Raw genomic sequence first — 57,671 nt, 5'->3', positions numbered from 1 at the left:
CCATTACTAAACCCTCGCCTACTTAGTCTTAGTCGTCTTCGACTGTCGGATCCGGCTCTCGCCGCGTCACCGACGCTGCTGCACGACACGACGTCGTTGTCAGGTCGACCTGCATCGCGCGCTCCGACCCAAGAAACTCGCTCGTGAGTATCGCCAACTCCGGCAGGATTTCAAAACGTCCGATACTCCCAGCTGTACGAAAAACGGCAGGCCGTCCGTGCGCCCCCGCGTGGCCTGCCATCCATGGCGCGACTTTACCGTTGCAGCGGGCTTGGCGGGCTACACACCCACCCGTCGCCACCCGTCGGCGGCCCTGGCCGCCCGGATCAACTCCTCGCACAATTCGCGCAGTTCGGCGGCCGCGGCGCCTTCGTCGAGTGCCGTGGCGACGTCTTCAGCCGCACATCGCACCTGGTAGACGCGGTCGGAGAGGTCCGCAGCCTCGTCGGCCGTCAGCACCACCGCATCGGCGGGCAGAGCCAAGGAGACCCCGGCCTGACCACGGGTGATCATTGCTCGCTGTTCATAGGCCCGCTGTCGACAGGACTGGCGGCAGTACTGACGGCGACGGCCCATGCCTGCATCGGCCACGTCCCGTCCGCACCACCGGCAGGGCTGGGGCCGGGCTCGCTGACGTCGGGCGGCACTCACGGTGCAGACTTTAGTCCCGAGCGGGGCTCGACTCCGGCATCTTCCCGGTATTATTGACTGTCGCGTCGCGCAAGACGCGGCCGGGAACTACGCAGACCGCCTTAACGTTTGCTTAAGCGGTTGGAAGAATCGCAATACGGGAGCATTGCAAGCTCACCGCACCAAAAGGAGCAGCGCCAATGGCTGATCGTGTTCTTAGAGGCAGCCGGCTCGGAGCCGTGAGCTATGAGACGGATCGTAATCACGACCTGGCCCCCCGCCAGATCGCTCGGTACCGCACCGAGAACGGCGAGGAGTTCGAGGTCCCCTTCGCCGATGACGCCGAAATCCCCGGCACCTGGCTGTGCCGCAACGGCATGGAAGGCACCCTGATCGAGGGCGACCTGCCCGAGCCGAAGAAGGTCAAGCCGCCCCGCACCCACTGGGACATGCTGCTGGAGCGGCGCTCGATCGAGGAGCTGGAAGAGCTGCTCAAGGAGCGGCTCGAATTGATCAGGTCGCGCCGCCGGGGCTGATCGCCCCTGGCTCCCTGAGTCGAAGAGTCGGAATTACGCGCGGTTGCCCGCCCGGGCAGCCCGCGCCCGCTCGCGCCTGCCCTCGATGCCCCACCGGGTGACCTTGACCAGGGCCTCGCGGATGTTGGACCCGCTCATCTTCGACACGCCGATCTCCCGCTCGGTGAAGGTGATCGGCACCTCGACCACGACGTAACCGCCGTTCACCGCGCGCCAGGTCATCTCGATCTGGAAGCAGTAGCCCTTGGAGTCCACGCTGGACAGATCGATGCTTTCCAGCACCTCACGACGGTAGGCGCGGTAGCCGGCGGTGATGTCGTGGACACCGATCCCGAGTGCCAGCCGGGAATAGGTGTTGGCGGTCTTGGACAACGCCAGCCGTCGCCACGGCCAGTTGCGCACCGTGCCGCCGTAGACGTAGCGCGAGCCAATCGCCAGGTCGGCTCCGCCGTCGACGGCATCCAGCAGGCGGTAGAGCTGCTCCGGCGCGTGACTGCCGTCGGCGTCCATCTCGACGAGTACTGAGTAGTCCCGGCTCAGTCCCCAGGCAAAACCTTCGAGGTACGCCGCGCCCAAACCATTCTTGGCGGTGCGGTGCAGTACGTGGGTGCGTCCGGCGTCGGCCTCCGACAGCTCGTCGGCGAGTTTGCCGGTGCCGTCGGGGCTGTTGTCGTCGACAACGAGCACGTGCACGTCGGGGCAGGCCTCCCTGACCCGTCGATGGATCAGCGGCAGGTTTTCCAGTTCGTTGTAGGTGGGGATGATCACCAGGACGCGCTGGCTGGGACGATTGCCCCCGACCTGGGGCGCAGGCTGGCCGGTGGTCATGTAGCTCCTTTATCTGGCCCGAAATCAGTGTTGCCGCCCTCGGCGGACGGAGTGTCGTTCGCAGTCTCTGCTTCGCTCTCCGGTTCGCTCGGAGGCGCCGCAACCGATTCGTCTGGTTCGTCCGGGAGCCCGTCGGCGTCGGCAGGCTCGCCCGTGGGACCGGACCGCCGGCGAGGCGGACGCGGGAACCACCCATTGTGCCGTATCGCGACGAAAATCACCGCAACGGCCGCCGCGACCAGCACCAATTGCAGGATCGGGGCCCAGCGCGTCGCGGGTGTGAGGTTGGTCTTGAGCCGCACCTGCACGTCCAGGTAATCGGGCTCGAAGAACTTGGTGCGGACCAGCTCGCCCCCGTCGGGCGCGATCACCGCGCTGATGCCGGTGGTGCCCGCGACCACGACATATCGGTCGTGCTCGACGGCCCGCACCTTGGCGAAGGCCAGTTGCTGCTCGCTCATGTCCTGGTTGAAGGTGGCGTTGTTGCTGGGCACGGCCAGCAGCTGGGCGCCGTTGAGCACCGAATTCCGCGGTGCGCGGTCGAATATCACTTCCCAGCAGGTGGCGACGCCGACCGGAACCCCGGCGATCCGCACCACGCCGGAACCCTCGCGCGGCACGAAGTGGCCGGCCCGGTCGGCGTATCCGGAGAGGTGCCGGAACAGCCACGGCATCGGTAGGTACTCGCCGAACGGCTGGACGATGGCCTTGTCGTGGCGGTCCGCCGGGCCCGTGCCCGGATTCCAGACCAGGACCGTATTGGTGTATTCCGGGGCGTCCTGCGGGCGACCGGGCACGTCGAGGACGGTGCCGATCAGGATCGGCGCGTCGACGGCGCTCGCCGCCTCGGCGATCAGCTCCGCGGCGTCGGGATTGACCAGCGGATCGATATCCGACGAGTCCTCGGGCCAGACCACGAACTGGGGTTGGGGGGCGTTGCCTGCGCGGACTTCCTCGGCCAGGCGCAGGGTCTCCCGGACATGGTTGTCCAGTACGGCGCGCCGCTGGGCATTGAAGTCCAGACCCAGCCGCGGCACGTTGCCCTGGATGACGGCGACGGTGACGGTGGGTTCGCCGCCGGATCCTGCCCCAGCGTGGCGGACCTGGGGCCAGACCACGATCGCGGCGAGCAGCACCAGGCAAATGCAGACACCGGGAAGTAGCACCGCGGGCGGTTTGGCTTCATCTTGCGCGGCGCCGGCCCGCGACCCCGCGCGCCACCACGTCTCTATTTCCAGAGCGATGGCCGTCAGGCTGGCGCCCACCAACACGACACCGGTCGACAGCAGCGCAACGCCGCCGAGCTGGACCAGCGGCAGCAGCGGACCCTCGGCTTGCCCGAACGCCACCAATCCCCAGGGGAACCCGTCGAACGGGAAGGACGACTTCACCCACTCGAGAGCGGCCCACAGCAGCGCAAACCAGATCGGCCAGCCGGGTAGGCCCCGAACCACGACGGCGAGCAGTCCAAAGAGGGCGGGGAACAGCGCGCAGGTGGTGGCCAACGCCAACCACGGCCCTGGGCCGACGAAATTGCCGGTCCACGGCAGCAGCGGCACGTAGAACGTCAGACCGAACAGGAAGCCGTAGCCCAGCCCACCCGCGAGCGTGGTGGCCCGGTGGGTCAGTACCCAGCTCAGCAGGGCGATGGAGATGAAGGCGGCCCACCACCAGTTGATCGGCGGGAAGCTGGCGTACATCAGTGCTCCGGCGGCGGCCGAGACCAGCAGCCGGGGCAGCCGGGGGCGTAGCGCGGCCCAGGCGCGCGGCAATCTCGCCTTCAGCCCGGTGGCGACGGCCGCCAGGCGCCGACGTGCGGCTCCGTCCCGCTCTGGTTCGGCGGGCTCGGCGGGTTCGGCTGTCGTGTCGTCGGCGGTGTCGTCGGCCTTGTCTTCGGGTGCCTCGTCCGTGCGCCCATCCTCTTCGCTAGCCATAGATGACGGCACCTCGGTGCACGGTATGGCGACACCGTGGCAGGGCATCGTCCGGCGCCAGGGAAGGCAGGGCCGGCACCCGGGACCGCGGATCCGTCGACCAGCGCTGGACTGCGTCGCGGGGTGCGGCCACGTCGAGCGGTCCGGCGTCCCACACCGCGTACGACGCGAGCGCTCCGGGGACCAACGTGCCGGTCGTCCCGTCGCGGACACCACCGGCCCGCCAGCCACCGCGGGTGGCCGCAGCGAACGCGGCGCGTGCCGACACCCCGCTGCCCGGGGTGCGGTGATTGACCGCCGCGCGCACGCTGGCCCACGGGTCGAAGCCGGTGACGGGGGCGTCGGAACCGAGGGCGAGGGGCACGCCTTGGGATGCTAACAGCGCCAGCGGGTTGAGCTGGCTACCTCTTTCCTTGCCGAGGCGCCGCGCATACATGCCGTCGTCGCCGCCCCACAGCGCGTCGAAATTGGGTTGGACGCTGGCGATGACGCCCCACGCGCCAAGTTTTGCGGCCTGTTCCGCGGTGACCATTTCCAGGTGCTCCAACCGGTGCCCGCAGCGCGCGACGGCCGCTACCCCGAGGTCGTTGACCACGTTTTCCAACGCCGCCACCACCGCCGATACCGCGGCGTCGCCGATGACGTGGAATCCGGCGGTCATTTCTGCCTCGGTGCAGGCCCGCAGATGAGCCTCGACGGCATCGGGCTGCAGGTGGCAGGTACCGGTGCAGCCGGGTTCGTCGGCGTAGGGCTCGTGCAGCCAGGCCGTGTGCGAGCCGATGGCACCGTCCACGAACAGGTCGCCGGCCAGTCCGTGTGATTTGGTCTCGGCCACCAGGGCGCGGGCCTGCGCGGCGGTGGTCACCGCCTCACCCCAATAGCCGATGACTTCGACGCCGTGTTGCAGCTGATGCAGTCGCAGCCAGTCGTCGAGTCCGCCGATCTCGGGGCCGGCGCATTCGTGTACCGCGACGACGCCGGCGGCAGCGAGCGCCGCCAACGCGGCCGCGCGCGCTTGGGCGAGTTGGCCGTCGGTCAGTAGGCGACGGGCGGCGGCCCTGGCCAGGTGATGTGCGTCGCCGGTCAGCGGCTGCTCCGCGCTGTAGCCGGAGGTCCGCGGAAGGTCGGGGATGAGGCGGCGCAGTCCCGTCGAGGCCAGCGCGGAGTGCACGTCGATGCGGGCCAGATAGGCGGGGCGATCACCGAGTACGGCGTCCAGCTCCGAGGTGCTGGGCGCGGTGTTGTCCGGCCACGCCGACTCGTCCCAGCCGTGGCCCCACACCGGCTCGCCCGGGTGGGCGGTCGCGTGGTCGGCAAGCATTTTCAGGCAGTGCTCGCGGGAGGTCGCCGATCGCAGGTCCAGTCCGCTGAGGCTGAGACCCGTCGCGCTGAGATGGATGTGGCTGTCCACGAAGCCGGGCGCGACGAAGCCGCCGTCGAGATCCTGTATCTCGGCATCCGGGAACTGGCTACGGCCGACGTCGTCACTGCCCAGCCAGGCGATGACGTCGCCGCGCACCGCCATCGCGGTGGCGTCGGGATGGGTGGGGCTGTGCACCCGGCCGTTCAGCAGCAGCTTGGTGGGGATCGGCGTCACACGCCAAAACTACGTGGGCCAGCGGTCGAATTGCGTCGACCCGGGCGCGGTCTGTGGCCGCGTATACGGCAGCGGCGGCGGCTCGACGTGGTAGACGTCTTCGACGCTGATCACCTCGCCGTCGATGAAGTCCTGGTTGTCGGGCGTCCTGCGCACGTAGCGGGCGTCTGCCAGACCTGCACGGGCGGCATATGCCTCCTCCGCGGTGAGCGGGGCGTGCCGCAGAAAACCACGCATGGCGATCGCGGTCAGTGCCGGGCGGGCCACGGCGCGGATGGGAGGCACCAGCAACAAGAGCCCCAGCACGGTACTGGCCAGCCCAGGGACGAGGACCAGGCCCGTCGCGACGGCGACCAGCGCGCTGTCGCTGAGCGCCTTGCCGGGCTTCGTCTCGCCTGACCGCAATTCCAGCAACTTTCGGCTGAGCTGATATCCGCCCAACGGCGCCCACAGGACCAGTCCGAGCCCCGAAGTCGCCGCCAGCACCAGCAAGGTCCAGCCCAACCCGATGGCCGCCGCCAGTCCGACAAACACCGCGAACTCGACGACGGCGTAGATGAGAAGCAGCCGTCTGACCATGCCCCGTCCAACGTCCGCAGGTTCTGCGCGAGTTCCCCCGCCGGCAACATGTCGGCCGCAGTTAGATGACGCAATGACGACGATCGAGATTGAAACTCCCGCGGGACCGATCGATGCGTTACCGGGCGTTCCGGAAGGGCCGGCCACCGAGGACGCCTGACAGCGCGTCTTCGCATGCGTGAGATTGTCAGGTTGCCGCGGCTTGCAGCTTTTGCGCCAGGGCGGCGGCGAAGGTGTGGGTGTCGCCGGGCCACCGCGCCGATAGGTAGGTGCCGTCTTCGACGACGAAGGCCGGGCGAGAGTTGGTCGGGCTGTCGCGGAACAGCCCGGAGGTCTTGATCCACCGGCGTGGCGTGATTCGGGGGACGTCACAGAAATCCCGCGGATCGCGCAGGCTGCGAGTGACCTCCGCCTGGACCGACATGAATCCTTCGCTCTGGCCCGGCTGTTCGGTGTAGGTGCGGTAGTAGTCGGGATCCCAGTATCGGGTGATGCGGGTGAGCCGCCAGGCGCTTCGTTCCAGCGACCACGTCAACGCCGTCGTCCGGTGGCCGTAGAGCGCCGAGCTGCCGGTGTGGGGATCAACGCTGCGAGCGGCCAGCAGCACCCCGTGACAAATCGCGGCCACGATCACCTTCTGTTTGAAGGCGTGCACGACGAGCTGATGCAGTGTCTCGCTGTCGATGTAGCTACGCATGCCGCGGGCGCGGTGGCCACCCGGCAGGAGTAGTGCATCGATTCCGTCGAGGCTGGCTTCCGACCAGGTGATCGGGCTGAGGAACTCCGGCGAGCACCGCATTTCCGCATACGCGCGACGGCCGTTCTTGTCGGCGCGGAGGATCCGCCCGACGAGCGTGACGGCGCCCAGGCCCGGCACTCGAGACCACGGGTCCAAGCCCCGACCGGTCAGCATGATGTCGTCGGCGACGCCTGGGTTGCCGCTTTCGGTGGCGAAGACGACTCGGTGCCCCTGCTGGGTCAGGGTTCGCCAACTGACCGCGACCTCGGTCGGGTCGAAGTCACGGTCCGGAATGGGAATCAGGACGGTGCCCACCGGGTCGGCTTTAATTCACCCTGAGCTCAAGTCCGATGTTGTTCTCCATGCCGCCGCGCCACTTGCTGAACAGGTTGAACACCTTGCCCACGATGCCGTACCGCTTGCCGATTGCGTCATAGACCGCGGCGTTCTGCGACTTGTCCAGGACGGTCGCGGTGCCCTCGACGGCTTCGCTCTTCGGGTTGCCACGGACGTCACAGATGGCAAGCGTCACGCGGGGAGTGTTGCGAATTCGCTTGACCTTCCACGACTTTTCCTGGGTGATGACCAGCAGCCGATCCCCGTCGGCGGCGGCCCAGACCGGGACCGGCTTGGGCCGACCGTCCTTGGTGAAGGTGGTCAGCAGGATGTACTTTGCCTTGGCTAGGTCGGCGAAAGAGGGTGTCACGGATGACAACCTACCCGGCCAGGGGTTTCAGCGGCTATACGGCCGCGCTCTCACCCGCGAGCAGACGCAAAGTTGTGCTGTGCGAGTCCTTTTCATACAAGTTGATGTCTGCTCGCGGGGGAAGGTGCTAGCCCTCCAGGTCGCCTTCGGTTTCGAGGAGGGCCTGGCGCAGGCCGTCGAGGGTTTCGGGTTGCGGCTCTGCCCACATGCCGCGGCCGGCCGCCTCGAGCAACCGCTCGGCCATACCGTGCAGAGCCCACGGATTGGACTCCGACATGAACTTGCGGTTCTCCGGGTCCAACACGTAACGCTCGGTGAGTTGTTCGTACATCCAGTCGGCCATCACACCGGCGGTGGCGTCGTAACCGAACAGGTAATCGACGGTGGCGGCCATCTCGAAGGCGCCCTTGTAGCCATGGCGGCGCATCGCGGCCATCCAGCGGGGGTTGACCACCCGAGCACGGAAGACCCGCGTGGTCTCCTCAGACAGCGTGCGGGTGCGGATCGCATCCGGACGGGTGTTGTCGCCGATGTAGGCGGCCGGTGCTTGTCCGGTGAGAGCGCGGACCGTGGCGACCATGCCGCCGTGGTACTGGAAGTAATCGTCGGAGTCGGCGATGTCGTGTTCGCGGGTGTCGGTGTTCTTGGCGGCCACCGCGATTCGCCGATACTGGCGGTTCATGTCGTCGACGGCCTCGCGACCGTCGAGGCCACGCCCGTAGGCGAATCCGCCCCACGCGGTGTAGACCTGCGCGAGGTCGGCGTCGTCGCGCCAGTTGCGGCTGTCGATCAATTGCAGTAGACCGGCGCCGTAGGTTCCCGGCTTGGAACCGAAAATCCTTGTCGTGGCCCGACGTTGGTCACCGTGCTGACTCAGGTCGGCTTGGGCGTGGGCGCGGACGTAGTTGTCGTCGGCGGGCTCGTCGAGGTCGGCGACCAGCCGCACGGCGTCGTCGAGCATGGTGACCACGTGCGGGAAGGCGTCCCGGAAGAACCCCGAGATGCGTACCGTCACATCGATGCGCGGCCGGCCCAGCTCGGCCAGCGGTATCGGGGTCAGACCGGTGACGCGCCGCGACGCGTCATCCCAGACCGGGCGAACACCCAGCAGCGCGAGCACCTCGGCAATGTCGTCACCGGCGGTACGCATCGCTGACGTACCCCACACCGACAGCCCCACCGATTGCGGCCATGCCCCGTGGTCGGCGCGATAGCGCGCCAGCAACGAATCCGCCAGCGCCACACCGGCTTCCCACGCCAGCCGAGAAGGGACGGCCTTGGGGTCGACGGCGTAGAAGTTGCGACCCGTGGGCAGCACATTGATCAGCCCACGCAGCGGCGATCCGGATGGCCCGGCCGCAATGAAATGTCCGTCCAAAGCCCGCAGCACTTGGTCGATTTCGGCGTCGGTGCCGGCCAGCCGCGGCACGACCTCAGTTGCGGCGAATCGCAATACCGCCGCCACGTCGGGGTTGTCGGTGATGCGGTCCACGGCAGCCGGGTCCCAGCCGCCGGCCTGCAATTCGGCCACCAGTCCACGGGCCGCGGACTCGACCTGGTCGACCGATGCGCGTTCGTCGGTGCCGTCTTCGGCCAAGCCGAGCGCCTGGCGCAGCCCGGGAAGCGTGTGCTCGCCGCCGAACAGCTGTCGGGCGCGCAGTACGGCCAGCACCAGGTCGAGTTCGGTCTCCCCCGTTGGCTTTTGCCCGAGGATGTGCAGGCCGTCGCGGATCTGAACGTCCTTGATCTCGCACAGCCAGCCGTCGATGTGCAGGATCATGTCGTCGAACGTGTCTTCTTCGGGACGCTCGGTCAGTCCCAGGTCGTGGTCCATCTTGGCGGCGCGGATCAGCGTCCAGATCTGCTGGCGGATGGCGGGCAGCTTGGCCGGGTCCAACGCCGCGACGTTGGCGTGCTCGTCGAGCAGCTGCTCCAAACGGGCTATGTCGCCGTAGGTTTCGGCGCGGGCCATGGGCGGGATCAGGTGGTCCACGAGTACCGCGTGCGCCCGGCGCTTGGCCTGGGTCCCCTCGCCCGGATCGTTGACCAGGAACGGATAGATCAGCGGCAGATTGCCCAACGCCGCGTCGGATCCGCAGGCCGCCGACATGCCCAGCGTCTTTCCCGGCAGCCACTCGAGGTTGCCGTGCTTGCCGAGATGCACCACGGCGTGCGCACCGAAGCTGGACGGGAAGCCGCCATCGAGCCAGCGGTAGGCGGCCAGGTAGTGGTGGCTGGGCGGCAGATCCGGGTCGTGGTAGATCGCGACGGGGTTCTCGCCGAAGCCGCGCGGCGGTTGGACCATCAGCACCAGGTTGCCCGCTTGTATTGCGGCGATGACGATTTCGCCGTCGGGATCGTGGCTGCGGTCGACGAACAGCTCACCCGGGGGTGGGCCCCAGTGCTTTGTCACGGCATCGGCCAGTTCGCCGGGTAAGGTCGCGAACCAGGCCCGATAGTCCTTGGCCGGCACCCTGATCGGATTGCCGGCCAGTTGGACTTCGGTGAGCCAGTCGGGGTCTTGGCCGCCGCGTTCGATCAGGGCGTGGATCAGGGCGTCTCCGTCGCCGGCGTCGAGACCGGGAATGTCGCCCACCTGGTAGCCGTGCTCGCGCATGGCCCGCAGCAACGCGACGGCGCTGGCCGGGGTGTCCAGTCCGACCGCGTTGCCGATGCGGGCGTGCTTGGTGGGGTAAGCGGAGAACACCAGCGCCACCCGCTTGTCGGCGGGCGCCACGTGTCGCAGCTGCGCGTACCGCACGGCCAGGCCGGCGACCCGCGCGCAGCGTTCCGGATCAGCGACATAAGAGATCAGGCCGTCGTCGTCAATCTCCTTGAACGAGAACGGAACCGTGATGATCCGGCCGTCGAACTCCGGCACCGCCACCTGGCTGGCGACGTCGAGCGGGCTCAACCCGTCATCGTTGTCCTGCCACTGACCGCGAGAACTGGTCAGGCACAGTCCTTGCAGGATCGGAATATCCAGTGCGGCAAGGTGTTCGACGTTCCAGCTGTCGTCATCGCCGCCGGCCGACGCGGTCGCGGGCTGCACTCCCCCGGCGGCCAGTACGGTGACCACCATGGCATCGGCCTCGCCCAGTTTTTCCAGGAGCTCCGGTTCGGCGGTGCGCAGCGACGCGCAGAAGATCGGCAGGGCGCGGGCGCCTGCTTCCTCGATCGCACGGCACAGCGCTTCGACGTACGCCGTGTTGCCGGCCAGGTGCTGCGCGCGGTAGTAGAGCACCGCGATCGTGGCGCCCCCGTTTACCGCGGCATGTGGCCGTTCCAGTTCGCCCCAAGTCGGAGTGGTCACCGGGGGGTTGAACCCGAATCCGGTCATGAGCACGGTGTCGGCCAGGAAGGCGTGCAGCTGGCGGAGGTTGTCCACGCCGCCGTGCGCGAGGTAGATGTGGGCCTGCACCGCGGTGCCGGCCTTCACCGTGGACAGTCGGGTCAGTTCAGCGTCGGGCGCCTGTTCGCCGCTGACCAACACCACCGGTACACCGCTGGCGAGGACGGTGTCGATGCCGTCTTGCCAGGCGCGGTAGCCGCCGAGGATCCGCACCACCGCGATCGCCACGTCGTCCAGCAGGTCGGACAGTTCCAGATCCGAAAGCCGTGACGGGTTGGCCCACCGATAGTTCTTCCCGCTGGACCGGGCGCTGATCAGGTCCGTATCGGACGTCGACAGCAGCAGGATGGTCGGTTCGGCCATCCCCCATTCGTACAGCAGCGGCGGCTACGCCCGTTCGACCGCCCCGCCGCTGTCCGCCCAGTCCTTGAAGCCGCCGAGGTTGTAGACCTCGTTGTAGCCGAGCTCCTTGAGCGCCTGGCCGGCCAGCGCGGAGCGACCGCCCGACGCGCAGTACACGATGACGGTCTTGTTCTTGTCGAACTGCGGGTCGTGCGAGGGCACACTCGGGTCCGCCCGGAATTCGAGCATCCCGCGCGGGACGTGTACGGCGCCGGCGACCTTGCCGCTTTGCTGCACCTCGGGCGCGTCCCGCACGTCGACGACCAACACATTGCCCGCGACTATTCGTTCCTGCGCCTCGGCGGGCGTGATGCGCGGCACGACGGCGTTGGCGGCCTCTACCAACTCCTTGACACTGCGAGCCATGGTTTTCCCTTCTCACCCCTTGCTGTGACCTGGTACACACCTCATCTTGTCCCATGTCGCGCGCATGGGCACCGGGCGGTCAGCGTTCGAGGGTCGCCGCGACGTGGTCGGACACCTCGGCGGCCATGCGCCGCGTTTCTTCGCCCTTGCCCGGCCCGTAGCGATCCGCGACTGGGTCGTAGTCGGCGCCGGCGATCGACCCGTGGTCGGCGGCCAACTCGACGAGTTTTACCTGCCAACCGGCCTGTGCGAGGCTCGCGGCGAAATCTCTGCTGGCCGTCGACGGCACGGCCTCGTCGCTGAGGCCGTGCAGGAGCGTGAATGGGGAACCGATCGGGGCGGACGGCAGCATGTCGGCCGGGCTACGACCCGAGATCGGGTCGGGCGCCATGAACGCGCCGGCCAGGCACACGGTGTGCGCGATCGCGACGTCATGGCTTGCGGCGTCGATCGTCAGGCCGGCCGCGGCGGCTCCGCCCAGCGACCAACCGACGAGCACGATCGCCCCGTTGGCGCGCTTGCGCACGAAGTCGACCGAGCCGAGCAGGTCGCCGCGCCCACCGTCGTCGGCGTGGGAGTTCCAATCCGGTGCCACTACAACGGCGCCGTGCTGGGCGAGCAGGCCGGCGAGGGGGCCGACGGCGGCGCGGGCATCGGCCTGCATTCCGTGCCACAGCAACACCGCCGGCTGCGACCAGTGGCCGTAGATGTCGGCGAGGCGTCCTGGGGCGTACTCCGCCGTCTCGGTGGACTCCGTGGGATTCATGGCCAAGAGGGTGCCCAGGTAACCGGAATCCAATCCCCGGCCGCGTTCGCGAGGTCGTACGGTGAGGGCATGAAGCCTGGGTCCCTCACCAACAAAGTCGTCGCCGTCACCGGTGGAGCCCGCGGAATCGGTCTGGCCATCGCCGTGGCCGCGCATCGTTTGGGCGCGCGCGTCGCCATCGGAGACATCGACGAAGCCGCCGCGAAAGAGTCCAGCGACCAACAGGGATTTGAGTTGTCCAGCCGCTTGGATGTGACGGATCGCCAGTCCTTCACCAGCTTCCTCGACGCCGTCGAAACCAGCCTGGGTCCCCTCGACGTACTGGTGAACAACGCCGGGGTGATCGCGGTGGGCAGCGCGGTCGAGGAAGCCGACAACGTCACCGAGCGCCTGCTCGACGTGAACATTTTCGGCGTCATCCTGGGCACCAAACTGGCCGCGCAACGGATGCTGCCACGCCGTCGCGGCAACATCATCAACATCGCGTCACTGGGCGGCGTGCTGCCCACCGAGGGCATCGCAACCTATTGCGCCACAAAGCATGCCGTGCTCGGCTACACCGACGCCGTCCGGCTGGAGAACCGCGGCAGCGGCGTCCACTTCACGGCGATCCTGCCGACGTTGGTCAATACCGAGATGACCGCCGGGATCGGACACGCCAAGGGCTTCAAGAACGCCGACCCCGAAGACGTCGCCAACGCTGTCGTCGGCGCGATCGCACGGCCGGAAGCCCGGGTGTTCGTCCCGCGTGCCATAGGCATCACGGTGGCATCGCAACGCCTGATGCCGCTTCGGGTGGCCGAGGCGATGGGACGCGCGCTGGGCACCGGCCGCGTGTTCACCAGCGACGTGCAGAGCGACAAGCGCAAGGGCTACGCCGACCGGACGGGGACGTCCTGACGGTGTCTCGTGGTGTGCATGGAAACAGCTCGGGCGGATCACCTTTGCCGATGTGCCAGCTGTTACGTCCAGTCACCCAACCTGATTGCGGCACAGTGTATGTCGGCTGCGATGATCGCAGCCTGCAGGCTTAGGTCAATTGATTGCCCCCAGGCTGGTCGGCGCTACCAAAGTCTCGCCGCTCCCCTCGGTTGCGGGCGGGATGGTCGTCTGCGCACGGTGCTGAGCGCGCATGATGCGAAGCAACATCGAGGGGCGCAGCAGGCGACTCGGCGGGTCGATCATCGCGGTGACCCTCAAGAATTGGCCGGCGACAACGGGATCCGACTCCGTCGCGGTCAACACGCGGTCCAGCAGCAGGTTGCTGGCGCGCATCGACAGTGGCCGCGGCCCCGGTACTTCCGGGAGTGACAAGTCGGAACCGACAGCGGTCTGCCACGCCACTCGGACGCCCTTGGCCGCGCGGCGGTTGAAACGTCGGGTCAGGCCGCGGACCCCGCGACGCAGGCAGTCGCGCAGGATTGCCGCTTCGATCGCCGCCACCGTCATGCCTTGCCCGTAGATCGGATTGAAGCTGCAGAGCGCGTCGCCGACAACGAGCAGGCCGTCGGGCAATAGGCGCATCTTGTCGTAGCGCCGCCAACGGCTCGACGGAACGCGGTGATGCACAAACTCGCCGATCGGTTCGACCGTTCTCAGCGCGCTGTTCACGTGTGCGGGCGCCAATTCCGCTGCGTAGCTGAGTAATTCGGGGCGATTGCGAGGCGGCTCGATCCCGGCCATGGTGCCGGCGCCGATCATGTACGTGTTGTTCTCATATTCGATCAGCCCGAACATCCTGGGCCGGCCCGGCTCGGGAAATACCGCGACCATGTGTTCTTTGATCGCACCCGGCGCCACCCGGACCAGTTGGCATGCGTAGGCGAGCTGCACCGTCACCTCGTCCTCGCGGGGACGGTCGTAGCCGAGTTGCTCGAGGAAGACCGGTGTCCGGGACCCTCGCCCGGTGGCATCGATGACCAGGTCGGCCGGGAGGGTCGTTTCCTCACCGTCGGATCGGTCCACCACCTGCGCCCCGGTGACACGGTCACGACCGGCGGTCGCCGTCAGGCCGACGACGTCGTGGGCCTCGAGGAACGTCACGTTGTCGATTGCTTGCACCCGCCGGCGCACACTCCATTCCAGGACGGGCCGGCTCGGAGACACCATGTCCGGCGCATCGGACGTACTGCCGCTGCGCACCAGCTGGTGTCCGCCAATCGACAAGAACAACTTCGAGAAATCCCCGTCAGCCAAGCTGGTGGCGCCGGCGGCCAGCAGATCAGCACGCAATCCGGGGAACATGTCGTCGAGCTCCCGCATCAGCCGGGCCAGGCAGGTGTGGATGAGCCTGCCCTGGGGCACCCCTCGCCGGTTCACCGGATCGACCGGGAGGTTGTCTCGTTCAACCACAGTGACCCGGTCATAGAAATCGGCCAGCACGCGAGCGGCCATCAGACCGCCCATGCTGGCACCCAACACCACCGCGTGATTACCGCACCTCGTCATAGCGCACCCCTGACCTCGGCTGATACGGACAGCAAAAGTGTCCGGCCGGGGTGAGGCGGCAAAGTAGCGTAGGCGACTACCTCATTTCGGTCGGCATCTCGGTCGGTGGCCGGCTCGCGGTGAGCCGTACCGTGGATGGGTGGCCAGAGCCCGTGACGTCGACGCTTGCCCCGGTGCGCTACAGGTGCACCAGGCCGCCGACGGCGCGTTGGCACGGATCCGGTTGCCCGGCGGGATGCTCACCCCCGCTCAGCTGTCGGCACTGGCGGCGGTGTCCACCGAATTCGGTTCGGGGACGTTGGAGCTCACCGCGCGAGGCAACGTGCAAGTGCGCGGCATCACCGACACTGCCGCGGTCGCGGAAGCGATCGCGGGCGCCGGGCTGTTGCCGTCCGCCACGCATGAGCGCGTCCGCAACATCGTCGCCTCGCCACTGTCCGGCCGCGTCGGGGGCAAGGCGGACGTGCGGGCTTGGGTCGAGGAGTTGGACGCGGCCATCCAGGCGTCACCGGAGCTGGCGGAGCTGGGCGGCCGGTTCTGGTTCAGCCTCGATGATGGCCGCGCCGACGTGTCTGGCCTGGCCGCCGATGTCGGTGTGCACGTGTTCGACGACGGTCCCGGTCTGGTGGTGGCGGGTCGCGACGCGGGTGTGCGCGTCGACGACGTCGTCGGAACGCTGATCCGCATCGCGCTGAAGTTTGTCGCGATTCACGGAAAGGCTTGGCGGATACAAGAATTGGATTCACTCGGTGAACTGCTGCCCGATGTTGAACTGGGCGCGGCCTTTCCGCCCGTCACCAAAGCGCCGGTGGGGTGGCTGACGCAGGACGATGGCCGCGTGACGTTGGGCGCGGCGGTGCCGTTGGGGGTGCTGCCCGCCCGCGTCGCGGAGTTCTTGGCGGTGATCGAGGCGCCCCTGGTGATCACGCCGTGGCGTTCGGTGCTGGTCTGCGACCTTGACGAAGGGGTAGCCGACACGGCGCTGCGGGTGCTGGCGCCGTTGGGCCTGGTGTTCGACGAGAACTCGCCCTGGCTGGGCGTCAGCGCGTGCACCGGCTCGCCCGGCTGCGCGCATTCGGCCGCCGATGTGCGCGCGGACGCGGCGGCGGCGCTGGACGCGGATTCCGACGTGCACCGGCACTTCGTTGGCTGCGAGCGCGCGTGCGGTAGTCCGCTGGTTGGTGAGGTGCTGGTCGCGACTGCGGATGGGTATCGGCCGCTCCGAACACGCCCACCTTTAGGGTGAGCGGGTGCTCGACTACATCCGCGACGCGGCGGAGATCTACCGGCAGTCGTTCGCAACCATCCGCGCCGAAGCGGACCTGACGCGCTTTCCCGACGACGTCGCGCGCGTGGTCGTCCGCTTGATCCACACCTGCGGGCAGGTCGATGTCACCGAGCATGTGGCCTTTACCGACGACGTCGTTACTCGGGCGCGGGCCGCACTGGACGACGGCGCACCGGTGCTGTGCGATTCATCGATGGTCGCCGCCGGGATCACCGCGAAACGGCTGCCCGCCCGCAACGAAGTGGTGTCGCTGGTCGCGGACCCGCGCGCCGCCGACTTGGCCGCCCGGCGGCAGACCACTCGCTCGGCCGCCGGCGTGGAGCTCTGGGCCGAGCGACTTGGCGGTGCCGTGCTGGCGATCGGCAACGCGCCAACCGCGCTGTTCCGGCTGCTCGAACTGATCGACGAGGGCGCGGCGGCGCCGGCTGCGGTGCTGGGCGGACCGGTCGGGTTCGTCGGGTCGGCGCAGTCCAAGCAGGAGCTGATCGAGCGCCCGCGCGGGATGTCGTACCTGGTGGTGCGCGGGCGCCGCGGCGGTAGCGCGATGGCCGCGGCCGCCGTCAATGCGATCGCGAGCGACGCCGAATGACCGCTCGCGGCACGCTCTATGGGGTCGGGCTGGGACCCGGTGATCCGGAACTGGTGACGGTCAAGGCCGCCCGGCTTATCGGCGAAGCCGATGTGGTGGCCTACCACAGCGCGCGGCACGGGCGCAGCATCGCCCGCGGCATCGCCGAGCCATACCTGCGGCCCGGCCAGATCGAGGAGCACCTGGTCTATCCGGTGACCACCGAGACGACGGATCATCCGGGCGGTTACGCCGGCGCGCTGGAAGACTTCTACGTCGCGGCCACCGAACGCATCGCCGCCCATCTGGACGCCGGGCGCAACGTGGCGCTGCTCGCCGAGGGTGACCCGCTGTTCTACAGCTCCTACATGCATCTGCACACCCGCCTCACGCAGCGGTTCAACGCCGTCATCGTGCCGGGCGTGACGTCGGTGAGCGCCGCCTCCGCGGCGGTCGCAACCCCGCTGGTCGCCGGCGACGAGGTGCTGTCGATCTTGCCGGGGACGCTGCCGGTGGCCGAACTGACCCGCCGACTGGCCGATGTCGACGCCGCCGTGATCCTCAAACTCGGTCGCTCGTATCACAATGTGCGGGAAGCGCTTTCCGCATCCGGCCAGCTCGACGACACGTTCTACGTGGAGCGGGCCAGCACCCCGACACAGCGGGTACTGCCCGCCGCCGAGGTGGACGAAACCAGCGTGCCGTACTTTTCGCTGGCCATGCTGCCGGGCGGCCGGCGCGGCAAGGCGGTGACCGGGTCGGTCGCAGTGGTCGGCCTGGGCCCGGGCGCCACCGAATGGATGACCCCGCAAAGCCAACGCGAATTGTCTTGCGCGACAGACTTGATCGGGTACGCCAACTACCTGGATCGAGTACCCGTGCGGGACGGGCAGCGACGCCATCCCAGTGACAACACCGACGAACCCGCGCGCGCCCGACTGGCCTGCGAACTCGCCGAGCAGGGCCGCGCGGTGGCCGTGGTGTCCTCCGGCGATCCCGGGGTGTTCGCGATGGCCACCGCCGTCTTGGAAGAGGCCAAGCAGTGGCCCGGCGTGCAGGTCCGGGTGATCCCGGCGATGACGGCCGCCCAGGCGGTGGCCAGCCGGGTCGGCGCGCCACTGGGGCACGACTACGCGGTGATCTCGTTGTCCGACCGGTTGAAGCCGTGGGACGTCATCGCCCAGCGCATCTCCGCCGCGGCCGCCGCCGATCTGGTGCTAGCGATCTACAACCCGGCCTCCAAGTCGCGGACCTGGCAAGTAGGGGCGATGCGGGATCTGTTGCTCGAGCACCGCGAACCGGGGACGCCGGTGGTGATCGGCCGCAACGTGTCGGGTCCAGATGAAGAGGTCCGCGTGGTGCGGTTGGCCGATCTGGACCCCGCCGACATCGACATGCGCTGCCTGCTGATCATCGGGTCGTCTCAAACCCAATGGCATGCAACGGATTACGGCGACCGGGTATTCACGCCGCGCCGCTACCTGCGCTGACCAGGCAGGGCGGATGCGACGATTTTCGCCGCCGCGGCGACGATGGCGTCGTTGTACGGGGCGTTGTATCCGCCGGTGACGCAGTCGGAGTAGATCGCCACGACGTACGACGCGCCGCTCGGTGACCACGCCACGGCGACGTCGTTGGTACGTCCGTAGTCACCCGACCCCGTCTTGTCCGCGATCTTCCAGTCCGGTGGAAACCCGGCGCGGATCCGCTTGTCCCCCGTCGTGTTCCGAACCATCCAGTCGGTGAGCAACCCGCGCTTGTCGGCGGGCAACGCTTCACCGAGCACCAACTGCTGGAATACCCCGGCGATCGCGCGCGGTGTGGTGGTGTCCCGCTCGTCGTTGGGGGCATCTCGATTGAGTTCGGGCTCAAGCTGATCCAGGCGGCTGACGTTGTCCCCCAGGCTGCGCAGGAATTGGGTAAAGCCGGCGGGCCCGCCGATTTCGGCGAGCAGTAGGTTGGCCGCGGTGCCGTCGCTGTAGCGGACCGCCGCGTCGCACAGCTGCCTGATGGTCATTCCGCCGTCTACGTGTTGCTCGGTGATCGGCGAGGTTGATCGGATGTCGTCGCGGGTGTAGGTGATCACCTTGTCCAGGTAGGCCAACGGATTTCGCTGCAGCACCGCGGCCGCGAGCGGCGCCTTGAACGTGGAGCAGAACGCGAACCGCTCGTCGGCGCGATAGGAGATCGGTGCGGTGTCGCCGTCGGCGAGCACATGCACGCCGAGTCGGGATTCGTACCGTCGCTCAAGTTCTGCAAAGCGCTCTGACAAGTCTGGCCCCGCGGGTGACGTCGTCGGCGTACTCGACTGGGGACGGTCGGTGGCCGCTTTAGGTGCTGCACAGCCCACCAACGGGACGAGCATGGCCAGTAGGACTTGTCTGCGGGTGGCGGGCGTTGCGGGCATGCCGCAGTATTCCATGCTCAGGTTGCGGGCTTCTTCGTCGGCGCCGGTGCCGTTCGTCCCGGCCGCCATTCGTAGATCCGGGCTTCGCCGTTGTCGTAAATCTTGGTCCAGGATTGCGACTCTTCCAGTCCCGTCAGTCCGTCAGGCATGACGAAGTCGCCAACGACCGGTGTGCTGGTCAGCACATAGCGGATATGAAGGGCGCGTACGGCCTGGGCGACGCGGGGATCGCCGTCCGCATCGTCGGCGTAGGCCCAGAAGATGAACCGGTGGTAGCCGGGGCCGAGTTGCTGCGGGTAGTCGTAGTGCGTCCAGAGTGGGTGCAGGCCGGCTACCGCGTACATCCACGCGGTGCCGTCGGTGTTGGCGTTACCGATCAGCGTCTCGCGGGCACCGGGCAGCGTGGCCAGATAGGCCATCGCCGCCAAGTCCTTGTCGTCGATCATGACTTGGTCGTACTTCTCCCCGATCAGGAAGCGGTGCCGGGGGAAGTAGTGCCACGCGCAGACGATGCTGGCTCCGATCACAACCATGGCGCAGGCGGCATTCCATGCGGGCGTACCCCAAATGCGGATGTTCCGTCGGGTCAACAGTTCCCGCGCCGCGTTGGCCGCCGCCGCGACGAGCATGAACAGCCCGACGCCGGCCATGGGTGTCAGCAGCAACGTGATCGCGGCCGACAGGCGGCGAGGGTCGGAATAGAAGCTGTCGCTGAATCGACTCAGGAGCGCGCCGATCACGCTACCGAACGGCGCCGCCGAGTACACCACGGAACCCACCAGCAGCAACCACACGACCAACGGCCACCAGACGCGCTTCACGAGCAGGATCACCGCACCGACGGCGGCCAGCACCAGCAGCGTGTATTGGATCGGGTAGTCGCTGAGGTGACGGGTGTATTGCAGCACCGCCCGCAGCAGGGCCCGTTTCTTACCCTCGTGGCTGACAAAGGAGTGCCCGGCAATGATTTCAGCCTGCTCCAAAATGCCTATTACCTGAGGGACTTTCGCCAGAGCCGTCGTCCCGACGATCAGTAGCAGGACCACCATGTCGGAGACGCGACCGCGCACCGGGCGCCGTAACCCGTCCACCAGCCACCACGCCGCGACGAAAACGACCGCGATGACCCCTCCGGTGGTGTGTACCGAGAACACCCCGATCAACGCCAGGACGGCGATCGGGATGCGGTCGCGGTGTCGCAGCGCGGACACGATCAGGACCATGGTCGGCGCGGCAATGCCGTACGCGGCAAGGTTGGGCGTGGCGGCGGTGTTGAACTCGACATACGGCACCGCGGTGAAGGATGCCGCCAATCCCGCTGCGGCGGTGGCACATCCGGCGGAGCCCCACAGGGTTGTGTGCGGGCGTATCAGATGCCAGGCGAGCGCCGCCGCGCTGCTCGGGAAAAGCCAGGTCGCCGCCGCGAGCGAGGACAGGGTGTAGGCCGTTGTGGGTGCGGCGCCGGTGAGTTGAGCCAGCACGGCTGCCAGCGCATGAAATGTCGAGGGGTAGAACAGTCGGGCGTGGGTTTCGACGTTGCGCAGCTCACCCATGTGCGTCGGTGAGGCCTGACCGGTGTCGAGAATCGAGCGAATGGTGTTGGCGTGCCAGACCGAATCCCAGGTACTGGGTACGGACTGCCAGTGCGGCAGGGCGGACACCGCGGCACACCCGATCAACAATGCGCCCACCACAACACCGGCACCGACACACAGGGCCGGCCATCGCGTGGCGGCTAGGGCTTCGGCCTCGTGGTCGCGGTAGCGCTCCAGCACGACCCGAAATACCGCGGTCAAGAACAACACCACACCCAGTGCCGCCAGCGCTGTCAGCGCGTTCCACGGAATTCCGATGGCGCCGAACGGGACGATGGCCAAGCCGACTGTGCCGTAGGTCAAAGCCGGGCCGGCCGCGATCGAGAGGGGCCATGACAGGCGGGCTAACCGCGCGATCAACGCCCCGGGGATCACCAGCAGCAGCGTCGCCGCCAGCACTCCGGCTACCAAATTCACCGAACCCGCCCAGTTGGCCGACTGGCTCGGTCACCGTGTTCACATCGCGTAGTCGGGTAACTCAAAGTCGTCCCGCAAGCTCCGGCTTACCAACAAACCGGCGAGTGGGCGGAAGTTCAGCGTACCCATCACGAAGTCACGGAACCGGACGCCAAACTGAGTCCGTGTTGCGAATACGGGAAGGAATTTCTGCGCAGCGATTTGTTTGTCCTCGATGAAGCGGCGCAAGCGCTTCTCGTAGTTGGCGAACGCGCGCCGGTAATCGCCTTGGGCGCAATGGAGTTCACCGGCCAGCACATACGCTTCGGTCATCGCCAGGCCGGTGCCCTCGCCGGCCAGCAGCGAAACGCACGCGGCCGCGTCGCCGACCAGGGCCGTGCGGCCCCGCGACCAGCTGGGCAGTCGGATCTGGCTGACGACGTCGAAGTACAGATCATCGACGTCGTCGAGCGCGGCCAGAATCTGTGGGCATTCCCAGCCCGTGTCGGCATACACCGTCCGCAGCAACGCTTTTCGCCCTTCCAGATTCGCAGGGTCGGCGGCTTCGGCTGAGCGGAACACGAACAGAACCATGGTGCGGTCCCCGCGCAGGGAAAAGCGGCCGACGGAGCGGCCCGGCTCGGTGTGGGTCACATAGACGAGTTCGTCGCGGGGCCGATAGCCCTCGAGCACGCAGGCCGCGACGCAGCAGCCCAAGTAATGTTCGGCGTCCGTATCAGGCCCGAACGCGAGGCGGCGCACATTGGAGTGCAACCCGTCGGCACCGATGACGAGGTCGAAATCTCGGGTCATGGCGCCGGAGAAGCTCACCGACACCCCTTCGGAGTGTTCGTTGATCGCGGTGATGTTGTTGCCGAAGATCGTTTCGACGTCGTCCTTGACGGTGTCGTAGATGGCGGCGGCAAGGTCGCCGCGCGGCAGACTGGTGAACTTCTCTCCCGCCGCTTTGCGGATCGCATCGGTGCTCAGGCTGGCTCGCACCCGGTTGTCGGAACCCACCGAACGGATCGTGTGCACCTGATAGCCCGCGTCGAGGATGACCTTTTCGATTCCCATCAGCTGCGCGATGCGGTATCCGAGTCCCCAGAAGTCGATGACATAGCCGCCGGTGCGAAATTGCGGTGCGCGTTCGATCAGCGTCGGCTCGTGACCGGTCCGGCGCAGCCAGTAGGCGAGCGATGGGCCAGCGACGCCAGCTCCGCTGATGGCGACCTTCATGGCGTGAACACCTCTCGTGGGTGCGATCGTTCAGACCATCCTAATGCAACTATTGCATATTGCTACTTTGACCCTTGCGCAATTGTTGCCTGGTGGGTCGCGTGTATCGCGGACTTAGCGTGCCGGGTTTAGCGTTCGCCTGCCAGCCAGGACTTCCCGACCTCGTACTCGGCCTCCATCGCGGCCACAAACTGGTCGATGATGATGCCGGCCACCTTGCCGCCGACGAGCGGCACGTTGACCTCGACGTTGATCTCGACGGTCTCCACCGTCTTGCCGTCTTTCGAGACGACGCTGACGTTGCCGCTGCCCCCGCCGGGTTTGCCGGGGATCTCGAGCGTGAGGGTCATGTCGGCGCCGGTCCAGGTTTCCCGCTGCCGTACGTCAGTTCTGGCGCCTAAGAATTTCGTCGCGACCGAGGGCAGTCCGGCCATCGGCTGCTGCTTGTCGATCGCAACCAGCGTCGTGTCGCCCTCCTTGGTGATCGAGACGTCGTGGGACAGCAGCCCCTGGGCTTCGCAGACCTTGTTGCGAAATCCCTCATCGAGCAGCATCGCCATCACGTCGTCGAGTGGCGCGTCGTAGTTGCACACAAACTGCTTGCTGGCCTGGGCCATTGATCCTCGCTAAGCCTCGATCCGCCTAAGGGTCCCGATATGTTAGCCGAGCGCCGCCACCCATTGGACCGCTTCATAGACGGTGTCCACAGTTTGGACTCCGGGCGGCAGCGGTGGACGCGCGACCATGATCACCGAAACCCCTAGCGCCGCTGCGGCATCCAGCTTGGCTCGGGTCATGTCGCCGCCGCTGTTCTTGGTGACCACGGCGTCGATGCGGTGTTCTTTGAGGAGTTGCAACTCGCCGTCGTAGTGGTATGGCCCGCGGGACAAGATCAATTGATGCCGACGTGGCAATGTGGCGGGGTCGGGGGCGGTGACAGCGCGGATCAAGAACCACGCATCACTGTTCAGGAAGACGTGCACGCCGGAGCGGCCGGTGGTGAGAAAGACCCGCTGGTAGCCTTGTCGCTCAACGGTTTCCGCAGCCTCGACATCGGAGGCCACTTCGATGGCGTCACCGGGGTCCCACGGCGGGCGCGCCAACACCACATGGGGCAGGCGCAGTTCGTCGCAGACCTGTGCCGCGTGGGCGGTCATGGTCGCCGCGAACGGGTGCGTGGCGTCAACCACCGCGTCGATGTGTTCGTCGCGCAGCCACTGTCGCAGGCCGTCGGTGCCGCCGAATCCGCCGATACGCACCGGACCGACCGGAAGCGCGGGTTCCGGAACACGACCGGCCAGTGAGCTGACGATGTCGACCCGCGGATGCAGTTGGGCGGCCAAGGCGCGGGCCTCAGCGGTGCCGCCGAGCAAGAGCACACGCATCAGTGGGCCTGTCGGCGCGCCACCGAGTACAGGTAGCTGTCGGTGAATCCTTCGGCGGCAAGCACGTCGCCGACGATGATCACAGCGGTCTTGGTGACGTGGGCGTCGTGCATCTGTCCCGCTATGTCGGCCAGGGTGCCCCGCAGCACCACCTGTTGAGGCCAACTCGCGAAAGCAACTACCGCCGTAGGCGTTTCGGGACGGTAACCCGCGGCGGTGAGTTGCGGGACGATGACGTCGATCTGCGCGGCGGCGAGGTGCAGCACCAGCGTGCCACCGGATCTCGCGAGCGTCGCCAGGTCTTCGCCGGGAGGCATGGGTGTCGACAGGGTCGAAACCCGGGTGAGCGTGACGGTTTGCGCCACTCCGGGAACCGTGAGCTCGCGTTTGAGCGCCGCTGCGGCGGCCGCGAAAGCCGGTACACCGGGCACTATTTCGTAGTCGATCTGCAGGGCGTCCAGTCGGCGGCACTGCTCGGCCAGGGCGCTGTAGAGGGCGGGGTCACCGGAATGCAACCGGGCCACATCAAGGCCGGCGGCGTCGGCGTCGGCGAGTTCGGTAATGATCTGTTCGAGCGTCAACGGCCCGGTGTCGACGACCTTGGCGCCGGAGGGGCAAAGGGCCAGTAGGTCTTTCGGCATGATGGAGCCCGCGAACAGGCACACCGGGCAGCGCTGCAACAGCCGTTGGCCGCGGACGGTGATCAGGTCTGCGGCGCCCGGTCCCGCGCCGATGAAGTACACCGTCACGGCTTGACCATCGTCCACTGGGTGACCGGCAGCTGCGGGCGCCAGCCGGTAAAGGCGCCGATCGGTTCGTCCCGATAGTGCTGGAAGCGTCTCAGTTCGCCGCCCAGCCGCGAGTATGCCAGCGCGAGAGCGGCTTCCGATTCCACGGTGACCGCGTTGGCGACCACGCGTCCGTCGGTGGGCAGGATGTCCAGGCAGGCGTCCAGCAGGCCGGGCTGGGTGAGGCCGCCGCCGATGAAGATCACGTCGGGCGGGGCGGCACCGTCGAACTCCTGCGGCGCGTCGGCACGGACGTCGATGTCCACGCCAAATGCGCCCGCATTGAGCCCGATGTTGTGACGACGCCGCTCGTTGCGCTCGAAGGCCACCGCCGTGCAGCCGCGGGCGCTTCGGCACCACTCGACCGAGATGCTGCCCGAACCGGCGCCGACATCCCACAGCACTTGCCCGGGCCGCGGCGCCAGCGCCACCAGGGTGAGCGCCCGAATCCCCTGCTTGGTGATCTGCCCGTCGTGGACCAGCGCGTCGTCGGGCAGGGACGACAGGCGTTCGTCGGGCAGGTAGCGCACGGCGATCACGTTCAGGTCTTGGATGTCGATGGGCGCGTTGTCGGCCCATTCGCGCGCGGTGCCGTCACGACGGCGCTCATTGGGGCCGCCCAGGTGTTCGAGCACGCTGAATTCGGAGTCACCGCGCCCGTACGAGTTGAGCAGCACCGCCAGCGCTTTGGGGCTGGTGCGGTCCGCCGACAGGACGATCGCCTGGCCACCGCGGCGGACGGCGGCACGCGGTGGCGCGGTGACCAGGCTGATCACCTCGGTGTCCTGGACGCTCCAACCCATCCGCGCACACGCCAGCGTCACCGACGAAACATGCGGCAGCACAAGCACTTTCTCGGACCCGAACAATCGGATGAGGGTGCTGCCGATGCCGTGCAACAACGGGTCCCCACTGGCTACCACATGAATGTCGTCTCCGTCAGGATCAAGCTGTTTCAGCGCCGGCAGCATCGGCGAAGGCCACTTCCGGCGGGGAGCGGTGACGGAATCATCGAGCAGGTCGAGTTGCCTCTCGGCGCCGTAAATGACGGTGGCCCTGTGCAGTTCGGCCTTTGATTGCGGGGCCAGCCCGTCCATTCCGTCGGCGCCGATGCCGACCACGATGATCATCGCGGCATCCGCCGCCACACGAACTGCGGCAGCAGCTTGAGAACGAAAAACATCGGCCGCAGCGCCCACGGAATCCAGACCGTGCGCCTCCCCTTCGCCAGCGCGCGGGCGGTTGCCTTGGCCACCTGGTCGGGCGTGCTGGACAGCGGCGCGGGCGACATGCCCTCGGTCATGCGGCCGATGACGAACCCCGGCCGTGCGACCAGCAGCCGAACCCCGCTGCCGTGCAGCGCGTCGGCCAGGCCGCTGGCGAACCCGTCAAGGCCGGCCTTGGCCGATCCGTACACGTAGTTCGCACGGCGCACCCGGACCCCGGCCACCGAGGAGAACACCACCAGAGATCCGCGGCCGGCCGCGCGCATCGTCTGGGCGAGGTGGGTAAGCAGGCTGACCTGGGCGACGTAGTCGGTGTGCACGATGGCGACCGCGTGCGCGGCGTCGGTTTCCGCACGGGCCTGGTCGCCGAGGATGCCGAAGGCCAGGACTGCGGTCTTGATGGGGCCGTGTTCGGCGACGATCGCCTCGACCAGCGGGCCGTGCGAGGCGAGGTCGTCGGCGTCGAACTCCCTGGTGTGGACCGAGGCGGCGCCCGCTTCCTCCAGGGTGGCGATCTCCCCCATCAGCTGGTCGGCTCTGCGCGCCGCCAGCACCAACGTCGCCCCGGGGGCGAGCCGTTGGGCCAGTTCAAGGCCGATTTCGCTGCGGCCGCCGAAAATTACCACCGGACCCGCGCCCGTGTCGTCCACGGCTGCGATTATCACCTGCGCTAGCGTGAGTGGCGATGGCGAATACCACTACGCGGCTCACCGACGACGCGCTGGCGTTTTTGTCCGAGCGTCATCTGGCCATGCTGACGACGCTGCGGGCCGACGGCTCGCCGCATGTGGTGGCGGTCGGCTTCACGTTCGACCCCAAGACGCACATCGCCCGGGTGATCACCACCGGAGGGTCCCAGAAGGCCGTGAACGCCGAACGAGGCGGAATCGCGGTGCTCAGCCAGGTCGACGGCGCACGGTGGCTGTCGCTGGAAGGCAAGGCCACCGTGCACAAGGACATCGAAGCCGTCCGCGACGCCGAACTGCGGTACGCGCAGCGCTACCGCACACCCCGCGCCAACCCCCGGCGGGTCGCCATCGAGGTGCAGGTCGAGCGGGTGTTGGGGTCCGCGGACCTGCTCGACCGCGGCTGATTTCGCTTCCGCTTCGCGTTTCAGAAGGTGTATGCCACCCAGGCGCCACCGACCGCTTCGGCGACGGCGTGCAGACGCGAGTTCTGATCCCCGGTTCTCGGTAGGGCGAAGCTCGAACCTAGGGCGGCGCAGGCGGCGGCCGCCGCGGCGAACGTGACGACGGCCGGCGTCACGGTCCAGGTTCCGCTCCCGTCCTGGCAGGCTGCGGGATGGGAGTCGCCGCATTGGGCAGCCACCCAGCGACTGTCAGGACCCTGCAGGGTGCAGTTGCCGGCTCCGGCGCGCGGCTCGTCCGGGGCCCAGCTCCACAGGGTCGCCTGGATCCGTCCGTCCTCGGGGAGCAATTGGTCGAGCCCGAACAAGTTGACGCCGCAGTTGGTCATCGACTGCACCTTGATCGGCGTGAGCGCGGCGGGGTTGTTCGGCGGTCGGGTGGGGTTGAGTAACGCTGAGACAAAGGTGGAGTCCTCGAAGTAGCGGACCACACTTGAGCCGTAGACCGAGGGTGGGTAAGTGGCGTCGCAGGCCGGGTACGGCTGATAACCGGACGTTGAGCCGCTCTGGACCTCTTGGCCAGCCCAGTCGAAGACCGTGCCGGCCCAGGCGGTTACACAGGAGCTGACCAGCACGACCCGCGCGCCGGTTGCGCGGACGTTGGCGCGCGAGTCGTCGAGCGGGAACGGGACGCAGCCGTTGGCGGCGCGCAGGCCGAGGTCGGGGTGATAGATGAGGCTGGACCCGTCGGGCCGCCTCAACGCCCTTTCCAGGGTGGCGACGGCCTGCGCATCGCCCTGTCCATCCGTCATAAGGTTGTCGACGAGAATCAGCAGAACCTGGTCGGAGTTGGCGGGCGTGTTCAGCCAGTTCGCGATCTCCGGCAGCACCGTGGCAAGGACCGGTTCCACCGTGCAGCCAAGGTTGCCGACCTGCGCGCTCAAGCCGTGGCACACGGTCACCCCGGGTGCGCCGAGGCGCTCGATTCGTGGCATGAAGTGCAAGTCGAGTTCCAGGCTGCGGACGTCTATGTCCAGCTGTTGAGCCAACGACAACTGCTGGTTCGAGTCGGCATGGGAGATGGTGAACTCGTGGGCGAGGCTGTTGAACGAGTTGTGGGTGCCGATCCACTCAGTTTCCCGGAACGGCAACGAATCTCCGAGGGCGTACTGGAATGCCGCCGCACGATGCACCCACGACTGCAGGTAGGCGTCGCGCGCGGCTTGAGTCACCTTGTGGGCCAACGGCAGTACGCATTTCTGGTCGGGTATCCCGACACGACGGCACTCCGCCGCGGCCGCGTCGGCGAACTTGCCGACCCCGACACAGGGAAAGGCGACCGGACTGATGGCGTTGCACGATGCGGTCGGCGAAGGCGGATTGGGCGGCGGGGGTGGCCCGTCCGGGGCGGCGACGCCGTGTGGTGGGGCCATCGAAATCACCACCGCGGACACGGTGACGACGGCCGCGGTGTGCAGCCATCGCACGCGGGGCATGCGCGCAACCTTCGCACAACGACACGCCGGTGCCGAGAAATGTTGTCGAAGTGATGCTGTGATTTGGCCAAGTTGCGACGCCGTGTCGTCACCTGGGGTGAATTGACCTGCCTATGCGCCCTGGCTAGCGTCGCCAGCGTCATTGACCGGTGGTCGGGAAGGGTCGCGATGTTCGTCGACATCGAGGTATTGCACTTGGGAGCCAACGACGCGCGTCACGCCGGTGAGCACGCGATGGATGGGGCTGGTCGTTTGTTGCGAGGGCCTTTGCAAGCCGGGATGTTTGGTGGGTTTGTCGCTGCTGAGATGTTTCATGACGTGCTGAACTCGGCCTACGCTGCGCACGTCGGACTCCTGCAAACGCACGGAGAGACGCTGACGTCCCTGGGCGGCAGGGCTTATCGGGCGGCGGTCGAGTTCACCGATATGGAGCAGCGAAACGCTGCGGTACTTCGGGCTGTCCCGTGCATCTCCAGTACCTAGATACGTCGTGGTTGATCGCACGCGCCGGCGGTGACCCATGGGCCATCAACAGGATGCTCCAAACCGGAAGTCCGGCACAGATTTCGAGCTTGGCGCGGGCATTCCACGAGGCCGGACGACATACTGCCGACGCCGATGCGAAGTTTGACGAAGCCCGCCGCCGGTTCGAGGCCGCTTGGAATCGTCAGAACGGTGATCATCCGATCAATGACGCCGATGAGGTGCAGCGTGCTACTCGGTCGCTAGGCGTGCAGGCAGCGCAGCTACCCAAGATTGCGGTGGACTTGGAATCGCTTGCGGCGAGCCTGGCTGAAGCGCAACGCACAGCGGGAGCTCAGATTTCGGAGTTGGAGAAGGGGTTGGAGGCGATTGACCGCCTCATAGGCGATGAGCACGATTCTCACGTCAAGGAGGACCTGAAGCAGGACGCCGCCGCCATAACCACGCATTTCCTGCATCAGCTGGAGCTGACTCGTGACCGGTATGCCGAAACCCTGCACGATTCGATGACCCGCCTGCGGACCAACGACGGCTACGACGCCTCGCTTCTCGGGAGCGTGGACGGTTACGACGTCGAAACGCCTGACCAGGCCGAAAAGGACGTGCACGCAGCCCTTGCCGGTGATCAAGCGGCCGCTGCGCGCATCAACGCGGTGCTGGCCTCGATCACCGAGGAACAAGTGACCGGAAAGAAGCCGCTTGGCCGCGAACAAGCCTCTGTGTTGAGCCAACTTCAAGCTCAGCAGCATGGCATGTCCGTAGACGAGCTGGTAACGGCGGAAGGACGTCTAGGTGATCAGCGTTCGATGATCGGCGATTCATGGCAGTTGATGAGCAATCCGGCCATCGTCTTCCCCCGGACCGAACTCAAACCCGGTGCAAAGCAAGGAACAGACACCGTCAAGGGTGGCGCGGAGCAGCTGCCAGAGAGCATCCACGGGATGCTAGACCCGCATCTGTTCATCAACATCACCCACTTGCGGTTGGCTTCCGAAATAGTCAGTCGCGGAAATCCTGCCCTGCAACGAAACACAGAGTTGGACCGCGGTCTTCTCCGGAAGGCTTCGGCGATGATGGACATCTGGTTCGGGATCAATGATCCGGGGGGTGATACTCGCGAGAGGGAGCCGGAGAGCAACTTTGACCCTGCGATAGCCACTGCCCTCCGGGCCGTCTCGCCGGATCACCAGGTAGTGCACGACACTTTGACCGGTCTAGATCGAGACCCTTTCCTTAAGAATGTTACTCATCATGTCTGGTTAGACGGAGGCAAGAACGCCGCGTCCCTCTTCAGTTGGACCGAAAGCGCAGCCCATGGACCAGAAGCGATTATCGCCGGCGAAACCGCGCACACCTATGCCGATTACCTCGGCAAGAACCAACAAGAACTCCTCCGCCTGCCTGGCAATCACACCCTCGGTGAAAAGAACCCAGAGTTGGTCCGCGGTATGGCGCACGGGCTGATCCCGTACGTCGGCAACATTGCCGGCATTTCAGGCGCCCTCCCAGAATTCGGCCGTCCCCTCGATGACCCGGACATAATCGATACCGGCACAATGCCCATCGCAAAAGGCGTCGTCGCAGTGCTGAGTACTGATGCTGATGCGGGCGCGCACTTCAACGGTGCGGCGTATGGACGAGCTGTGTTAGCCGAAGGCGCTTTTGCTCAGGCAGTCATTCAGCACGACCCTGATGTGCACGGCTACAACCAATATCTGCACGAAGCCGCGACTCTGCGCGGCTTGGTCGACACGGGGATTCACATTGCCTTACAGGCAGACGTTGATAACCACCACCTCAGCGAAACCGCAGCCCAGAATGCGGAATACGACCACAAGAAGTCCGCGTACGAATTGAACCTCAAGATAGCCGGCGCAGCAGCAGGCCTGATTCCACATGTCGGCGCGTACACCGGGCCCTTGGTCGGAATACTCGGCTCGATGCTCGAGGATGACTTCGTTGGTAAGACCCGCGGTACCGTGCCACTACCGCCCGACCATGGGTTGCCAAATATGTCGATCGGCTTCGCCGACCGTGAGATCCTCAACACGCTCATTGCATTTGGGCAACGCGTCGACGGAATTTCGCAGTACATGATCGACGGATACGTGGCAACCCCACACGCGCTTGAGGATCGACCCGGATTCACCACAGGCGCGTACGACCATGCACTGAATAGGGCTCTGGCCCGGGTGCTGGCGCAGATCCCCGGCAACGATCTTGGCAAGCCACCCGATGCGGGCATGATCGACCGCTACAACAACGTGGTCACGGACGCCAAGGTTTTCCCGAAATTAGGCGCGTCGCAGGTTCCTCAACACCATCCATGACCACGAAAGGCTTTGTTATGCAAACAAAACCGACTCTAGGGGCGACCGCGCTCGCCGTTACCGCCAGCATCCTGGCGCTGTCGAGCGGCGGCTACCAGGTTTGGCGTGGACTGAAACTGGCCGATCTCGCCGTGACGTATTCCGAGGAGTACTACCCGGCTCGACGGTATACCATGAGTCTTGACTTCTTCAGCTTATGGCTGGACCTAGAGGCCGGATTGTCTCTGTTCGCAGCAATACTCGTCGTATTCGGCGTCGTCTGCGTACTGGTACGGAAATCTTTGGGGCGGTGGTTGGTATTGGTTGGGGGCGCAATCGCCATCGGCCACACCATCATCGGCTGTGTAGCTACTGCCAGAACGCACCACTGGTTCGTCTTCTTCGGAGACGAAGCTGCTGGTTGGCGTTGGTTCAACACGCCCAACGTGCCAGTCATGATCCTGCTGTCGTTTGTGGTGCCCGTAATCGCAGCAGGTTTGCTATGGCTTCCTGCCGCACGTAGCTGGTGGGGTGGATCACGCGGATGGAGCGTCTCTTTACTTAAGCAGGCAAGTAAGGCGTTCTTAGCAGAGATCCGAGCGGGGCTTCGTCCTTCCGCTAGCACTGCGTATTTCGATCCCACCACCAGTAGGCCAGCAAACCTGACTAACCCGTTTCGCTGATCGGCGATAGCATCTCCGAATGCCGAAATCCACTGACTGGCGTTCGCTTCGGGCACTTCAGACCGTGGTCCGCCTCGGCAGGTGGGCGTAGTGAGCGGGGGTGACGATGTGCGGATCCTGCTCGATCAGCTCTCACAGCTGCTTGGGATCCCGCGGCCGCCAGTGATCACGTCGGATGAAGTTGCGACGGGTAATTCACCCATCAGCCAATTGCTCAGAGCGCTCGGCGCTGCTGCCAACGCCGGCGATCCTGCCGACAATGAGGATGCCGAATTAGGGCATGACGAACGGACCGCTAAGACGGCTGACGCGATGGCAAAGTTCCCAGCCAATGAAGAGGACGCATCCCTTCAGTTGGCTGGCGTCGGAGACTCAGGCCAAGCGGCGCAGATGCTTCAACAAATGCCGCAAATGGCTTCGGGCATCGCGGGTGCGATCGCTGGGGCATTGGGCGGTGTGTTGCAACCGCTGAGCCAGATACCTCAGCAACTCGCCCAGGCCGGCCAGCAGGCCATGCAGATGGGAATGGGCATGCTTGAACATGGGGCCGGTTCTAGCACAGAAGGCATTGGCCCGGCTGAGGACGAAGACGAATTCGGAAGCAGCGGACGTGAATTCGGAGGCGGCGGCGCTGGCGCCGGTGGCGCTGATGGCGGCAGCGGCGCTGGTCCGAGCTTCACGACTCCAACGGCAATGCTTGGGCCGCCACCTACTCCGTCGGCAGGAACCGTTCCGGCGTCATCGCAGGCAGGAGCGGCGGTGGCTCCGAGCGTGCCCGAGACTGCGCCGGCAGCACGCGGCGGCATGGGCGCGATGCCCATGATGCCGCCGGGCGCCATGCACGGTGCCGGCGGTACGGGCAACGAGGCCAAGCCGGACACTAAGCGCATCGTGGCCCCGTCGGTGAAGAACGGCGCGCCGGTGCAGGGGCGAATTACGACGCCTCCGCCTGCGCCTCCGGTGATCAAGCATGTTGATGGGAAGCCGGTTGGGGCAACTAGGCGGATCGTGTTGGGGGACGCTAGCAGGCCTGTCGATGGGGAAGATGCACCGCGCTGAGATGAATCACGGCGATGCTGATTAATACGATGACTGCACCAACGATGACCTAGCCAGCACGGCTTGCCGAAAATATTAAAGCGCGATAACGATCCACGAATCGATGCAAAATATATTACTCATATTCGATAGCCAATGAGCGAAAAGTAAAATTATGTCGATCAATTCATCGGTGACTAGCGTAATGCAGCACGAACGCTAGGATCAGCCCGTGTCGAAAGCACTCGAACCCCTTCTCCCCCACCCGCAGGCAGTTTCAACCGCCCCGCGCCCACAGTGGCGGACGTCGGGCATGCTGGTCATTCTTCTACTGACGCTCACGGTGGCGATTGTGGGTTGGTTTCGCCCCGTCTCAGTACATGAAGAGGCAGTCAGGCACCCTTCCTACTCCGACGCACAGGTTCGCGAAGCGAAAGTCAATGTGTGTGCGGCATATGAACAGGTGCGGAAAGCGGGTGACGTAGCTGGGGCACGCCCAAGCGATGGCACCGATGCAACCGCGCGGCTCGCAGTAGCCACCAGCACGCGGCAGGTGCTGGATACTGGGGGCCGCTACTTGCTGACGAGGCTTGCTGAATTGCCAGCAACCCCCAATGACCTTGCCCTGGCAATCCGACAACTTGCAAATGTCTACCAGCAGCTAACCATCGACTACTTAGCTGAGGTGCCGGATTCGGAGCTGGACCCACTGCTTCGTGCAGGAAATGAGACACATTCCAGAATCCAGAGCTTGTGTAGATGACATTTTTCCCTTCCGGACCATGGTCCGCCGCTATCGTCGATGATCTATGGCCCGACGACCAAGACATGACGGCACTAGCGCGCGGAAAGGCAAATCGCCAAAGCTTGAAGGCTTCTTTCGGGGGCCTCGCAGTGTCGTTGCAAAATGCGCAAACAGGACCATTATCTGGTCAGCGAGGGCTTACAGCCGACGACCTCCGGAGTGCATTTCATAAGGGCGAAGGCCAGGCTCGGGGCGTATCTGATAAGAACGGCGTAAAAGAAGTCGCATACGGAGTTGCCTTCGACTCCATGTCGAACCTGCGTCAGGAGTTGGCGGACATCGTCGACCAGGCCAATCGCGAGATCAAGGCGATCCAAAGCTCTCAGGGGTCTCTTGAGGCTAAAGTAGAGCAGATCGTTGCTGCGATAAACCGCTATCGAGGGTTAGCTATCCTCGCGGCCGCGAAGTACACGGCCAATGTCCTCGACGCAATGCAATCAATCCTCGAGGAAGACGGATCTGTTGAGTCGGCAAGGCAATTCGCACATGCCAATGGCTTAGACATAAGCGATATGTTTCGGCAACCGAGGGACCAACGGGACCTACAGAACCAAGTCCGCGACGGACTGCAGCGACTGGGTTCACCGATGGGATTTGCCAACAATGCGCATCTCCCGACCACTCAATCACCCGCGCCAGCTACCGAACACCACGACGGCCTCGGTGGTAACGCCAAACTTCGCTGTGAACCAGTGCATGAAATGTCCACCTCCCTTCACAGCAATCCTCCAATGGCCTTCGCTCACACTGCAAAGTTGCCGAAAGCACCTTTAAACTTTGCTGATTCCCCTGTTTCACAAGCACTTTCGCCTTCACAAGTCGTCCCCGCCGTGCAGAGCCCAGCACCGCCAACCCTTGCGATACCGTCGACGTCAGCGGTACCTGCGTCTAACCCGACCAACACATCGGGTTGTGCGTCGCCCGTCGCAAACAACCCTTCTCCCGGCGAAATGCCGATCGAATTAGTTCACAGTTTCGAAAAGGGCCTGGATTCTGGCAATCCAATCTCACCAGTAGCCCACACAGCACCACAGGCGCCAATAACTGCTGCGGAGTCGCATGTCGCGACGCCGCCAGCATCAACTCCACCTGCGCACGTGCAAGCCCAATCCTTCGACACATCCCAACCAATCCAGCACGCTCCCCCGCCGGACGCGCCACCACAGATGGTCGCGGCCCCCATCGCACCCGCAAATCCCGTGGCACCGACCGTCACACCAGCCGCCCCGCTGCCCTCCTACGGCTCAGACATACGACCACCCGTCACCACCACCATCGCGCCGGCACCCCCAAGCCCGTCAACAACACCAGCAACGCCGACCTCAGCACCCGTCCAACCGTCATCAGGGCAATCCAGTGCAAACCAGCCGTCCGTCGTGCGCCACGGTCCCCCGCCAACCAAGCCGGGACCCCCGCCGAATGTCGCAACCGAAGCGGCCGTCGCCACCGCAACAGGAGCTGCAGCCGGAGCTGCATCAGCGAAAATCGCTGCCAGACAACGCCTTGAGCGACTTGTTGCATCGGTGGCCCGCCAGCAGCCACGCCTCGCATGGGCAGCGGGAGACCGCGCCGACAACACGACCGTCTTGGCCACCGACCTTGCCAGCGGCTGGATCCCGCCCGGCATAGCACTCCCGGCGGCAGTCACGCTCCTGCAACCTCAACGACGCCGCGGCAACTTGGAAGCCATGCTCGGTGAGGTCGACGACGTCGCCAACTACGCCCCGATCCATCACGTACCCGACGACGTCGAACCGCCACCTACGTCCACCCGTCCCAGGCAAACACCCGAAATCGACGAGCTCGGATGGGAACTCAGCAAGGCGACCCAATGGCGAGACGGTCTCCCCCGGCTCGCCCACACCCTGGCCAAGGCGACTATCGCCGGAACTGGGGTTCTGGACTCGGAAATCGAACTACTCCACGAGCACATCACGACAGTCAGCACCAAAGTTCTCGACGCCTATCCCGATCGCGTAGATCCAGACGACGTCGGCAACTGGCAGCTGCTCGCTGCGATCGATGCGCTAACAGCCGGCGACAAGACTGCCGCTAACTACCACCTTGCCTGGTTCCTGGCCTGCAGCAACGAATTTGGCTAGGAAACCGGCACCACGATCAACTCGTGCGGTCGATTGTTGACCGACAACGCCCCATCGTCGGTCACGATCACGATGTCCTCGATGCGAGCGCCCCATCGGCCGGGGAAGTAGATGCCGGGCTCTATCGAAAACGCCATGCCTGCTTTCAACTGCAACTTATTCCCGGCCACGATGTAAGGCTCTTCATGTACGCACAGCCCGATTCCATGCCCGGTGCGGTGCACGAAGTACTCGGCTAGCCCGGACTCGGCCAGCACATCACGCGCGGCGGCGTCCACCTGTTCGGCCGTCACGCCTGGACGGACAAAGTCAAACGCCACACGCTGCGCGCGCTGCAATATCGAATACTGTTCAGCCACTTCAGCACTGGGCTGGCCGATGCTATACGTGCGGGTGGAGTCGGAGTGGTACCCCGGCCCATAGGTACCGCCGATATCGACGACGACGATGTCCCCCACCTGTAGCTCACGGTCGGAATACCCGTGATGCGGGTCTGCCCCGTGCGGTCCGGACCCGACGATGACGAAGGCGACATCCGAATGTCCTTCGGCAACAATCGCTTTGGAGATGTCGGCGGCGACGTCAGCCTCGGTGCGGCCCGGCACCAGGAACTCCGGAACACGAGCGTGCACTCTATCGATGGCCGCGCCGGCCTTGCGCAGTGCGTCAATCTCGGCCTCTTCCTTGACCATCCGCAGTTCGCGCAGGACATCGGTGGCCAACACCGGCGTCACGCCCAGCACGCGAGCCAGCGGCAACAAGTGCAGCGCCGGCATGGAATCGGTGACTGCGGTCGCCGCCGGTGAGCCACCCAAGGCGGCGGCCACCAATTGGTACGGGTCGTCGCCGTCGACCCAGTCCCGCACGTCCAGGCCGAGGTCCGCCGCAGCGGACTCCTTCAACGACGCAAGCTCCAACCGCGGCAGCACGACCGTCGGCGCACCAACCGCGGGCAGCACCAGCGCGGTCAGTCGCTCGAACGTCTCGGCGCGTGAACCGATGAGGTAGCGCAGGTCGTAGCCGGGGGTGATCACCAACCCCGCGAGCCCCGCGCCGGCGGTCGCGGCTGCCGCCGCGCTCAACCGGCGGGCGTATACGTCGGCGTCGAATCGGCCAGAACTCGTGCCAGAACTCATGCCAGCCAGGCTAACCGCGCCAACAAACGCGCCGTGACAAGATAGCCCGCATGCCCGCACCACTTGTGCTGCTCGACGGCGCCAGCATGTGGTTCCGCTCGTACTTCGGAGTGCCCTCCTCGATCACCGCACCGGACGGCCGACCCGTCAACGCCGTGCGCGGTTTTATCGACGCGATGGCAACCGTGATCAGCCAGCAGAAACCCAGCCGCCTCGCCGTATGCCTGGACCTGGACTGGCGGCCCCAGTTCCGGGTGGACCTGATCCCGTCGTACAAGGCACATCGGGTCGCCGAAGAAGAACCCAAGGGGCAACCCGACATCGAAGAAGTGCCCGACGACCTGACCCCGCAGGTCGACATGATCATGGAACTCCTGGACGCGTTCGGCATCCCGACCGCGGGCGCAGAAGGTTTCGAAGCCGACGACGTGCTGGGCACCCTGGTGGCGCAGGAACGCAACGACCCCGTGGTCGTGGTCAGCGGGGACCGCGACCTGCTGCAGGTGGTCGCGGACGAGCCGGTGCCGGTGCGGGTGCTTTACCTGGGTAGCGGCCTGTCCAAGGCGACCCTGTGGGGACCCCAGCACGTCACCGAGAAATACGGGGTGCCGGTCGACAGGGCCGGGCCGGCCTACGCCGAACTCGCCCTGCTAAGAGGCGATCCCTCCGACGGCCTGCCCGGCGTCCCCGGCGTCGGCGAAAAGACCGCCGCTACCCTGCTGGCTCAGCACGGCTCTCTGGAGCAGATCATCGCGGCTGCCCAGGACCCCAAATCGAAAATGGCCAAGGGCCTGCGGTCGAAACTGCTTGGCGCGTCGGACTATATCGAGGCCGCCGACAAAGTCGTGCGGGTAGCGACCGACGCTCCGGTCACGCTGTCGACGCCAACGGACGCCCTGCCGCTGCATGCCGCCGATCCGAAACGCACCGCCGAACTGGCAGCCCAATACGGCGTCGGGTCCTCGATCGGCAGGCTGCAGAAAGCGCTAGACGCGCTGGACTGACTACTGGGGCCGGCCGACCTCGTAGGTGCCCTTGTCGTCCTGGAACGTCACCGTCACATGCTTGGACGCGCCGTCGATGCTGACGGTGCAGTCGAAGGTGGCACCCTTCTTGACGGTCGGATTTGTGCCGTTGTTGCACTTGACGTCTTTGACGTTCTTGGCCCCGTAGCCGTTGGTCTCGTCGGAAAGTATCTGCTGCACACCGGTGTTCGCCTTATTGATGTCCAGCTTTGTCGTGACAAAGAACCCGGGCTGCCAGAAGCCGAGAATCAGAACGACGAGGACCAGCAGTCCGATACCACCGCCGACCAAACCGAAGATGAGCCCTTTGGAACGCTTGGGACCGGTCTGCTGCGGGGCGTACTGTCCGGGGTACTGAGCAGGCTGCCCGGGCTGACCGTATTGGCCGGGTTGAGCCGGCTGGCCGTATTGCGGGGGCTGGCCGTACTGCGGTGCCTGCTGCGGCTGGCCGTACTGGCCGTACTGCGGGGTCGCACCGTACTGGGTGGCCTGCGAACCCAAGTCGGACGGCTGCCCATAGGCGGGTGCTGCCGGGTACTGCTGCGGGTATGCCTGCTCGGGCTGTTGGTACTGCGGGTACTCGGTCGGGGTGTAAGCCGGTGCCTGCCAGGTTGCGTCTTGGGAGGGCTGCTGCTGCCAGGGGGATCCCGCCGCCTGGGTCGCGTCCGAGGGATAGTCCCCACCCTGGCCTTGCGGCTGCCACTGCCGCGGGTCCTGTGGTCCGCTCATCGTCTCTCCTCAGTCCTTCTTGTCCGGCTCAAAACCCACTCGGGATGTAACCGTAGCTCCGGCCCAGCCTACCCGGCGTCAACTGCGACGACGCCGCGCCGAATGTCGTTAATCGCTCGCTTTGCCGCTGCCCGCACCTCGGGGTCCGGGGCAGCGTTGCGAAGTTGGTCCAGCAGGTCGAGAACCTGCCGGCACCAGCGTACAAAGTCGCCCGCTGACATGGGCGAACCGGTGCCCGAGGCATCGGCGGCGGCCAACGCCGCCGCCAGATCACCGGTGCGGGCCCACCGATAGACGACCTGGACGAAACCATCGTCGGGTTCGCGACTCTGGCTGATCCGATGGGCCTGTTCGTCGGCGCGCAGCTCGTAGGAGAGCTTCGCCGTCTGGGCCAACGCCTGGCGCAGACGTGGCGTGGGCACGTCCGTCCCGAACGGGGCACGCGGGCCGTCAGACCCACGGGACTCGTACAACACCGCCGAAACCACCCCCGCCAGTTCGGGCGGCTTCAGCCCCGCCCACGCACCCGTACGCAGGCATTCGGCCACCAGCAGGTCGCTTTCGCTGTAGATCCGGGCCAGCAACCGGCCGTCGTCGGTCACCGTCGGGTCGTCGGCCGGGCCCGAGATGAACTCCCGCTCGGTGAGCAACCCGACGATCCGGTCAAACGTGCGGGCCAGCGAGTTGGTGGCGGCGGCCACCTTCTTCTCCAGTTGGGCGTTGTCCCGTTCGATGCGCAAATAGCGCTCCGCCTGGCGGATCTGGTTGTCCAGGTCTGGCGCGGAATGCGCAGGGTGACTGCGCAATTGGGCGCGCAGCGACGCCAGCTCCGGGTCGTGAACAGTGCCCTCCTCCGCCCGGCGACGTTTCGGAATGGCCAGCCCTTCTGCCGCCGAACGCAGTGCCGAGGCCAAGTCGCGCCGCACCCGCGGCTGGCGGTGTTCGACCCGTTTGGGCAGCGTCATCGACCCGACGGGCGGGTTCGCACCCGGATAGTCGGCCGACGAGATCCGTCCGGCCCAGCGGTGTTCGGTAAGCACCAAGGGCCGCGGATCCTCACTGTCCCGGGCGGATTCGAGGACGACGGCGAGTCCGCCGCGGCGGCCGTGGGTGATGTTGATGATGTCGCCTCGACGCAACGCCGCCAGCGCATCGCTCGCGGCTTGTCGGCGATGCAGCCGCGACGCCCGGGCCTGTGACTTTTCCAGTTCGGAAATGCGGGCGCGGAGCCGCGCGTATTCGAGGATCGGCGCCTCGTGGCCGCCGAGTTCGGCCGCGACTTCGTCGAGCATCCGTTTGCCGCGCTCGATTCCGCGTACCAGTCCGACGACCGACCGGTCAGCCTGATACTGCGCAAACGACTGTTCCAGCAGTCGGTGGGCCTCCTCTGGACCTAGCCGCTGCACCAGGTTGATCGTCATGTTGTACGACGGCGCGAACGAGCTGCGCAGCGGGAACGTGCGGGTGGAAGCCAGTCCAGCCACTTCCGACGGCTCTACGTCTGGGTGCCACAGCACCACCGCGTGACCTTCGATGTCGATTCCGCGCCGTCCGGCACGTCCGGTCAGCTGGGTGTACTCCCCCGGCGTCAGCGGCACGTGCTGCTCGCCGTTGAACTTCACCAGCCGCTCGAGCACTACCGTGCGGGCCGGCATGTTGATACCCAGGGCCAGGGTTTCCGTGGCGAACACCGCTTTGACCAGGCCGCCGGCGAACAGTTCCTCGACGGTGTGCCGGAACACCGGCAACATCCCGGCGTGGTGGGCGGCCAGGCCACGCAGCAGCCCTTCGCGAAATTCGTAGTAGCCCAGCACCGCCAGGTCCGATTCGGCGAGATCGCCGCAGCGGTGATCGATCACCTCCGCGATCTGGGCACGCTCCTGCTCGGTGGTCAGCCGCAGCGGCGAGCGCAGGCACTGCTGAACGGCGGCGTCGCAACCGGCGCGGGAGAACACGAAGGTGATCGCGGGCAGCAGCCCTTCGGAGTCGAGGATCCCGATCACATCCGGCCGACTGGGCGGTCGGTAGAAGCGCGGGCGGCCGCCTTGGCGTTGCCCACCTCTGCCGCGGCGCGGCTGCCAGTCCACCATCCGGTCGGCCTCGCGACGGTGCGCGATGTGCCGCGTCAGTTCGGCGTTGACGTGCGGCTTGTCCTTATCGGTGGAGGCGGCGGCCGGGCTGTCGGACCGGTAGTCGAACAGGTCGAAGAGGCGTTTGCCCACCAGGACGTGCTGCCAGAGCGGCACCGGGCGGTGTTCGTCGACCACCACCGTCGTGTCGCCGCGTACCGTCTGGATCCACCCGCCGAACTCCTCGGCGTTGCTCACCGTCGCGGACAAGCTGACCACCCGCACCTCGTCGGGCAGATGCAGGATGACCTCTTCCCAGACCGGGCCGCGCATCCGATCGGCGAGGAAGTGCACCTCGTCCATCACCACGTACGAAAGGCCTTGCAGCGCAGATGAATCCGCGTAGAGCATGTTGCGCAGCACTTCGGTGGTCATCACCACCACAGGCGCGTCGGAGTTGACCGAGAGGTCGCCGGTCAACAGGCCGATCTTGTCCTTGCCGTAGCGCGCGGTCAGGTCGGTGTGTTTCTGGTTGCTCAGCGCCTTGAGCGGCGTGGTGTAGAAGCACTTGCCGCCGGCGGCCAGCGCCAGGTGGACGGCGAACTCGCCGACGACCGTCTTGCCGGCGCCGGTGGGTGCGCAGACCAGTACCCCGTGGCCGCGTTCCAGTGCCGCGCAACCACGCTGTTGAAAGTCGTCGAGTTTGAAGGGCAACTCGGCGGCGAAGCGGGCCAACTCGGGCAGATCGGTCATGTCATGGTCCGCGAGGGTGCGCAAATGCACGCGCTAGACGGCGTGTCGGCGTACAAACACGCACGCTCGCGGGGAGAAAAATTAGGTGACGTCGTCATGGGAACCGCCGATCACCGATGGCGCCGGCACCGGCGAGGGCGGGTCGATGACCGACGCTTGGTCATCGGGTATTTCGGCAGCCGCCGCGCGCTTGGCTTTGCGCTTGTCGTGCACCCGGGCGATCTGGATGGCGAACTCGAGCAGCACGGTCAGCGCCAGCCCCAGCGCGGTCATCGAGAACGGGTCGGAGCCGGGGGTGAAGATCGCCGCGAACAAGAACATCGTGAAGATCAGCCCGCGCCGCCACGCCTTGAGCCGCTCATAGGACAGCACGCCGGCGAGGTTGAGCATCACGATCAGCAGCGGGAACTCGAAACTGACCCCGAACACCACCAGCAGGTTGATCAGGAACCCGAAATACCGGTCACCGGACAGCGCAGTCACCTGCACATCACTGCCGACCGTCAACAAGAAACTCAACGCCTTGGACAGCACCAGGTAGGCCAACATGGCACCGGCGATGAACAGGATCGCGGCGGGAATCACGAACGCGACGGCGAAGCGGCGTTCCTTCTTGTACAGCCCCGGGGTGATGAACGCCCATATCTCGTAGAACCACACCGGGCAGGCCAGCACTATCCCGGCCGTCATACCGACCTTGAGACGCAGCATGAACTGGTCGAACGGCGCGGTGGCCAGCAGCCGGCACTGCCCGTCCGAGCTGATATTGGCCCGCGCCGACGCGGGTAGCGAACAGTAGGGCTGCCGCAGCCACTCGCCGAGGCTTTCCAGCCCGAAAATCGAGTGCGAGTACCAGATGAAGCCGAAGGCCGTGGTGACGACGATCGCAGCCAGCGAGATCAGCAATCGGGTACGTAGTTCGGTCAGATGATCGACCAGGGACATCGTCCCGTCAGGATTGACGCGGCTGCGCCTGTTTCGAGGGTTGAGCCGTTTGAATAAAGCTGAGGCGCGCGCTGAGGCCTTGACACCCACCGCGAGGGTAGACGCCGGCTAGGCCGGGCGCGCCTCGGTGTGACCCTGCTCAGCCGCGGCTGGGGGGTCGACACGCTGCGACTGAACCGGCGTCGGGTTGTCGGTCGAGGCCTCGGCTTTGTTCTCGCTCTGCAGCTCACGGACCTCGGACTTAAAGATTCGTAGCGACTTGCCCAACGAGCGCGCCGCGTCGGGGAGCCGCTTGGCACCGAACAGCACGATCACCACCACAGCGAGGATCAGCCAGTGCCACGGTTGAAGACTGCCCACTTCAATTACCTCCAGACGTCCACCCGATGCTACCGCAGGATGGCGACCCCACCGGGCCAAGCGAGCGCGACCGGCGGCGCGCGCCGCCAGATCAAGCGGTATCAGGCCAGGTCAGCGGCCTGGTAGGCGTCGAGGGCCGCGATCGCGGCGCCGCGTACCCGCTCGGCCAGCGACTTCGGCGCCAGCACCTGCACGGCGGACCCGAAGCCCAGCACCAGCCGGGTCATCCACTCCTCGGAGGCATACGTCATCTCCACCTCGCAGGAGCCGTCGGGGAGTTCCTGCAGTTCCCGCATCGGGTAGTACTCGAACATCCAGGTCACCGACGGCGCGAGTCGCAGTGTTGCCGACGGCAGCGATGGGTCGCCGTCGAACAGCGACGTATCCGGCGGCGCCTGCAGCGCGGGTTCGGGGGGCGCGGCCGGTTCGTCCAGGACGGTGGCGTCGACGATGCGGTCGAACCGGAACAACCGCACCCCGTCCGCCTCCCGCGACCACGCCTCCAAATAGCTCTGACCCCCGATCAGGAGCACCCGGATGGGGTCGACCGTGCGGGTGGTCAGCGTGTCGTGCGAGGCGGCGTAGTAATCGAGGGTCAGGGCGCGCTTCTCGCGAACGGCGGTGCGCACGGCGGCCGTGGCCCGGTTTTCGACGGGCGCCGGCTCGTCGACCGCGGTCACGGTGCCGTGGCTAGCGGCACCCGCGGCCGCCGCGATCTTGGCGATCGCACTGCGCGCCGCCTGCGGGTCGACGACGCCGGGAATGTCCGCCAGCGCCCGCAGCGCTACCAGCAGTCCCGTCGCCTCGGGGGACGTCAACTTCAACGGCCGGTCCATGCCCGCCGAAAAGGTCACCTCGATGGTGTCGCCGGAGAACTCGAAATCGATGAGGTCCCCCGGGTAGTAGCCGGGCAGCCCGCACATCCACAGCTGGTTGAGGTCTTGCTCCAACTGCTTGGGCGTGAGCCCGAGGTCTTTGGCGGCCTCGGCCTTGGTGATCCGCGGATTGGCCTGGAAGTACGGCACCATGTTGAGCAGCCGCACCAGGCGCGTCGAAATGGGTGTCACCTCGGCTCACCCGCCTGGGCGCGCAACCGGGCCAGCACGTCCTCGCGCAGCGACTGCGGTTCCAACACGATCGCGTCGGCCCCATAGCCAGTGATTTCGCGTGCCACCCGGTCGCTGGCGCTGAGCTCGAGTTCGATCACCTCACCGGAGCGGCCGGCCAATTCGCGAGGTCCCAGGGAACGTCCGGCGCGCCGTAGTGCGGTGCCGCGCCCGTCGGCCACCCATACCGTGGCCTGCACACCGGTCGGCGCCTCAGCGATCGCCTCGGCCACGATCTGGCGCAGGTCCACACCTTCGGGCACGGTCACCGCCCCGGCAGGTCCGATCGGGGTCACCTCGGCGCCGATGCGGGACAGCCGGAACGTGCGGGTGGCGTCACGGTCGCGGTCGTGCCCGACGAGATACCAGCGGCCCTTTTCGGTGATGACGCCCCACGGCTCGACCGTGCGCGTGGTGTAGGGCTCACTGCGTGACGGGCGATGCGGGAACTGCACCGCCTGGCGGGAATCGATGGCCGACAACAAGATTCCGAGCACCTTCTCCGACCCGCGCAACCCCGGCTGGCTGACCGGCGAGGCGATCTCGACCGGCGCGTCGGGATCGACGTCCACGCCGGCGGCGCGCAACTTCAGCAGCGCGCCCTGCGTCGCGGTGATCAGCTCGGGCGACTCCCACAACTGGGTGGCGACCGCAACCGCGGCCACCTCGTCGGCGGTCAGCTCGACCGGTGGCAACGCGTAGGCCTCGCGGTTGATGCGGTAGCCCTCGGTGGGGTCCGTCGCCGACACCCTGCCGACCTCGAGCGGGATACCGAGGTCGCGCAGTTCGTTCTTGTCCCGCTCGAACATCCGCGAGAACGCTTCATGGCTAGGGCTCTCGGAATAACCCGCGACGCTGGTTCTGATCTTCTCGGCGGTGATGTACCCGCGGGTGGACAGCAGCGCAATGACGAGGTTGACCAGCCGTTCGACTTTCGAAGTGGGCATCGGGGTTCGTGGTTACATGCTCGCGATCAGCCGCTTGACCCGTTCGTCGACCGCCCGGAACGGGTCCTTGCACAGCACGGTGCGCTGTGCCTGGTCGTTGAGCTTGAGGTGCACCCAGTCGACCGTGAAGTCGCGCCCGGCTGCCTGCGCGGCGCTGATGAACTCGCCGCGCAGCCTGGCGCGGGTGGTCTGGGGCGGACGGTCGACGGCCTCGGCGATCTCCTCGTCGGTGGTGACGCGCGCCGCGAGGCCCTTGCGCTGCAGCAGATCGAAGACGCCACGGCCCCGCTTGATGTCGTGGTACGCCAGGTCCAGCTGGGCGATCTTCGGGTCGGACAGCTCCATGTTGTAGCGGTCCTGGTAACGCTGGAACAGCTTGCGCTTGATAACCCAGTCGATCTCGGTGTCGACCTTGGCGAAGTCCTGGCTCTCCACGGCGTCGAGTTGGCGACCCCAGAGATCGACGACCTGCTCGATCTGGGCATTGGGTTCCCGAGTCTGCAGGTGCTCGACGGCGCGGGCGTAGTACTCCCGCTGGATATCCAGTGCACTCGCCTGACGCCCCCCGGCCAGCCGCACGGGCCGCCGGCCGGTGATGTCGTGGCTGACTTCCCGGATGGCGCGGATGGGGTTGTCCAGGGAGAAATCACGGAACGCCACGCCCGACTCGATCATTTCCAGCACCAGCGCGGCCGTGCCCACCTTGAGCATGGTGGTGGTTTCGCACATGTTGGAGTCGCCGACGATGACGTGCAGGCGGCGGTACTTCTCGGCGTCGGCGTGCGGTTCGTCGCGGGTGTTGATGATCGGGCGTGAGCGCGTCGTCGCACTCGAGACGCCTTCCCAAATGTGTTCGGCGCGTTGGGACAGACAGAACGTGGCCGCCTTGGGCGTCTGCAGCACCTTTCCGGCACCGCAGATCAGCTGGCGGGTGACCAGGAACGGCAGCAGCACGTCGGAAATCCGGGAGAACTCGCCGGCCCGAACGATCAGGTAGTTCTCGTGGCAGCCGTAGGAGTTGCCCGCTGAATCGGTGTTGTTCTTGAACAGGTAGATATCGCCGCCGATGCCTTCGTCGGCGAGGCGCTGCTCGGCGTCGACCAGCAGGTCTTCGAGCACCCATTCGCCGGCGCGGTCGTGGGTGACCAGCTGCACCAGGCTGTCGCATTCGGCGGTGGCGTACTCGGGGTGGCTGCCCACGTCGAGGTACAGCCGTGCGCCGTTACGCAAGAAGACATTCGAACTGCGGCCCCACGACACCACCCGGCGGAACAGGTAGCGCGCCACCTCATCCGGGGAGAGGCGACGATGCCCGTGGAACGTGCAGGTGACACCGAATTCCGTCTCGATGCCCATTATTCGTCGCTGCACACATCGAGCGTACTTGCTGTTTGACGGTGGCGGTCGGCAACCCGCGGCGCGCGTGGCTGGACCGTGACCCGAATGATCGTGCTCGTCCGGCCGCGACCGTTTGACCAGCACTTTTTTCGGGCCGCCATTACCCGGTGTGTCAAGTAACGAATCTTAAAGTTAGTCTGACCGAAATAATTGGCAATTCCATTGCTGAGTGAGGTCGTCGGTGACAGGGGCAGGTGACTGGTGACGGCGGCGATGTGGATGGCGGCGCCGCCGGAGGTCCACTCCGCGCTGCTGAGCGAGGGGCCAGGGCCCGAGCCGCTGCTGGCGTCCGCGGCGGCGTGGGAGTCGCTCAGCCTCGAGTACGCCGCAGCGGCCGAAGAAGTCAACTCGCTGGTGACCGCCGTGCACCCGGGCCAATGGGACGGTTCCGGCGCGGACTCGTTCGCGGCCGCGCACGCGCCCTATACGGCGTGGCTGCTGCAGGCCAGCGCCGACAGCGCCGTGCTGGCCGCACAGCACCAAGCCGCGGCCATGGCCTATTCCGTCGCGCTGGCGGCCATGCCGACACTGGCCGAGTTGGCGGCCAACCACACGGCCCACGCAGCTCTGGTAGCGACGAACTTCTTCGGCATCAACACGATCCCCATCGCGGTCAACGAGGCTGACTATTTGCGAATGTGGATCCAGGCCGCCACCACCATGGCGGTTTACCAGGCCACCGCGGCGGCAGCGGTCTCCTCGGCACCGGAGGCGGCGCCGGCACCCCCGATCCTTGCGCGACCGGCAGCGTCGCTGGATCCGGGGCGTGCGCTGATCGAAGCGCTCAGGCCGTATCTGCTCAGGCTCGGCATCAACCCGCTGATTCGGAATCCGTTGGTGTCCAACGCCGCGACCGAATTCATTGCCGACCTTCTGGAGAACTTCGGTGTGTACTGGGATCCCGGCGCGGGCCTGCTCAATGGTGTTGGCTACGAGTCCTATTCGGACGCCACCCAGCCGATGTGGTACCTGGCCCGGGGCCTGGAACTCATCGGCGACTCGATGCAGATGACGCAAAACCCGGCAATGGCGCTGCAGTATTTCGTGGCCCTCTCGGTGTTCGACTGGCCCACTCACGTCGCCCAGCTGGGTACCGCGATAACCCAATCACCGCTGCTGGTCGCTGCGGCCGGCGGAGCGATGCTGGCACCGGCGGCGATGGGGGGCGGGTTCGCCGGGTTGGCCGGGTTGGCCAGTCTTCCCCAATCGGTCGCCGCGCCCGCCCCGGCGCTTGTCGCGGCCACGCCCGACTCGTGGCCTGCCGGCGGGATGACTTCCACTGTCACGACGGTCGCCTCGGCTCCGACGGGAACTCCGGGATCGGCTCCCGCGCCGGCACCGGGTACCGGCGTCGCCAGCGCCGCACCGGCTGGCCCACCGGCCGCGGGGACGGGCTTCGTACCGCCCTATGCGTTGGCGCCGCCGGGCATCGGGTTCGGTTCCGGGATGGCGTCGAGCGCCAGCGCCAAGGCGCAGCGAAAAGCGCCAGAGCCCGACAGTGCGGCCGCCGCGGCGGAAGCCCGGGCCGCGACCCGCCGCCAGGCGCGTAGTCGGCGGCGCAAGCACATGACGCAGCGCCAGTACGGCCACGAATTCATGGATATGGACGACGTGCCTGACATCGACGAGCATTTGAACCAGCCCAAAGCCTGGGCGGCGGCGTCGGACGAGGGCGCTGGGGCACTGGGAGTGGCTGGGACCGTTCTTCACGAGGTCCAGGCCGAGGCCGCCGGTTTGACGACGTTGGCCACCGACGACTTCAGCAGCACGCCGGACATACCGCTGCTGCCGCGCAACTGGCGATGAAAGCCGCCGGCTACTCCTTGGAGTCGTCGCCCTCGTCGTCGCCATCCTGTTTGGAATCTTCGGTATTCGATTCCTCCAGCAGGGCCTCGAGTTTCGAGCGATGGATTCGCTTGAACGCCCGCCGCGGCCGATTGGCGTCCAGGACTGCGACCTCCAAGCTGGTCACGCTCAGGCTGGCCTGGCCGTTCGTCGACGACTCGGCGCTGCCCGCCCGAAGTGCGTCCAAGGCGATGCGCAAAGCCTGCGGCAAGTCGGCGTTCTCGGTGTAGGACTCCTTGAGCTTGTTGGTGATCGGCTCCGTGGTGCCACCCATCACCACGTAGTGCGGCTCGTCGGCGATCGACCCGTCGTAGGTGATCCGGTAGAGCTCGGGCGCTTTCGTCTCGCCGTAGTGCGCGACCTCGGCCACGCACAACTCGACCTCGTAGGGCTTGGCCTGCTCGGTGAAGATGGTGCCGAGAGTTTGCGCGTAGACGTTGGCCAGTTGCCGGCCGGTGACGTCGCGGCGGTCATAGGCGTAGCCGCGGGTGTCGGCGAATTGGATCCCGCCGCGGCGCAGGTTGTCGAATTCGTTGAACTTCCCGGCGGCCGCAAACCCCACCCGGTCGTAGATTTCGCTGATCTTCTGCAACGACCGCGACGGGTTCTCCGCGACGAACAAAACGCCATCGGCGTATGCCAGCGCCACCACACTGCGGCCCCGAGCGATGCCTTTGCGTGCGAGCTCGCTGCGCTCGCGCATGGCCTGCTCGGGCGAGATGAAATACGGAAAGCTCACTGCTTCTCACCACCGTCGGGGCCGAAAGTGTCAGCGCGCGAGCGGCTTTCGATGATCTCGCGGGCCAGGCCGGCGATGCGGCGCTCCGGCACGTCCACCGCTCCGTCCGCGTCGATGAGGACCGCGGTGGGGAAGATCCCGCGGACCAAATCCGGTCCGCCGGTGGCGGAGTCGTCGTCGGCGGCGTCGTACAGCGCCTCGATGGCAACCCGCAGCGCCGAATCGGCGTCGGTGACACGGGAATACAGCTTCTTCATCGACGACTTGGCGAAGATCGACCCCGAGCCCACCGATTGGTAGCCCTCTTCTTCGATGTTCCACCCGCCGGCGGCGTCGAATGAGACGATGCGGCCCGCGGATTCGGGGTCTGAAGCATGGATGTCGTAGCCGGCCAGCAGCGGCAGCGCGACCAGTCCCTGCATGGCGGCGGCCAGGTTGCCGCGCACCATGATCGCCAGGCGGTTGACCTTGCCGGCAAAGGTGAGCGGTACGCCTTCAAGCTTTTCGTAGTGCTCAAGTTCGACCGCGTAGAGGCGGGCGAACTCGACGGCTATCGCGGCGGTGCCGGCGATGCCGGTGGCCGTGTATTCGTCGGTGATGTACACCTTTTGCACGTCGCGCCCGGCGATCATGTTGCCCTGGGTCGAGCGCCGGTCCCCGGCGATGACGACACCGCCGGGGTACTTCAGAGCCACGATGGTGGTGCCGTGCGGCAGTTGGTCGCCGACGGTTCCCGCGCTGAGGCTTGCGGGCAGCAATTCCGGCGCTTGGTGCCGCAGAAAGTCAGTGAATGACGACAGATCTACTGACGGTGATCGGAAGAGTGCTGAGTTGGTGGACAGGCGATCAGGCAACGGCCAGGTCACTGTCCGCCCTTTTGAACGTATGCGCGGACGAAGTCCTCGGCGTTCTCCTCCAAGACATCGTCGATCTCATCGAGCAGGTCGTCGGTTTCTTCGGTCAGCTTCTCGCGACGCTCCTGGCCTGCAGCAGAAGCGCCAGCGAGATCCTCTTCGTCGCCACCGCCGCCACCACGTTTGGTTTGCTCCTGAGCCATCGCCCGCCTCCTGCTTCGTTAACGGCCCTCCAAGAGGCCTCGTGTGAGTCCACACGCCCGCTGGTCTTTACCTACAGTACCGTTCAGCACCGACGTTTCGTCGGTCTAAGCTCCATTGTCCGCGTTCGCTAGCTGGTGAGCTGCTCCACGAGTTCAACCGCACTGTCCACGGAGTCCAACAACGCGCCGACGTGCGCCTTGCTGCCGCGCAGCGGCTCGAGCGTCGGGATGCGCACCAAGGAATCACCGCCCAGGTCGAAAATCACCGAATCCCAGCTGGCTGCGGCGATGTCGGCGCCGAAGCGGCGCAGGCACTCACCGCGGAAGTATGCGCGGGTATCGGTGGGCGGATTGTCGACCGCCTCCAGCACCTCGTGCTCGGTGACGAGGCGCTTCATCGATCCGCGCGCGACCAGGCGGTTATACAGCCCCTTGTCCAGCCGAACATCCGAATACTGCAGGTCAACCAGGTGCAGCCGGGGGGCCGACCAACTCAGGTTCTCCCGGTGCCGGAAACCCTCGAGCAAGCGCAACTTGGCCGGCCAGTCCAGCAACTCGGCGCACTCCATCGGATCCCGCTCCAACAGGTCGAGAACGTGCGCCCAGGTCTCCACCAGGTGGGACGCCCGGGGATCCGGGTCGCGGCTGTCGACGAGCTTGGCCACCCGGTCGAGGTAGATCCGTTGCAGTGCAAGGCCGGTCAGTTCGCGGCCGTCGGCCAACGCCACCGTCGCCCGCAGCGACGGGTCACGGCTGATGGTGTGCACCGCGTGCACCGGACGGGCCAGCGTCAGGTCGGTGAGGTCGATGCCCTCCTCGATGAGATCGAGCACCAACGCGGTGGTGCCCAATTTCAGGTAGGTCGACGTCTCGGCGAGGTTGGCGTCACCGATGATGACGTGCAATCGGCGGTATCTGTCGGCGTCGGCGTGCGGTTCGTCGCGCGTGTTGATGATGCCGCGTTTGAGCGTTGTTTCCAGCCCGACCTCGACCTCGATGTAGTCGGAGCGCTGGGACAGTTGGAAACCCGGCTCGTCGCCGGACGGGCCGATGCCGACCCGGCCGGAGCCGGTCACCACCTGCCGGGACACCAGGAATGGCGTCAGACCCACGATGATCGCCGAGAACGGCGTCTGCCGCGACATCAGATAGTTCTCGTGCGACCCGTAGGAAGCGCCCTTGCCGTCGACGTTGTTCTTGTAAAGCTGCAGCTTGGCGGCTCCCGGAACGCTGGCGACGTGCCGGGCGGCGGCTTCCATCACCCGCTCCCCGGCCTTGTCCCAGATCACCGCATCCAGCGGATCGGTGCACTCGGGTGCGGAGTACTCCGGGTGCGCGTGGTCGACGTACAGACGCGCCCCGTTGGTCAGGATCATGTTGGCGGCCCCGACCTCGTCGGCGTCGACCACCGGCGGCGGGCCGGCCGAGCGGCTCAGGTCGAAACCGCGGGCGTCGCGTAGCGGCGATTCCACTTCGTAGTCCCAGCGGGTGCGCTTGGCGCGCTGAATCCCGGCGGCCGCCGCGTACGCCAGAACCGCCTGCGTCGAGGTCAGGATCGGGTTGGCGGTCGGGTCAGACGGCGAGGAAATGCCGTACTCGACCTCCGTACCGATAATCCGTTGCATGCGTAAAGCCTAGGCCCGCCGACGATCCGAGCCGTGAACGGCCCGGTGTGACGCGTCAGGGCTGGTCACCGGCACTAAGGTGAGGCGCGATGGAGCTGCCCCTGCTGCGCAAGCGCGCACGCCCCGACACGGCAACGGTCGCGGCCGAGAGTTGGTTCTTACAGCGCGGCCTGCCGTCCGTGCTGACCAGGCGGGCCCGCTGGCGACGGCTGTGGTCCCGTTCGGCGCCCGTGCTGGCGGCCTACGCGATGCTGCATTGCTCGGGGATACCGATCTACCTGATCACCCGCGGCGAGGATGTGAACATCGTCGGGACGCCGTCACCCACCGAGTGGCTGCTACTGGCACTCATCGCGGTCGCGCCGATAGCGATCATCCTCGCCGGCTGGTTGGTCTCGCGACTGCCGAGTGGTCGGGCGCGCGCGATCGCCGCGACCGTCGCAATCTCTGTCGTGGCGACCGTCATCCTGGTGCAGGCCGGCGTGGCACACCTGCCACAGGCCGCTGTGGCCGCGCTGATCATGCTGCTGCTGACGGCCAGCGGCCTCGGCTCCGTGCTCGGGTGGGCGATTCGCATGACGCTGTCGCATCTGGCGACGGTTGGCACCCTGGCGGTGCGCGCGTTGCCGGTCGTGCTGCTGACCACATTGGTGTTTTTCAACGGCAACGTCTGGCTCATGGCGGCGAAGATCAGCGGCGAGCGGCTGCTGCTGGCCTTGGCCTTCCTGGTCGGCATCGCCGTCGCGTTCGTCGTCTCCTCGACCGTGGACCGGGTGAGACCGATGCTCCGGTCACCGGCGTCGGTGCCCAAAGACAGTGAGCTGCTTGCCGATACACCCTTCGAGCCGCTGCCCGATCCGCCGGACGCCCCGGCGCTGACCAGGGCCGAACGGGTCAACGTGGTGTTCGTACTGGCCGTCTCGCAGCTCGCGCAGATCATGGTCGTCGCGGCCCTGACCAGCGCGATCTACCTGGTGCTCGGGTTGATCGTGCTGGATGCCAACCTGCTGAAGGAATGGGCCCACACCGGCGTGACCAGCTCCACCATCCTGGGCTTCACCGTTCCCGTGCCGCATTCGCTGATCCACATGTGCCTGGTGTTGGGCGCCTTGACGTTCATGTACATCAGCGCTCGCGCCGCCGGCGATGAGGAATACCGCACCAGCTTTCTCAATCCGCTGATGGACGACCTGCATGCCACCCTGACGGCACGCAACCGATACCGCGGCACCGTTGCGCGCGTCGCAGTTGACGGCGGTGACAGCGATGATTACCTTCACCCGAATGCCGGGTAAACATGCACGTAGTGAGGTGGCCGACTTAGCCGGTCAGCGATATGGCGAAGTCCTCTTAGTAGTTCCCGGCGAGGCCGGTCCGCAGGCCAACGTCTACAACAGCTATCCGCTCAATGATTGTCCGGCCGAGCTGTGGAGCGCGCTCGACGCGCAAGCTCTGGCCACCGAACACGGCGCCGCCGCGGTGCTGCTCAACGGTCCGCGCTACTGGCTGATGAATGCGATCGAAAAGAACCGCCAGGGTCCGGCGATCATCAAGAACTTCGGCGGGATCGACATGCAACTGCAAGCGACAGTGCTGTTGTCGTCGATGAACCCCGCGCCCTACGTTCCCAATCAGGTCAACCGCCACACCGTATTCGTCTACGACGCAGGCGAAGAGGTCTACGAACTTCAAGACCCCAAGGGTCAACGCTGGATCATGCAGACCTGGAGCCAGGTCGCGGACCCCGAGTTGTCACGAGCAGATCTGCGGAAGCTGGGCGACCGGCTGAAATTGCCCACCGGGTGGTCCTATCACGTCCGCGTGCTGCCCAGTGAGTTGCGCGTTGACACGCTCTCAAGTCCCGCACACGTCGTGCAGGACGACCTGACCAACAGCTACTCGCTGGTCACCTGATATTCGGCGTCCCCCGGACCGAGACGTAGCCGCATCGGCCAAACGCTGGTCGCGGCGAGCGACAAGTGTTTACAGGTACTGACCGAGGTTGGACTCGGTATCGATAGCCCGACTGGCGCTCGAACTCTTCCCGGTGACGAGCGTGCGGATGTAGACGATCCGCTCGCCCTTCTTGCCCGAAATCCGCGCCCAGTCATCGGGGTTGGTGGTGTTGGGCAGGTCCTCGTTCTCGGCGAACTCGTCAACGATCGAATCCAGCAGGTGCTGAATGCGCAGACCGGGCTGGCCAGTCTCCAACACCGACTTGATGGCGTTCTTCTTCGCGCGGTCGACGACGTTCTGGATCATGGCCCCGGAGTTGAAGTCCTTGAAGTACATGACTTCCTTGTCGCCGTTGGCGTAGGTGACTTCCAGGAACCGGTTGTCGTCGATCTCGGCGTACATCCGCTCGACGACCTTTTCGATCATCGCCCTGATGCAGGCCGCCCGGTCGCCGTCGAACTCGGCGAGGTCGTCGGCGTGCACCGGCAGGTTCTCGGTCAGGTACTTCGAGTAAATGTCCTGGGCCGCTTCGGCGTCGGGCCGCTCGATCTTGATCTTCACGTCCAGACGGCCGGGCCGCAGGATGGCCGGGTCGATCATGTCCTCGCGGTTGGACGCGCCGATGACGATGACGTTCTCGAGGCCCTCGACGCCGTCGATCTCGCTGAGCAACTGCGGGACCACGGTGGTCTCGACGTCCGAGGAGACGCCGGTGCCGCGGGTGCGGAAGATCGAGTCCATCTCGTCGAAGAACACGATCACGGGAGTGCCTTCGGAGGCCTTCTCCCGGGCCCGCTGGAAGATCAGCCGGATGTGACGTTCGGTCTCACCGACGAACTTGTTCAGCAGTTCGGGGCCCTTGATGTTGAGGAAGTAGGACTTGGCCTCGCGGGAGTCGTCGCCACGCACCTCGGCCATCTTCTTGGCCAGCGAGTTGGCCACCGCCTTGGCGATCAACGTCTTGCCGCAGCCGGGCGGACCGTAGAGCAACACGCCTTTCGGCGGCCGCAGCGAGTACTCGCGGTAGAGCTCCTTGTGCAGGAAGGGCAGCTCGACCGCGTCGCGGATCTGCTCGATCTGGCGGCTCAGACCGCCGATGTCCTCGTAGCTGACGTCCGGCACCTCTTCGAGGACCAGATCCTCGACCTCGGCCTTGGGGATGCGCTCGAAGGCGTACCCGGCTTTGGTGTCGACCAGCAGAGAATCGCCAGGCCGCAGTTTCCGCGGCCTGGTGTCGTCGTTGAGCGCATCTGGGTGTCCGTCTGGCAGATCCTCGGCCACCAACGGATCGGCCAGCCACACGATGCGTTCCTCGTCGGCGTGACCGACCACCAAGGCCCGATGACCGTCGGCGAGCACCTCGCGCAGGGTCGAGATCTCACCGACCGATTCGAACGAGCCCGCCTCGACGACCGTCAGCGCCTCGTTGAGCCGGACCGTCTGCCCCTTACGAAGAGTCTTGGTGTCGATGTTCGGCGAGCACGTCAGCCGCATCTTGCGGCCGGAGGTGAACACATCGACTGTGTCGTCGTCATGGGTGGCCAACAGGACCCCGTAACCGCTGGGCGGTTGGCCCAATCGGTCGACCTCTTCGCGAAGCGCGAGCAGCTGCTGACGCGCTTCTTTAAGAGTTTCCATTAACTTCGAATTTCGGGCCGCCAGTGAGTCGATCCGAGCTTCTAGCTGGTGCACATCGCGCGCTGAGCGTGTCGGGCTCTGATGGCTGAGCGCGTTCTCGAGTTGCTCGCGAAGCACCGCTGCCTCGCGTCGCAACTGTTCTAATTCGGCAGCATCGCCGCTGGACAGGGAGTTATCGCGAGGGAGCTTGTACGCTTCGGAACGCTCTGAGTCACCCATGTTGCACTCCTTTCCCGCACCAGAAATGGCGTGGCGGATACATCCAAGCTACCGGCGATTGGCGATCCATGTGTGTAGTCAAATGCCGTTGAAAAGTAACAATCTTGGTCTCGCTGGTATTCTCAGCTTCTACTCGGGCCGAGCGAAAGGATCGCTGTGACTGCGAAATCCCAAGCCACAGGCTTGGCGACAGTCGTTGCGGGTGGCGCTCCGGCGGCGAGTGTGACGTGCACTGCTTCTGCCGATTTCCCATAAACCGAACCTCCCGCTGGATGCACCGAAACATCTGCGTAACTTTGGCCAAGGCGACGACGTTGATCGTCGCGGTGGCACTGGCGCTTACGGGATGTTCACCTGACGAAACCAGGAATTCCTCGTCCACGACCCCCTCAAACGCATCGGCGCCGACCAGTCTGAGCTCCGCGCCGCCTCCCACTGCCCTGCCCACCCCAGAGGCGTTGACCGACGTGCTGGCCCGCCTTGCCGATCCGGCCGTCCCGGGCGCCGACAAACTGAACCTCGTCGAGGGTGCAAACCAGGAGACCGCCGCCGCTCTGGACAGGTTCACCACCGCCTCCCGCGACGGCGGGTATCTGCCGATGACTTTCGCGGCCAATGACATCGCATGGTCGGACAAGAATCCGTCGGACGTGATGGCCATGGTGGTGGTCACGACCGCCAACCCGGAGCGCCCTGTGTTCAGCTTCCCCATGGAATTCACGCGCTTCCAGGGCGGCTGGCAGTTGTCCAAGCGGACCGCCGAAACGCTGCTGGCGCTGCAGAAGTCAGGCAGTTCGACGACCGCACCACAGCCTTCTTCGGCCCCTACGCCGGCTCCCACAGGGACCCCTACGCCCGCGCCGACGGGGCCCGGTCCTGCGCCTGAACCATCGCCGTCTCCGTCGCCCACGGGCTGAACCGAGGATGTGGATCGGCTGGCTCGAGTTCGACGTGCTGCTCGGGGACGTGCGTTCCCTCAAGGAGAAGCGTTCGGTGATCCGTCCCGTAGTGGCGGAGTTACGGCGCAAGTTCAGCGTCTCGGCCGCCGAGACGGGGTCGAACGATCTGTACCGCCGGGCGGGCATCGGCGTGTCGGTGGTGTCGGGCGACCGGAGCCATGTGGTCGAGGTGCTCGACGCGGCCGAGCGACTGGTGGCCGCGCACCCGGAGTTCGAGTTGCTGTCGGCGCGGCGGAGTTTGCTGCACAGCGACGATGAATAAGCGCCAGCGCCAAACCCGCTAGGCGGGTGGAGCGTGCCAAAGGCCGGAATTTGTTGGTGCGTTCGGCGTAATCTGTGGTGATCGGGGCTGGGGCGGCGGGGAGGTTGCCTGATGTCGATGTTGATGGTGGTTCCCGACGAGTTGGTCGGCGCGGCCGCCCAGTTGCAAGGAATCGATTCGGCGCTCAGGACGGCAAACGCAGCGGCTGCGGCGCCGATCACTCAACTGCTGGGCGCAGGCGCTGATGAGGTGTCGGCGGCGGTGGCCGCGCTGTTTTCGACACAAGGTCAGGCCTATCAACGGCTGAGCGCCGAGGCGGCGGTCTTCCATGAGCGTTTCATGCAGGCGCTGAGCGGCAGCGCAGGCGCTTATGCGGCCACGGAGGCCGCCAGCATTGAGCAGAGCCTGCTCGACCTGGTGAACACGCCGACCCAATTGTTGTTGTCGACGGTCGTGGAGGCCATGCGAGCGCAGCAATGCTGGACCGAACCGCGCTCGTGGGAGACGTTGCAGCGCGGTTGGAACGTCGTCGGGCTGGCGGTACGGCCGCAACATTCCATGCGCGGGCACACCGCGTTCTTGGTGACGGCGCGGCGTCTGGCGCCCGGTGTCGTCGCCCCGGCGCTACTGGGTCGCAAGCGCCCCGGACGCGACGGCTAGGCCGCAACTCCCCGCCGCAATGGTTACGCGTCCGGGCCGGGCGTACCCGGGGCGCCTGGGATGTTGATCAGCCGTCCGCCCCTGCCGCCGAGCCCACCGACCCCACCGAACCCGCCGGCACCAGGGGAAATGCTGGTCCCCCCGGCGCCGCCGTTGCCCCCTTGGCCACCGGCGCCTATCAGCTGCGCGCTGCCGCCGGCACCGCCGGATCCACCGTTACCGCCGGCTTTGCCGACCGCAGCGTCCCCGCCGGCACCGCCGGCGCCTCCGTTGCCGCCGGCTCCGCCGTTGCCGTACAACAGCCCGCCGCCACCACCTGCGCCGCCGGCTCCGCCCGAACCGCCAGGTCCGCGGGTCGAGTAGGGGCCGGCGCCGCCTTGACCGCCGGCGCCGCCGTTTGCGCCGCTGCCACCGATGATGGGACTCGAGCCGCCAATGCTGAACTGACCCGCTATTCCGTTGGCA

At 66.3% G+C, this 57,671-nt stretch carries 50 protein-coding genes and 4 pseudogenes (1 of these 54 running past the window's edge); 20 read left to right on the top strand and 34 right to left on the bottom strand.

Translation table 11 applies throughout. The features are described from left to right. A protein-coding gene (locus BST27_RS11550; protein WP_083148477.1) for a type I polyketide synthase crosses the window boundary here: on the bottom strand, nt 1–4 show its start. The gene continues 12,539 nt to the left of window position 1, outside the view; the window shows 4 of its 12,543 coding nt (coding positions 1–4); the start codon lies at nt 2–4; its stop codon lies beyond the left edge, outside the window. 275 nt (nt 5–279) lie between these two features. After that, nucleotides 280–651, bottom strand: coding sequence for a hypothetical protein (locus tag BST27_RS33125; protein WP_079219634.1), 372 nt, complete (start codon nt 649–651; stop codon nt 280–282). Nucleotides 652–830: 179 nt separating this feature from the next. Here BST27_RS33125 and rbpA point away from each other — a divergent pair, with 179 nt between their 5' ends. Further along, a complete protein-coding gene (gene rbpA / locus BST27_RS11540; protein WP_015293389.1) occupies nt 831–1,166 on the top strand; it encodes an RNA polymerase-binding protein RbpA in 336 nt (111 codons plus the stop codon). 33 nt (nt 1,167–1,199) lie between these two features. Here the strand turns inward: rbpA and lnt are convergent. From lnt to BST27_RS11495, 8 genes and pseudogenes are all read right to left on the bottom strand, one after another. Continuing rightward, nucleotides 1,200–3,928: pseudogene (gene lnt / locus BST27_RS11530) on the bottom strand (apolipoprotein N-acyltransferase). After that, nucleotides 3,921–5,525, bottom strand: a complete 1,605-nt coding sequence (locus tag BST27_RS11525; protein WP_069420290.1) for an amidohydrolase — start codon at nt 5,523–5,525, stop codon at nt 3,921–3,923. Before BST27_RS11525 ends, lnt begins: the two are co-directional and overlap by 8 nt. Nucleotides 5,526–5,534: 9 nt before the next feature. After that, nucleotides 5,535–6,104 carry an FxsA family protein gene (locus BST27_RS11520; protein ID WP_069420291.1) on the bottom strand — a complete coding sequence of 190 codons (570 nt, stop codon included), beginning with the start codon at nt 6,102–6,104 and terminating at the stop codon, nt 5,535–5,537. A gap of 187 nt (nt 6,105–6,291) precedes the next feature. After that, the gene (locus BST27_RS11515) at nt 6,292–7,158 is read right to left on the bottom strand and encodes a type 1 glutamine amidotransferase domain-containing protein (protein ID WP_069420292.1); all 867 of its coding nucleotides are present in this window, start codon (nt 7,156–7,158) and stop codon (nt 6,292–6,294) included. 10 nt (nt 7,159–7,168) lie between these two features. Next, nucleotides 7,169–7,549, bottom strand: a complete 381-nt coding sequence (locus BST27_RS11510) for a PPOX class F420-dependent oxidoreductase (RefSeq protein ID WP_069420293.1) — start codon at nt 7,547–7,549, stop codon at nt 7,169–7,171. Between the two features lie 127 nt (nt 7,550–7,676). After that, nucleotides 7,677–11,264: a cobaltochelatase subunit CobN gene (gene cobN, locus BST27_RS11505; protein ID WP_069420294.1), complete on the bottom strand. Its 3,588-nt coding sequence runs from the start codon at nt 11,262–11,264 to the stop codon at nt 7,677–7,679. Between the two features lie 24 nt (nt 11,265–11,288). Further along, nucleotides 11,289–11,669, bottom strand: a complete 381-nt coding sequence (locus BST27_RS11500) for a rhodanese-like domain-containing protein (RefSeq protein ID WP_069420295.1) — start codon at nt 11,667–11,669, stop codon at nt 11,289–11,291. 79 nt (nt 11,670–11,748) lie between these two features. Then, nucleotides 11,749–12,435, bottom strand: a complete 687-nt coding sequence (locus tag BST27_RS11495) for an alpha/beta hydrolase (RefSeq protein ID WP_069420296.1) — start codon at nt 12,433–12,435, stop codon at nt 11,749–11,751. Nucleotides 12,436–12,504: 69 nt separating this feature from the next. Between BST27_RS11495 and BST27_RS11490 the strand changes: the two genes are divergently transcribed. Continuing rightward, the gene (locus BST27_RS11490) at nt 12,505–13,335 is read left to right on the top strand and encodes an SDR family oxidoreductase (protein ID WP_069420297.1); all 831 of its coding nucleotides are present in this window, start codon (nt 12,505–12,507) and stop codon (nt 13,333–13,335) included. 135 nt (nt 13,336–13,470) lie between these two features. Here BST27_RS11490 and BST27_RS11485 read toward each other — a convergent pair whose 3' ends face one another. Next, nucleotides 13,471–14,883, bottom strand: a complete 1,413-nt coding sequence (locus BST27_RS11485; RefSeq protein ID WP_069420298.1) for an FAD-dependent oxidoreductase — start codon at nt 14,881–14,883, stop codon at nt 13,471–13,473. 139 nt (nt 14,884–15,022) lie between these two features. Between BST27_RS11485 and cobG the strand changes: the two genes are divergently transcribed. The 3 genes from cobG to BST27_RS11470 are packed head-to-tail and all read left to right on the top strand — an operon-like array spanning nt 15,023 to nt 18,229. Beyond that, nucleotides 15,023–16,129 carry a precorrin-3B synthase gene (cobG, locus tag BST27_RS11480; RefSeq protein WP_069420299.1) on the top strand — a complete coding sequence of 369 codons (1,107 nt, stop codon included), beginning with the start codon at nt 15,023–15,025 and terminating at the stop codon, nt 16,127–16,129. Between the two features lie 4 nt (nt 16,130–16,133). Further along, on the top strand, nt 16,134–16,760 hold the full coding sequence (locus tag BST27_RS11475; protein WP_069420300.1) for a precorrin-8X methylmutase: 627 nt from the start codon (nt 16,134–16,136) through the stop codon (nt 16,758–16,760). Then, nucleotides 16,757–18,229 (top strand): precorrin-2 C(20)-methyltransferase, encoded by a 1,473-nt coding sequence (locus BST27_RS11470; protein WP_069420301.1) that lies wholly within the window; start codon nt 16,757–16,759, stop codon nt 18,227–18,229. The genes BST27_RS11475 and BST27_RS11470 overlap by 4 nt, the downstream gene beginning before the upstream one ends. On the opposite strand, the gene bla is transcribed toward BST27_RS11470, so the two are convergent. The 8 genes from bla to dprE2 all read right to left on the bottom strand — a co-directional run bounded on the left by bla (nt 18,217) and on the right by dprE2 (nt 26,425). Beyond that, nucleotides 18,217–19,146: a class A beta-lactamase gene (gene bla / locus BST27_RS11465; protein ID WP_069420330.1), complete on the bottom strand. Its 930-nt coding sequence runs from the start codon at nt 19,144–19,146 to the stop codon at nt 18,217–18,219. The genes BST27_RS11470 and bla overlap by 13 nt on opposite strands. A 17-nt stretch (nt 19,147–19,163) precedes the next feature. Continuing rightward, on the bottom strand, nt 19,164–21,158 hold the full coding sequence (locus BST27_RS11460; RefSeq protein ID WP_069420302.1) for a DUF6541 family protein: 1,995 nt from the start codon (nt 21,156–21,158) through the stop codon (nt 19,164–19,166). 39 nt (nt 21,159–21,197) lie between these two features. Beyond that, on the bottom strand, nt 21,198–22,376 hold the full coding sequence (locus BST27_RS11455) for an FAD-binding domain (protein WP_069420303.1): 1,179 nt from the start codon (nt 22,374–22,376) through the stop codon (nt 21,198–21,200). Nucleotides 22,377–22,504: 128 nt separating this feature from the next. Beyond that, nucleotides 22,505–22,993 carry a DUF2505 domain-containing protein gene (locus BST27_RS11450; RefSeq protein WP_069420304.1) on the bottom strand — a complete coding sequence of 163 codons (489 nt, stop codon included), beginning with the start codon at nt 22,991–22,993 and terminating at the stop codon, nt 22,505–22,507. 42 nt (nt 22,994–23,035) lie between these two features. Beyond that, entirely contained in the window at nt 23,036–23,761 is a 726-nt protein-coding gene (locus BST27_RS11445) for a cobalt-precorrin-6A reductase (protein WP_069420305.1), read from the bottom strand. Continuing rightward, nucleotides 23,761–24,510: a precorrin-4 C(11)-methyltransferase gene (gene cobM, locus BST27_RS11440; protein WP_069420331.1), complete on the bottom strand. Its 750-nt coding sequence runs from the start codon at nt 24,508–24,510 to the stop codon at nt 23,761–23,763. The genes BST27_RS11445 and cobM overlap by 1 nt, the downstream gene beginning before the upstream one ends. Continuing rightward, complete coding sequence (locus BST27_RS11435; RefSeq protein ID WP_069420332.1) at nt 24,507–25,679, bottom strand: bifunctional cobalt-precorrin-7 (C(5))-methyltransferase/cobalt-precorrin-6B (C(15))-methyltransferase; 1,173 nt, start codon at nt 25,677–25,679, stop codon at nt 24,507–24,509. The genes cobM and BST27_RS11435 overlap by 4 nt, the downstream gene beginning before the upstream one ends. After that, nucleotides 25,676–26,425, bottom strand: coding sequence for a decaprenylphospho-beta-D-erythro-pentofuranosid-2-ulose 2-reductase (gene dprE2 / locus BST27_RS11430; RefSeq protein WP_069420306.1), 750 nt, complete (start codon nt 26,423–26,425; stop codon nt 25,676–25,678). Before dprE2 ends, BST27_RS11435 begins: the two co-directional genes overlap by 4 nt. 29 nt (nt 26,426–26,454) lie before the next feature. Here dprE2 and BST27_RS11425 point away from each other — a divergent pair, with 29 nt between their 5' ends. Further along, nucleotides 26,455–26,868 (top strand): F420-dependent biliverdin reductase, encoded by a 414-nt coding sequence (locus BST27_RS11425; RefSeq protein ID WP_139805111.1) that lies wholly within the window; start codon nt 26,455–26,457, stop codon nt 26,866–26,868. 20 nt (nt 26,869–26,888) lie between these two features. Here the strand turns inward: BST27_RS11425 and BST27_RS11420 are convergent, their stop codons facing one another. Further along, the gene (locus BST27_RS11420) at nt 26,889–28,358 is read right to left on the bottom strand and encodes a phosphoinositide-specific phospholipase C-related protein (RefSeq protein WP_069420307.1); all 1,470 of its coding nucleotides are present in this window, start codon (nt 28,356–28,358) and stop codon (nt 26,889–26,891) included. Nucleotides 28,359–28,526: 168 nt separating this feature from the next. On the opposite strand from BST27_RS11420, the gene BST27_RS11415 reads away from it, so the two are divergent. From BST27_RS11415 to BST27_RS34790, 6 genes are all read left to right on the top strand, one after another. Beyond that, nucleotides 28,527–28,841 (top strand): DUF2563 family protein, encoded by a 315-nt coding sequence (locus BST27_RS11415; RefSeq protein ID WP_069420308.1) that lies wholly within the window; start codon nt 28,527–28,529, stop codon nt 28,839–28,841. Next, entirely contained in the window at nt 28,823–31,171 is a 2,349-nt protein-coding gene (locus BST27_RS11410; RefSeq protein WP_069420309.1) for a putative alpha/beta hydrolase, read from the top strand. The genes BST27_RS11415 and BST27_RS11410 overlap by 19 nt, the downstream gene beginning before the upstream one ends. Then, nucleotides 31,168–31,833, top strand: a complete 666-nt coding sequence (locus BST27_RS11405) for a hypothetical protein (protein WP_069420310.1) — start codon at nt 31,168–31,170, stop codon at nt 31,831–31,833. Before BST27_RS11410 ends, BST27_RS11405 begins: the two co-directional genes overlap by 4 nt. A gap of 90 nt (nt 31,834–31,923) precedes the next feature. Further along, nucleotides 31,924–32,892, top strand: a complete 969-nt coding sequence (locus BST27_RS11400) for a hypothetical protein (RefSeq protein ID WP_232007334.1) — start codon at nt 31,924–31,926, stop codon at nt 32,890–32,892. Nucleotides 32,893–33,103: 211 nt separating this feature from the next. Beyond that, nucleotides 33,104–33,634, top strand: coding sequence for a hypothetical protein (locus BST27_RS31320; RefSeq protein ID WP_139805110.1), 531 nt, complete (start codon nt 33,104–33,106; stop codon nt 33,632–33,634). Further along, entirely contained in the window at nt 33,631–35,778 is a 2,148-nt protein-coding gene (locus BST27_RS34790; protein ID WP_308205955.1) for a DUF5631 domain-containing protein, read from the top strand. Before BST27_RS31320 ends, BST27_RS34790 begins: the two co-directional genes overlap by 4 nt. On the opposite strand, the gene BST27_RS11380 is transcribed toward BST27_RS34790, so the two are convergent. Then, nucleotides 35,775–36,914 carry a M24 family metallopeptidase gene (locus tag BST27_RS11380; RefSeq protein ID WP_069420313.1) on the bottom strand — a complete coding sequence of 380 codons (1,140 nt, stop codon included), beginning with the start codon at nt 36,912–36,914 and terminating at the stop codon, nt 35,775–35,777. The two genes, BST27_RS34790 and BST27_RS11380, sit on opposite strands and share 4 nt — an antisense overlap. Nucleotides 36,915–36,964: 50 nt before the next feature. On the opposite strand from BST27_RS11380, the gene BST27_RS11375 reads away from it, so the two are divergent. Beyond that, nucleotides 36,965–37,918, top strand: coding sequence for a 5'-3' exonuclease (locus BST27_RS11375; RefSeq protein WP_069420314.1), 954 nt, complete (start codon nt 36,965–36,967; stop codon nt 37,916–37,918). Here the strand turns inward: BST27_RS11375 and BST27_RS11370 are convergent, their stop codons facing one another. The 7 genes from BST27_RS11370 to pafA form a co-directional block, all read right to left on the bottom strand. Then, nucleotides 37,919–38,668 (bottom strand): DUF4333 domain-containing protein, encoded by a 750-nt coding sequence (locus BST27_RS11370; protein ID WP_069420315.1) that lies wholly within the window; start codon nt 38,666–38,668, stop codon nt 37,919–37,921. 68 nt (nt 38,669–38,736) lie between these two features. Further along, nucleotides 38,737–41,490 carry a DEAD/DEAH box helicase gene (locus BST27_RS11365; RefSeq protein ID WP_069420335.1) on the bottom strand — a complete coding sequence of 918 codons (2,754 nt, stop codon included), beginning with the start codon at nt 41,488–41,490 and terminating at the stop codon, nt 38,737–38,739. 81 nt (nt 41,491–41,571) lie between these two features. After that, the gene (tatC, locus tag BST27_RS11360; protein WP_069420316.1) at nt 41,572–42,435 is read right to left on the bottom strand and encodes a twin-arginine translocase subunit TatC; all 864 of its coding nucleotides are present in this window, start codon (nt 42,433–42,435) and stop codon (nt 41,572–41,574) included. Between the two features lie 108 nt (nt 42,436–42,543). Then, a complete protein-coding gene (tatA, locus tag BST27_RS11355) occupies nt 42,544–42,795 on the bottom strand; it encodes a Sec-independent protein translocase subunit TatA (RefSeq protein WP_069420317.1) in 252 nt (83 codons plus the stop codon). Nucleotides 42,796–42,896: 101 nt separating this feature from the next. Further along, nucleotides 42,897–43,862, bottom strand: coding sequence for a helix-turn-helix transcriptional regulator (locus BST27_RS11350; RefSeq protein ID WP_069420318.1), 966 nt, complete (start codon nt 43,860–43,862; stop codon nt 42,897–42,899). Beyond that, complete coding sequence (locus BST27_RS11345) at nt 43,859–44,848, bottom strand: helix-turn-helix transcriptional regulator (RefSeq protein WP_069420319.1); 990 nt, start codon at nt 44,846–44,848, stop codon at nt 43,859–43,861. Before BST27_RS11345 ends, BST27_RS11350 begins: the two co-directional genes overlap by 4 nt. Before the next feature lie 12 nt (nt 44,849–44,860). After that, nucleotides 44,861–46,219: a Pup--protein ligase gene (gene pafA, locus BST27_RS11340; protein ID WP_139805108.1), complete on the bottom strand. Its 1,359-nt coding sequence runs from the start codon at nt 46,217–46,219 to the stop codon at nt 44,861–44,863. 228 nt (nt 46,220–46,447) lie between these two features. Here pafA and BST27_RS11335 point away from each other — a divergent pair, with 228 nt between their 5' ends. Next, nucleotides 46,448–48,052, top strand: coding sequence for a PPE family protein (locus tag BST27_RS11335; RefSeq protein WP_069420321.1), 1,605 nt, complete (start codon nt 46,448–46,450; stop codon nt 48,050–48,052). Between the two features lie 10 nt (nt 48,053–48,062). On the opposite strand, the gene prcA is transcribed toward BST27_RS11335, so the two are convergent. The 4 genes from prcA to dop form a co-directional block, all read right to left on the bottom strand. Further along, complete coding sequence (gene prcA, locus BST27_RS11330) at nt 48,063–48,830, bottom strand: proteasome subunit alpha (RefSeq protein WP_069420322.1); 768 nt, start codon at nt 48,828–48,830, stop codon at nt 48,063–48,065. After that, complete coding sequence (gene prcB, locus BST27_RS11325) at nt 48,827–49,696, bottom strand: proteasome subunit beta (protein ID WP_069420323.1); 870 nt, start codon at nt 49,694–49,696, stop codon at nt 48,827–48,829. Before prcB ends, prcA begins: the two co-directional genes overlap by 4 nt. Further along, nucleotides 49,693–49,887 (bottom strand): ubiquitin-like protein Pup, encoded by a 195-nt coding sequence (locus tag BST27_RS11320; RefSeq protein ID WP_069420324.1) that lies wholly within the window; start codon nt 49,885–49,887, stop codon nt 49,693–49,695. The genes prcB and BST27_RS11320 overlap by 4 nt, the downstream gene beginning before the upstream one ends. Before the next feature lie 128 nt (nt 49,888–50,015). Beyond that, nucleotides 50,016–51,512 (bottom strand): pup deamidase/depupylase, encoded by a 1,497-nt coding sequence (gene dop, locus BST27_RS11315; RefSeq protein WP_069420325.1) that lies wholly within the window; start codon nt 51,510–51,512, stop codon nt 50,016–50,018. A gap of 89 nt (nt 51,513–51,601) precedes the next feature. On the opposite strand from dop, the gene BST27_RS11310 reads away from it, so the two are divergent. Further along, nucleotides 51,602–52,807 (top strand): hypothetical protein, encoded by a 1,206-nt coding sequence (locus BST27_RS11310; protein ID WP_139805107.1) that lies wholly within the window; start codon nt 51,602–51,604, stop codon nt 52,805–52,807. Further along, nucleotides 52,797–53,426: a hypothetical protein gene (locus BST27_RS11305; RefSeq protein ID WP_069420326.1), complete on the top strand. Its 630-nt coding sequence runs from the start codon at nt 52,797–52,799 to the stop codon at nt 53,424–53,426. Before BST27_RS11310 ends, BST27_RS11305 begins: the two co-directional genes overlap by 11 nt. Before the next feature lie 69 nt (nt 53,427–53,495). Here the strand turns inward: BST27_RS11305 and arc are convergent, their stop codons facing one another. Further along, a complete protein-coding gene (arc, locus tag BST27_RS11300; protein WP_069420327.1) occupies nt 53,496–55,325 on the bottom strand; it encodes a proteasome ATPase in 1,830 nt (609 codons plus the stop codon). 272 nt (nt 55,326–55,597) lie between these two features. Here arc and lppK point away from each other — a divergent pair, with 272 nt between their 5' ends. The 4 genes and pseudogenes from lppK to BST27_RS33640 form a co-directional block, all read left to right on the top strand. After that, nucleotides 55,598–56,242 (top strand): lipoprotein LppK, encoded by a 645-nt coding sequence (gene lppK / locus BST27_RS11295; protein ID WP_069420328.1) that lies wholly within the window; start codon nt 55,598–55,600, stop codon nt 56,240–56,242. 7 nt (nt 56,243–56,249) lie between these two features. Further along, nucleotides 56,250–56,546 (top strand): DUF503 domain-containing protein, encoded by a 297-nt coding sequence (locus tag BST27_RS11290; protein ID WP_069420329.1) that lies wholly within the window; start codon nt 56,250–56,252, stop codon nt 56,544–56,546. 111 nt (nt 56,547–56,657) lie between these two features. Continuing rightward, nucleotides 56,658–56,924: pseudogene (locus BST27_RS33645) on the top strand (PE family protein); the annotation flags it as partial. 39 nt (nt 56,925–56,963) lie between these two features. Next, nucleotides 56,964–57,206 (top strand): annotated as a pseudogene (locus BST27_RS33640) (SAM-dependent methyltransferase); the annotation flags it as partial. A 23-nt stretch (nt 57,207–57,229) separates the two neighbouring features. Here BST27_RS33640 and BST27_RS11280 read toward each other — a convergent pair. After that, nucleotides 57,230–57,671: pseudogene (locus BST27_RS11280) on the bottom strand (PE family protein); the annotation flags it as partial.

The sequence above is a fragment of the Mycobacterium intermedium genome (genome assembly GCF_002086275.1).
GTDB classification, from domain to species: Bacteria; Actinomycetota; Actinomycetes; order Mycobacteriales; family Mycobacteriaceae; genus Mycobacterium; species Mycobacterium intermedium.
This window is presented reverse-complemented; position numbering and strand designations above follow the sequence as displayed.

What these genes read in the sequence shown, in the direction of transcription:
- BST27_RS11375 (WP_069420314.1), top strand. Translation starts at nt 36,965, where the DNA reads ATGCCCGCACCACTTGTGCTGCTCGACGGCGCCAGCATGTGGTTCCGC.
- BST27_RS11420 (WP_069420307.1), bottom strand. Translation starts at nt 28,358, where the DNA reads ATGCCCCGCGTGCGATGGCTGCACACCGCGGCCGTCGTCACCGTGTCC.
- BST27_RS11345 (WP_069420319.1), bottom strand. Translation starts at nt 44,848, where the DNA reads ATGCCCACTTCGAAAGTCGAACGGCTGGTCAACCTCGTCATTGCGCTG.
- arc (WP_069420327.1), bottom strand. Translation starts at nt 55,325, where the DNA reads ATGGGTGACTCAGAGCGTTCCGAAGCGTACAAGCTCCCTCGCGATAAC.
- cobN (WP_069420294.1), bottom strand. Translation starts at nt 11,264, where the DNA reads ATGGCCGAACCGACCATCCTGCTGCTGTCGACGTCCGATACGGACCTG.
- lppK (WP_069420328.1), top strand. Translation starts at nt 55,598, where the DNA reads ATGCACCGAAACATCTGCGTAACTTTGGCCAAGGCGACGACGTTGATC.
- BST27_RS11445 (WP_069420305.1), bottom strand. Translation starts at nt 23,761, where the DNA reads ATGCGTGTGCTCTTGCTCGGCGGCACCGCTGAGGCCCGCGCCTTGGCC.
- BST27_RS11290 (WP_069420329.1), top strand. Translation starts at nt 56,250, where the DNA reads ATGTGGATCGGCTGGCTCGAGTTCGACGTGCTGCTCGGGGACGTGCGT.
- tatC (WP_069420316.1), bottom strand. Translation starts at nt 42,435, where the DNA reads ATGTCCCTGGTCGATCATCTGACCGAACTACGTACCCGATTGCTGATC.
- bla (WP_069420330.1), bottom strand. Translation starts at nt 19,146, where the DNA reads ATGCCCGCAACGCCCGCCACCCGCAGACAAGTCCTACTGGCCATGCTC.
- BST27_RS34790 (WP_308205955.1), top strand. Translation starts at nt 33,631, where the DNA reads ATGACATTTTTCCCTTCCGGACCATGGTCCGCCGCTATCGTCGATGAT.
- BST27_RS11520 (WP_069420291.1), bottom strand. Translation starts at nt 6,104, where the DNA reads ATGGTCAGACGGCTGCTTCTCATCTACGCCGTCGTCGAGTTCGCGGTG.
- BST27_RS11365 (WP_069420335.1), bottom strand. Translation starts at nt 41,490, where the DNA reads ATGACCGATCTGCCCGAGTTGGCCCGCTTCGCCGCCGAGTTGCCCTTC.
- BST27_RS11435 (WP_069420332.1), bottom strand. Translation starts at nt 25,679, where the DNA reads ATGATCATCGTGGTCGGCATCGGCGCCGACGGAATGGACGGGCTGGCC.
- BST27_RS11485 (WP_069420298.1), bottom strand. Translation starts at nt 14,883, where the DNA reads ATGACGAGGTGCGGTAATCACGCGGTGGTGTTGGGTGCCAGCATGGGC.
- BST27_RS11405 (WP_069420310.1), top strand. Translation starts at nt 31,168, where the DNA reads ATGACCACGAAAGGCTTTGTTATGCAAACAAAACCGACTCTAGGGGCG.
- rbpA (WP_015293389.1), top strand. Translation starts at nt 831, where the DNA reads ATGGCTGATCGTGTTCTTAGAGGCAGCCGGCTCGGAGCCGTGAGCTAT.
- BST27_RS11415 (WP_069420308.1), top strand. Translation starts at nt 28,527, where the DNA reads ATGTTCGTCGACATCGAGGTATTGCACTTGGGAGCCAACGACGCGCGT.
- BST27_RS11380 (WP_069420313.1), bottom strand. Translation starts at nt 36,914, where the DNA reads ATGAGTTCTGGCACGAGTTCTGGCCGATTCGACGCCGACGTATACGCC.
- BST27_RS11370 (WP_069420315.1), bottom strand. Translation starts at nt 38,668, where the DNA reads ATGAGCGGACCACAGGACCCGCGGCAGTGGCAGCCGCAAGGCCAGGGT.
- BST27_RS11470 (WP_069420301.1), top strand. Translation starts at nt 16,757, where the DNA reads ATGACCGCTCGCGGCACGCTCTATGGGGTCGGGCTGGGACCCGGTGAT.
- dop (WP_069420325.1), bottom strand. Translation starts at nt 51,512, where the DNA reads ATGCAACGGATTATCGGTACGGAGGTCGAGTACGGCATTTCCTCGCCG.
- BST27_RS11305 (WP_069420326.1), top strand. Translation starts at nt 52,797, where the DNA reads ATGCCGGGTAAACATGCACGTAGTGAGGTGGCCGACTTAGCCGGTCAG.
- BST27_RS11310 (WP_139805107.1), top strand. Translation starts at nt 51,602, where the DNA reads ATGGAGCTGCCCCTGCTGCGCAAGCGCGCACGCCCCGACACGGCAACG.
- BST27_RS11500 (WP_069420295.1), bottom strand. Translation starts at nt 11,669, where the DNA reads ATGGCTCGCAGTGTCAAGGAGTTGGTAGAGGCCGCCAACGCCGTCGTG.
- BST27_RS11495 (WP_069420296.1), bottom strand. Translation starts at nt 12,435, where the DNA reads ATGAATCCCACGGAGTCCACCGAGACGGCGGAGTACGCCCCAGGACGC.
- BST27_RS11455 (WP_069420303.1), bottom strand. Translation starts at nt 22,376, where the DNA reads ATGAAGGTCGCCATCAGCGGAGCTGGCGTCGCTGGCCCATCGCTCGCC.
- BST27_RS11450 (WP_069420304.1), bottom strand. Translation starts at nt 22,993, where the DNA reads ATGGCCCAGGCCAGCAAGCAGTTTGTGTGCAACTACGACGCGCCACTC.
- BST27_RS11320 (WP_069420324.1), bottom strand. Translation starts at nt 49,887, where the DNA reads ATGGCTCAGGAGCAAACCAAACGTGGTGGCGGCGGTGGCGACGAAGAG.
- BST27_RS11490 (WP_069420297.1), top strand. Translation starts at nt 12,505, where the DNA reads ATGAAGCCTGGGTCCCTCACCAACAAAGTCGTCGCCGTCACCGGTGGA.